This is a genomic window from Halobaculum gomorrense (assembly GCF_900129775.1).
Taxonomy (GTDB): Archaea; Halobacteriota; Halobacteria; order Halobacteriales; family Haloferacaceae; genus Halobaculum; species Halobaculum gomorrense.
Genome location: NZ_FQWV01000007.1, coordinates 1 through 56775 on the forward strand (window position 1 = coordinate 1; position 56775 = coordinate 56775).

Annotated in this window: 52 protein-coding genes, 1 tRNA gene and 1 rRNA gene (1 of these 54 only partly in view); 24 read left to right on the forward strand and 30 right to left on the reverse strand. The window is 69.6% G+C overall.

All coding sequences use genetic code 11. The annotated features are described in order from the left end of the window. Both BUE16_RS12140 and BUE16_RS12145 read right to left on the reverse strand, forming a co-directional pair. A 16S ribosomal RNA gene (locus BUE16_RS12140) occupies positions 1–352 on the reverse strand; the annotation flags it as partial. Positions 353–898: 546 nt separating this feature from the next. Continuing rightward, positions 899–1207 carry a non-histone chromosomal MC1 family protein gene (locus BUE16_RS12145; RefSeq protein ID WP_073310084.1) on the reverse strand — a complete coding sequence of 103 codons (309 nt, stop codon included), beginning with the start codon at positions 1205–1207 and terminating at the stop codon, positions 899–901. 276 nt (positions 1208–1483) lie between these two features. On the opposite strand from BUE16_RS12145, the gene BUE16_RS12150 reads away from it, so the two are divergent. Next, on the forward strand, positions 1484–1681 hold the full coding sequence (locus BUE16_RS12150; RefSeq protein WP_073310087.1) for a hypothetical protein: 198 nt from the start codon (positions 1484–1486) through the stop codon (positions 1679–1681). Between the two features lie 59 nt (positions 1682–1740). Next, positions 1741–2796 carry a quinone-dependent dihydroorotate dehydrogenase gene (locus BUE16_RS12155; protein WP_073310089.1) on the forward strand — a complete coding sequence of 352 codons (1056 nt, stop codon included), beginning with the start codon at positions 1741–1743 and terminating at the stop codon, positions 2794–2796. An 11-nt stretch (positions 2797–2807) separates the two neighbouring features. Here BUE16_RS12155 and BUE16_RS12160 read toward each other — a convergent pair whose 3' ends face one another. The 3 genes from BUE16_RS12160 to BUE16_RS12170 all read right to left on the reverse strand — a co-directional run bounded on the left by BUE16_RS12160 (position 2808) and on the right by BUE16_RS12170 (position 6091). Further along, on the reverse strand, positions 2808–3080 hold the full coding sequence (locus BUE16_RS12160; protein WP_143165433.1) for a hypothetical protein: 273 nt from the start codon (positions 3078–3080) through the stop codon (positions 2808–2810). Continuing rightward, the gene (locus tag BUE16_RS12165; RefSeq protein ID WP_073310094.1) at positions 3077–3346 is read right to left on the reverse strand and encodes a hypothetical protein; all 270 of its coding nucleotides are present in this window, start codon (positions 3344–3346) and stop codon (positions 3077–3079) included. The genes BUE16_RS12160 and BUE16_RS12165 overlap by 4 nt, the downstream gene beginning before the upstream one ends. Before the next feature lie 66 nt (positions 3347–3412). Next, on the reverse strand, positions 3413–6091 hold the full coding sequence (locus BUE16_RS12170) for a valine--tRNA ligase (RefSeq protein WP_073310095.1): 2679 nt from the start codon (positions 6089–6091) through the stop codon (positions 3413–3415). Positions 6092–6276: 185 nt separating this feature from the next. Between BUE16_RS12170 and BUE16_RS12175 the strand changes: the two genes are divergently transcribed. Both BUE16_RS12175 and BUE16_RS12180 read left to right on the forward strand, forming a co-directional pair. Then, positions 6277–6981 carry an SDR family NAD(P)-dependent oxidoreductase gene (locus BUE16_RS12175; protein ID WP_073310409.1) on the forward strand — a complete coding sequence of 235 codons (705 nt, stop codon included), beginning with the start codon at positions 6277–6279 and terminating at the stop codon, positions 6979–6981. 623 nt (positions 6982–7604) lie between these two features. Then, positions 7605–9947 carry a DEAD/DEAH box helicase gene (locus BUE16_RS12180; protein ID WP_073310097.1) on the forward strand — a complete coding sequence of 781 codons (2343 nt, stop codon included), beginning with the start codon at positions 7605–7607 and terminating at the stop codon, positions 9945–9947. Here BUE16_RS12180 and BUE16_RS12185 read toward each other — a convergent pair. Next, entirely contained in the window at positions 9890–10747 is an 858-nt protein-coding gene (locus BUE16_RS12185; RefSeq protein ID WP_268762498.1) for an HAD family hydrolase, read from the reverse strand. The two genes, BUE16_RS12180 and BUE16_RS12185, sit on opposite strands and share 58 nt — an antisense overlap. Positions 10748–10863: 116 nt before the next feature. Here BUE16_RS12185 and BUE16_RS12190 point away from each other — a divergent pair, with 116 nt between their 5' ends. From BUE16_RS12190 to BUE16_RS16730, 4 genes are all read left to right on the forward strand, one after another. Next, positions 10864–11634, forward strand: coding sequence for a topoisomerase DNA-binding C4 zinc finger domain-containing protein (locus tag BUE16_RS12190; RefSeq protein WP_073310099.1), 771 nt, complete (start codon positions 10864–10866; stop codon positions 11632–11634). Positions 11635–11723: 89 nt separating this feature from the next. Further along, positions 11724–12806 carry a tRNA-intron lyase gene (gene endA / locus BUE16_RS12195; protein ID WP_073310101.1) on the forward strand — a complete coding sequence of 361 codons (1083 nt, stop codon included), beginning with the start codon at positions 11724–11726 and terminating at the stop codon, positions 12804–12806. Beyond that, positions 12803–14410: a tryptophan--tRNA ligase gene (locus BUE16_RS12200; RefSeq protein WP_073310103.1), complete on the forward strand. Its 1608-nt coding sequence runs from the start codon at positions 12803–12805 to the stop codon at positions 14408–14410. Before endA ends, BUE16_RS12200 begins: the two co-directional genes overlap by 4 nt. Before the next feature lie 132 nt (positions 14411–14542). After that, entirely contained in the window at positions 14543–14695 is a 153-nt protein-coding gene (locus BUE16_RS16730) for a hypothetical protein (RefSeq protein ID WP_159435763.1), read from the forward strand. Positions 14696–14737: 42 nt separating this feature from the next. Here the strand turns inward: BUE16_RS16730 and BUE16_RS12205 are convergent, their stop codons facing one another. Beyond that, positions 14738–15721, reverse strand: a complete 984-nt coding sequence (locus BUE16_RS12205; protein ID WP_073310413.1) for an ornithine cyclodeaminase family protein — start codon at positions 15719–15721, stop codon at positions 14738–14740. A gap of 123 nt (positions 15722–15844) precedes the next feature. On the opposite strand from BUE16_RS12205, the gene BUE16_RS12210 reads away from it, so the two are divergent. After that, positions 15845–17008, forward strand: a complete 1164-nt coding sequence (locus BUE16_RS12210; RefSeq protein WP_073310105.1) for an NAD(P)/FAD-dependent oxidoreductase — start codon at positions 15845–15847, stop codon at positions 17006–17008. A gap of 39 nt (positions 17009–17047) precedes the next feature. Here the strand turns inward: BUE16_RS12210 and BUE16_RS12215 are convergent, their stop codons facing one another. Beyond that, complete coding sequence (locus BUE16_RS12215; protein ID WP_073310107.1) at positions 17048–17518, reverse strand: DUF5518 domain-containing protein; 471 nt, start codon at positions 17516–17518, stop codon at positions 17048–17050. Positions 17519–17887: 369 nt separating this feature from the next. On the opposite strand from BUE16_RS12215, the gene pheS reads away from it, so the two are divergent. From pheS to BUE16_RS12230, 3 genes are all read left to right on the forward strand, one after another. Beyond that, a complete protein-coding gene (gene pheS, locus BUE16_RS12220; RefSeq protein ID WP_073310109.1) occupies positions 17888–19390 on the forward strand; it encodes a phenylalanine--tRNA ligase subunit alpha in 1503 nt (500 codons plus the stop codon). Further along, entirely contained in the window at positions 19390–21198 is a 1809-nt protein-coding gene (pheT, locus tag BUE16_RS12225) for a phenylalanine--tRNA ligase subunit beta (RefSeq protein ID WP_073310111.1), read from the forward strand. Before pheS ends, pheT begins: the two co-directional genes overlap by 1 nt. A 132-nt stretch (positions 21199–21330) precedes the next feature. Next, on the forward strand, positions 21331–21777 hold the full coding sequence (locus BUE16_RS12230) for a universal stress protein (protein ID WP_073310113.1): 447 nt from the start codon (positions 21331–21333) through the stop codon (positions 21775–21777). Between the two features lie 52 nt (positions 21778–21829). Here BUE16_RS12230 and BUE16_RS12235 read toward each other — a convergent pair whose 3' ends face one another. Both BUE16_RS12235 and BUE16_RS12240 read right to left on the reverse strand, forming a co-directional pair. Further along, positions 21830–22390, reverse strand: a complete 561-nt coding sequence (locus BUE16_RS12235) for a GNAT family N-acetyltransferase (protein WP_073310115.1) — start codon at positions 22388–22390, stop codon at positions 21830–21832. Beyond that, on the reverse strand, positions 22387–22755 hold the full coding sequence (locus BUE16_RS12240; RefSeq protein ID WP_073310117.1) for a universal stress protein: 369 nt from the start codon (positions 22753–22755) through the stop codon (positions 22387–22389). The genes BUE16_RS12235 and BUE16_RS12240 overlap by 4 nt, the downstream gene beginning before the upstream one ends. A 138-nt stretch (positions 22756–22893) precedes the next feature. On the opposite strand from BUE16_RS12240, the gene BUE16_RS12245 reads away from it, so the two are divergent. The 3 genes from BUE16_RS12245 (at position 22894) to cgi121 (ending at position 26808) form a co-directional block, all read left to right on the forward strand. Beyond that, the gene (locus BUE16_RS12245) at positions 22894–23733 is read left to right on the forward strand and encodes a DUF5806 family protein (RefSeq protein WP_073310119.1); all 840 of its coding nucleotides are present in this window, start codon (positions 22894–22896) and stop codon (positions 23731–23733) included. Positions 23734–23806: 73 nt separating this feature from the next. Next, positions 23807–26290, forward strand: a complete 2484-nt coding sequence (locus BUE16_RS12250; protein WP_073310121.1) for an ATP-dependent DNA helicase — start codon at positions 23807–23809, stop codon at positions 26288–26290. Beyond that, positions 26287–26808 carry a KEOPS complex subunit Cgi121 gene (gene cgi121 / locus BUE16_RS12255; RefSeq protein WP_073310124.1) on the forward strand — a complete coding sequence of 174 codons (522 nt, stop codon included), beginning with the start codon at positions 26287–26289 and terminating at the stop codon, positions 26806–26808. Before BUE16_RS12250 ends, cgi121 begins: the two co-directional genes overlap by 4 nt. A gap of 34 nt (positions 26809–26842) precedes the next feature. On the opposite strand, the gene BUE16_RS12260 is transcribed toward cgi121, so the two are convergent. The 7 genes from BUE16_RS12260 to BUE16_RS12290 all read right to left on the reverse strand — a co-directional run bounded on the left by BUE16_RS12260 (position 26843) and on the right by BUE16_RS12290 (position 33128). Then, entirely contained in the window at positions 26843–28144 is a 1302-nt protein-coding gene (locus BUE16_RS12260) for a hemolysin family protein (RefSeq protein ID WP_073310126.1), read from the reverse strand. A gap of 208 nt (positions 28145–28352) precedes the next feature. Beyond that, positions 28353–28426, reverse strand: a tRNA-Gln gene (locus BUE16_RS12265). Positions 28427–28703: 277 nt separating this feature from the next. Continuing rightward, positions 28704–29111: a DoxX family protein gene (locus BUE16_RS12270; protein WP_073310128.1), complete on the reverse strand. Its 408-nt coding sequence runs from the start codon at positions 29109–29111 to the stop codon at positions 28704–28706. 44 nt (positions 29112–29155) lie between these two features. Next, on the reverse strand, positions 29156–29878 hold the full coding sequence (locus tag BUE16_RS12275; protein ID WP_079991634.1) for a TetR/AcrR family transcriptional regulator: 723 nt from the start codon (positions 29876–29878) through the stop codon (positions 29156–29158). A 90-nt stretch (positions 29879–29968) separates the two neighbouring features. Next, complete coding sequence (locus BUE16_RS12280) at positions 29969–31150, reverse strand: ABC transporter permease (protein WP_073310130.1); 1182 nt, start codon at positions 31148–31150, stop codon at positions 29969–29971. Further along, positions 31147–31938, reverse strand: a complete 792-nt coding sequence (locus tag BUE16_RS12285) for an ABC transporter ATP-binding protein (RefSeq protein WP_079991635.1) — start codon at positions 31936–31938, stop codon at positions 31147–31149. Before BUE16_RS12285 ends, BUE16_RS12280 begins: the two co-directional genes overlap by 4 nt. Beyond that, on the reverse strand, positions 31938–33128 hold the full coding sequence (locus BUE16_RS12290; protein ID WP_073310132.1) for a COG1361 family protein: 1191 nt from the start codon (positions 33126–33128) through the stop codon (positions 31938–31940). The genes BUE16_RS12285 and BUE16_RS12290 overlap by 1 nt, the downstream gene beginning before the upstream one ends. Before the next feature lie 139 nt (positions 33129–33267). Between BUE16_RS12290 and BUE16_RS12295 the strand changes: the two genes are divergently transcribed. From BUE16_RS12295 to BUE16_RS12305, 3 genes are all read left to right on the forward strand, one after another. Continuing rightward, entirely contained in the window at positions 33268–33852 is a 585-nt protein-coding gene (locus tag BUE16_RS12295; RefSeq protein ID WP_073310134.1) for an IMP cyclohydrolase, read from the forward strand. 216 nt (positions 33853–34068) lie between these two features. Next, positions 34069–34761 (forward strand): metallophosphoesterase family protein, encoded by a 693-nt coding sequence (locus BUE16_RS12300; protein ID WP_073310136.1) that lies wholly within the window; start codon positions 34069–34071, stop codon positions 34759–34761. A gap of 133 nt (positions 34762–34894) precedes the next feature. Continuing rightward, on the forward strand, positions 34895–36484 hold the full coding sequence (locus tag BUE16_RS12305) for a zinc ribbon domain-containing protein (RefSeq protein ID WP_073310138.1): 1590 nt from the start codon (positions 34895–34897) through the stop codon (positions 36482–36484). 51 nt (positions 36485–36535) lie between these two features. Here BUE16_RS12305 and BUE16_RS12310 read toward each other — a convergent pair whose 3' ends face one another. Together BUE16_RS12310 and BUE16_RS12315 are read right to left on the reverse strand one after the other, a co-directional pair. Then, positions 36536–37774 carry an MFS transporter gene (locus BUE16_RS12310; protein WP_073310140.1) on the reverse strand — a complete coding sequence of 413 codons (1239 nt, stop codon included), beginning with the start codon at positions 37772–37774 and terminating at the stop codon, positions 36536–36538. A 113-nt stretch (positions 37775–37887) separates the two neighbouring features. Beyond that, on the reverse strand, positions 37888–38328 hold the full coding sequence (locus tag BUE16_RS12315) for a DUF2391 family protein (protein WP_073310142.1): 441 nt from the start codon (positions 38326–38328) through the stop codon (positions 37888–37890). Between the two features lie 192 nt (positions 38329–38520). On the opposite strand from BUE16_RS12315, the gene BUE16_RS12320 reads away from it, so the two are divergent. Both BUE16_RS12320 and BUE16_RS12325 read left to right on the forward strand, forming a co-directional pair. Continuing rightward, on the forward strand, positions 38521–39702 hold the full coding sequence (locus BUE16_RS12320) for an aspartate kinase (RefSeq protein WP_073310145.1): 1182 nt from the start codon (positions 38521–38523) through the stop codon (positions 39700–39702). A gap of 141 nt (positions 39703–39843) precedes the next feature. Beyond that, positions 39844–40443, forward strand: coding sequence for a DUF7090 family protein (locus BUE16_RS12325; RefSeq protein WP_073310147.1), 600 nt, complete (start codon positions 39844–39846; stop codon positions 40441–40443). An 84-nt stretch (positions 40444–40527) separates the two neighbouring features. On the opposite strand, the gene BUE16_RS12330 is transcribed toward BUE16_RS12325, so the two are convergent. The 6 genes from BUE16_RS12330 to BUE16_RS12350 form a co-directional block, all read right to left on the reverse strand. Beyond that, complete coding sequence (locus tag BUE16_RS12330; protein ID WP_073310150.1) at positions 40528–41388, reverse strand: DUF7089 family protein; 861 nt, start codon at positions 41386–41388, stop codon at positions 40528–40530. Beyond that, a complete protein-coding gene (locus BUE16_RS17575) occupies positions 41389–41478 on the reverse strand; it encodes a hypothetical protein (RefSeq protein ID WP_425600880.1) in 90 nt (29 codons plus the stop codon). It lies immediately after the preceding gene. Between the two features lie 105 nt (positions 41479–41583). After that, positions 41584–43095, reverse strand: a complete 1512-nt coding sequence (locus BUE16_RS12335; RefSeq protein ID WP_073310152.1) for an MATE family efflux transporter — start codon at positions 43093–43095, stop codon at positions 41584–41586. Positions 43096–43370: 275 nt separating this feature from the next. After that, entirely contained in the window at positions 43371–43997 is a 627-nt protein-coding gene (locus BUE16_RS12340; RefSeq protein WP_073310154.1) for an OapC/ArvC family zinc-ribbon domain-containing protein, read from the reverse strand. Between the two features lie 3 nt (positions 43998–44000). Next, positions 44001–44405: a DUF2073 domain-containing protein gene (locus BUE16_RS12345; protein WP_073310156.1), complete on the reverse strand. Its 405-nt coding sequence runs from the start codon at positions 44403–44405 to the stop codon at positions 44001–44003. Beyond that, complete coding sequence (locus tag BUE16_RS12350) at positions 44405–45046, reverse strand: Era-like GTP-binding protein (protein WP_073310158.1); 642 nt, start codon at positions 45044–45046, stop codon at positions 44405–44407. The genes BUE16_RS12345 and BUE16_RS12350 overlap by 1 nt, the downstream gene beginning before the upstream one ends. A 1023-nt stretch (positions 45047–46069) precedes the next feature. Between BUE16_RS12350 and BUE16_RS12355 the strand changes: the two genes are divergently transcribed. Continuing rightward, positions 46070–47779 (forward strand): Cdc6/Cdc18 family protein, encoded by a 1710-nt coding sequence (locus tag BUE16_RS12355; RefSeq protein WP_143165435.1) that lies wholly within the window; start codon positions 46070–46072, stop codon positions 47777–47779. A 321-nt stretch (positions 47780–48100) separates the two neighbouring features. Here BUE16_RS12355 and BUE16_RS12360 read toward each other — a convergent pair whose 3' ends face one another. Next, positions 48101–48928: a S26 family signal peptidase gene (locus tag BUE16_RS12360; RefSeq protein WP_073310159.1), complete on the reverse strand. Its 828-nt coding sequence runs from the start codon at positions 48926–48928 to the stop codon at positions 48101–48103. 188 nt (positions 48929–49116) lie between these two features. Between BUE16_RS12360 and BUE16_RS12365 the strand changes: the two genes are divergently transcribed. Further along, positions 49117–50706: a DNA-directed DNA polymerase II small subunit gene (locus tag BUE16_RS12365; protein WP_073310161.1), complete on the forward strand. Its 1590-nt coding sequence runs from the start codon at positions 49117–49119 to the stop codon at positions 50704–50706. A gap of 311 nt (positions 50707–51017) precedes the next feature. Beyond that, positions 51018–52130, forward strand: a complete 1113-nt coding sequence (locus tag BUE16_RS12370; RefSeq protein ID WP_073310163.1) for an oxidoreductase — start codon at positions 51018–51020, stop codon at positions 52128–52130. Between the two features lie 133 nt (positions 52131–52263). On the opposite strand, the gene BUE16_RS12375 is transcribed toward BUE16_RS12370, so the two are convergent. Continuing rightward, positions 52264–52692 carry a hypothetical protein gene (locus tag BUE16_RS12375; RefSeq protein WP_073310165.1) on the reverse strand — a complete coding sequence of 143 codons (429 nt, stop codon included), beginning with the start codon at positions 52690–52692 and terminating at the stop codon, positions 52264–52266. Between the two features lie 140 nt (positions 52693–52832). Between BUE16_RS12375 and BUE16_RS12380 the strand changes: the two genes are divergently transcribed. Beyond that, entirely contained in the window at positions 52833–53525 is a 693-nt protein-coding gene (locus BUE16_RS12380) for a class I SAM-dependent methyltransferase (protein WP_073310167.1), read from the forward strand. An 18-nt stretch (positions 53526–53543) separates the two neighbouring features. On the opposite strand, the gene BUE16_RS12385 is transcribed toward BUE16_RS12380, so the two are convergent. The 3 genes from BUE16_RS12385 to BUE16_RS12395 form a co-directional block, all read right to left on the reverse strand. Then, positions 53544–53831, reverse strand: a complete 288-nt coding sequence (locus tag BUE16_RS12385) for a hypothetical protein (RefSeq protein ID WP_073310169.1) — start codon at positions 53829–53831, stop codon at positions 53544–53546. Positions 53832–53915: 84 nt separating this feature from the next. Next, positions 53916–55055: an ABC transporter ATP-binding protein gene (locus BUE16_RS12390; protein WP_234972392.1), complete on the reverse strand. Its 1140-nt coding sequence runs from the start codon at positions 55053–55055 to the stop codon at positions 53916–53918. A gap of 16 nt (positions 55056–55071) precedes the next feature. Further along, a protein-coding gene (locus BUE16_RS12395; protein ID WP_079991636.1) for an ABC transporter permease crosses the window boundary here: on the reverse strand, positions 55072–56775 show its 3' portion. Its footprint extends 42 nt past the window's final position; 1704 of the gene's 1746 nt are visible here — the last part of the coding sequence; its start codon lies off the right edge, out of view — the gene reads right to left on this strand; its stop codon occupies positions 55072–55074.

Consider the following 56775-nt stretch of genomic DNA (forward strand, 5'->3'; position numbering starts at 1 on the left):
TGTAAAGGTTTCGCGCCTGCTGCGCCCCGTAGGGCCCGGAATCTTGTCTCAGATTCCGTCTCCGGGTTCTTGCTCTCACAACCCGTACCGATTATCGGCACGGTGGGCCGTTACCCCACCGTCTACCTAATCGGCCGCAGCCTCATCCTACGGCGTCGGAACGTTTCCAGCTCCCGGCGTTCCAGCGTAGGAGCAGTATCCGGGATTAGCCTCAGTTTCCCGAGGTTATACCGGTCCGTAGGGTAGATTGGCCACGTGTTACGGAGCTATTCGCCACGGGTCTAAACCCGTGTGACTAGCATGGCTAAATCGGACTCCGATAGCAATGGCCTCCGGCAGGATCAACCGGAATGTTCCTCCCCGTGAAGGGAGGGGGTGGCGGGAAGTCACGCGCGAAGCGTGACCTCACCATTGCGTGGTCCATGTTCGGCGACACCAATCGGGTGACACCGAACTATCGAGGCTCACATCAGATACCGTCTTGCGGCGGACCGCAGGGGCGGAATCCTCATCTCTTGCGGATATCGACGTACTTCGCCAGGGGACTTAACCCCTTCGAAGCCCGTTGACGAGGCGAACCGCGACGGGGTTGAACCGCCTCGACTCGCATCGTGTCTTCGCATTGTATCCAATGCCGGTTCCGTTCATAAGGGCATCGGAACGAACTCCGACATACCCCGGAAGGGCATGCCGTGTCTCCCGGGGCGTCCCGGGGCGACCTTCGCATTTCTTCGAATGGCAGGGTAACATAAAAGACCGTCGTCTCGGGACCGCCACGTCATGCGGTTTCACGCCTCGGTACGAGGTACGATCGTGAACGATCTCCCGAAGACGGATGTAGAGGGTAGCGTTGCGACTGCCACGGAGGTCGACAAAGAACGGTCGGCGCGTGTGGAGATCAGCTCTCGAGGTGTTCGATGCCTTTCTTCGCAACGTTCGCTTCGGTGATTTCGTCGGGCATCCAATCGGGCTTGTTGTCCGGTGCGGACTCCCGCCAGGACCACCCCTCGTAGATGTGAACCTTGTCGGTACCCTTCTCTCGAAGCCGGAGTTCGATCCGATCGGCTGCGTCCTCCGAGCTTGCCGGCTCAAGGCGCCGGGCGGCTTTCAGCGCGGCCTGCCGCGGCGTGTTGCCGGAGAAGACGCTCTCCTCGGTTCCGTCACCCTCGCGTAGCGCGAAGTTCCGCTTACCGTCCTCACGTACCATGGTTTTTCGCCTCCGTGTGAAGCGAACACACACTGTATGATAAACGTATCGGGGGAATGACCCCTGCAATCGGGGAAAGAATAATGTATGGGGCTGTGCTCGGCCCGACACTTCGCGGGCGATCAGTCGAGAACGGCCAACCAGACCGACACCGCAACCAATCACAGCAGGAACGATAGACGACTCGACTCCGACACGGCCGGCCCTAATCCGGAGCAAGCAGCCGTAAACAACACTTATGTATCTCGTCGGGGGAGTGACGGGGTACCGAAGGCGATGGTCCGGAAGAAGACGCTCAGCCCGAGTGGCGCCAAGGACGAGAACGGCGAGTACCACAACGTCCACGTGAATCTGCACGAGGATGAACTCGCCGTCGCCGGCATGGATATCGGCGACGAGGTGTTCGTTCGCGTCCGTGACGGCAAGATTATCATTCAAAAAGCGGACCCCGACGAGGTAGAACACGACTTCTAACACCGAGTGATCCCCGCAGTTCAAGGGCGTGCCGGGTCTGAAACTCGGCACGCACCGCAATGAGGGCCTACGATATCGCGAAGCCGGCGCTGTACGCACTTCCCGCCGAGACTGCACACGAGACCACCCAACGGCTTCTACGAGCGGTGCAGGGAACGCCGATCGAGTCGCTCCTCCGCGACCGCTACGCCGTCAGCGACGAGCGACTGCACACGGAGGCGTTCGGCCTCGACTTCCCGACACCCGTCGGCGTCGCAGCGGGCTTCGACAAGAACGCTCGCGTCCCGCGCGCGCTCGCCGCGCTCGGCTTCGGACACGTCGAGGTCGGCGGCGTCACCGCCGAACGGCAGCCCGGCAACTCCCGCCCGCGGATGTTCCGACTCGTCGAGGACGAGGCCATCGTCAACCGAATGGGCTTCAACAACGACGGCGCCGACCGCGTCGGCGACAGGCTCGACCGCGAGCCCGCACCCGAGGTTCCCCTCGGCGTCAACGTCGGGAAGTCGAAATCCACGCCGCTTTCGGAGGCGGCCGACGACTACCTCTACACCTACGAGCGCGTGGGCGCGCACGCGGACTACGTCGCGGTCAACGTCTCCTCGCCGAACACGCCCGGGCTCCGCTCACTCCAGAACCGCGAGTCGCTGGAGCGGATCCTCGGCACCCTCTCGGACGCCGGCGCCGACCCGCTGCTCGTGAAGTTCTCCCCCGATCTCCCGGAGCCCGCCGTCGAGGAGGCGCTGGCCGTCGTCGACGACCTCGACCTGGACGGCGTCGTCGCGACCAACACCACGACCGATCGCCCGGAATCGCTCCGGAGCCCCCAGCGGGCCGAGCGCGGCGGGCTCTCGGGTAAGCCCATCGAGGAGCGCGCCACGGGCATGGTCCGCTTCATCGCCGAGCGCACCGACGTGCCGGTCGTCGGTGTCGGCGGCGTCTCGGACGCCGCGGGCGCGTACGCGAAGATCCGTGCCGGCGCGAGCCTCGTACAGCTCTACACGGGGCTCGTCTACGAGGGGCCGAGCCTCGCGCGCGACATCAACGAGGGGCTGCTCGACCGACTGGAACGCGACGGCTTCGACTCCGTCGCCGACGCGGTCGGCGCCGACCTGTAGCCGTCACCGGCTCAAGCGCCGAGCGTGTACAGCAGAACCGCAACCGAGACGACCCCGAGACCGACGCCGACGGCCGCGAACGCCGGCCGGGCGGCGACCCCGTTCAGATCGTCCCCGCGAACTAGGGGGCGGCCGAATACCCACAGTACGCCGAGGCCGACGATGACCGACAGCCCGGCCTCGGCGACCGCGCCGTTCGCGAACTCGAGTGCGCCGAGCGCGACCTGGCACGCGCCCGAGAGCGCGAAGCCGCACAGCGAGAGGACGCGCACGTCCACGCTCACGCGACCAGCACCCCGACGGTGAGTACGGCCGATATCACGCCCGATGCGACGCCGACGGCGACGAACAGCGGCCGAGTCGCGAGTCCGTTCAGGTCGTCGCCGCGAACGAGCGCGCGGCCGAACACGCCCGCGACCAGCAGCCCCCCGAGCACGGAGAACAGCGGATTCGCGGGGGCGTCGCCGCTCGCGTACATCGCCGCGCCGAGGACGACCTGCGAGACGCCGGCGACGGCGAACCCGCCCAGCGAGAGGGCACATCTGTTCACGAGTTGAGGTTCGGTCGCGCCGAGAAGACGGTTGGGATCGACACGTGGGACGCCCGGCAGGGACGCCTACTCGTCGTCGTGGACGATGACGACGGCGTCCTCCGGCTGGAGCAGTTCTCCCTCGCCGGAGTAGCGTCGCTCGCGCTCGACCTCGAACAGGTCCGCGCCGAGCGTCTCCCCGGCGACGTGGAGTTCGCCGTCGACGATCTCGTACTCCTCCTGTGCGATCGCCGCCTCGATGTCGCCGACCTGCTCGCCGTACTGCGGGCCGACCTGGGCGTAGTCGAGGTCGATGCCGGTGATCACTGACTCCACTTCCGGCTCCTCGTCGAGGACGGTCATGTCGCCGACGTTCATGACGCCGCGAACGTCGTCGCCGAAGGCGGCCAGGTCGCCCTCGCCGAACACCTCGACGCGGTCGAGTTCGGCGTTGAGCGGGAGCCCCCGCTCGCTCTTGTACCGGCGGAGCGCGCCGACGACGGACATCGCGGCGGTGCCGGCGGCGTGATCGGCCTCGACGCCGAGCGGCTCGGGCCACTCGCACAGGTGGACGGAGTCGAACGCCTCGCCGTCGTCGTCCACGTCGCCCGCGGCGTCCCCGGCGTACATGTCCTGCCACAGTTCCTCGGTGACGTGCGCGAGCATCGGCGCGAACAGCTTCAGGAAGCGCTCGTGAGCGACCGACAGCGTGTACCGCGCGGCCGGATCGTCGTCGTTGGCCTCTCGAACGCGGGTCTTTGCGACCTCCAGGTAGTCGTCACAGAAGGTGTGCCAGAAGAAGCCGCGGAGGCCGTCGCGGGCCTTCGAGAACTCCCGGTTCTCCAGGTGCTCGGTGAGCGTCTCGGTGAGGTCGTCCAGTTCCGCGAGGAGCCAGCGGTCGAGCTCCCGCAGGTCGTCGTGGTCGAGGGCTGGGCGGGCATTCCGGCCGCCCTCACCGACGAGCGACTCGACGAGCTTCGAGGCGTTCCACAGCTTCTGGAGCAGCTTCTCGCCGGCGCGCAGCCCCTTCTCGTTGTACGGGAGGTCGTCGCCGATAGCGGAGCCGGCCGCCCAGAAGCGCGCGGCGTCGACGGGGTACTCGGCGAGCACCTCCCGCGGGAGCACGACGTTCCCCTTCGATTTGGACATCGCCTCGCGGTTCTCGTCGAGCACCATCCCGTTGATGAGCGTCTGCTCGAACGGCACCTCCCCGGTGTGCTCGTAGCACTTGACGACGGTGTGGAACAGCCAGAAGCTGATGATGTCGTGGCCCTGCGGGCGCATGTCGAAGCGGTACAGCTCCGGGTGCTCCATCGTGAACTCCCCGGCCTCCTCGTCCCAGTCCCAGCCGGCGTTGATCAGCGGCGTCAGGCTGGAGGTAGCCCACGTGTCGAGCACGTCCTCCTCGGGCTCGAACTCGCCGTGCCCGCACGCCGGGCAGGCGTCGACCGGCGGGTCGTCCGACAGCGGATCGACCGGGAGGTCGGCCTTCGCGGCGATGACCTCCTCGCCGCAGTCCTCGCAGTACCAGACGGGGAACGGGATGCCCGAGGAGCGCTGGCGAGAGATGAGCCAGTCCCACTGCAGCCCCTCGACCCAGTGTTTGTACCGGGTGAACATCTTCTCGGGGAACCACTCCATCTCCCGACCCGCCTCCAGGTACTCGTCGGCCTTGTCGAGCAGTTCGATGTACCACTGCTCGGTGACGAGGAACTCGACGCTCGTCCCGCACCGCTCGTGGACGTTGACGGTGTGGGTGATGGGTCGGCGGTCGAGCAGCGCGCCCGCGTCGTCGAGATCCTCGACGATGGCCTCGCCGGCCTCCGTCGAGTGCATCCCCTCGTACTCCTCGGCGACCTCGGTCATGTGGCCGGACTCGTCGATGGCGACGCGCAGGTCCAGATCGTGGATCTGGTACCACTCGATGTCGTTTTGATCGCCGAACGTACAGCACATGACGATCCCCGAGCCGGTCTCCATGTCGACGGTCTCGTCGGCGAGGATCGGCACCTCGTGACCGAACAGCGGGATCTCGGCGGACTCGCCGACGAGGTGTTGGTTCTCGTCGTCGTCGGGGTGGACGAAGACCGCGACACACGCCGGGAGAAGTTCGGGGCGGGTGGTGGAGATGGTGAACGCCTCGTCGCTTCCGGACACGCCGAAGGCGATGTCGTGGAAGTGGCTGTCCTGCTCGTCGTCCTCGGTCTCTACCTGTGAGATGGCGGTCTCGCACTCGGGACACCAGATCGCGGGCGCCTTCTCTCGGTACTCTCGCCCCTGCTCGTACAGGTCGATGAACGAGAGCTGCGAGATACGCTGGACGCGCGGCTCGATCGTCTGGTAGGTGTGGTTCCAGTCGACGGAGACGCCCAGACCCTGGATGTTCTCGGTGAACTGCTCCTCGTAGTTGGCACACACCTCGCGGCACTTGCGCTGGAACTCCCGGCGCTCGAAGTCCTGATGGCGGATGTCGAGTTCGTCCTCGGTGAGCCGCTCGGAGGCGATGCCGTTGTCGTCGTAGCCGAACGGGAAGAACGTCGTCTCCCCGTTCATGCGCTCGAAGCGGGCGACGAAGTCCTGCAGGGTGAACCCGTACAGGTGACCCATGTGGAGGTCCCCGGATACCGTCGGCGGCGGGGAGTCGATGGAGAAGACGGTGTTCGGATCGGTCGCGGCCTCCTCGTCGTACGCGTACGTCTCCTGGTCGACCCAGCGCCGCTGCCACTCGGGCTCTGTGGTCTCCGGGTCGTAGTCCCCACTGGGCATTACATCCGTACTTCCCCGGAACGCCTGTTAAGCGCCTCGGTTGTCAGGGAGCGCGTGCCACGGCCTCCGGGCGGTCGCGTCGCCGCGCCGGCGACAGTCGCGACCGCGGCGGCGACCCCGCTTTTCGGTCCCCGCCGGGGCGCGACCGGCCAACGGTTATGCTCCGCCCGCCCGACGCGTCTCTCATGACCACGGCAGTCATCGCGGGCGTCGGTCCGGGACTTGGGGAATCGGTTGCGCGGCGCTTCGCCGCAGAGGGGTGCGAGATCGGCCTGCTCGCGCGCAGCGGCGACTACCTCGACGAGTTGGCTGCCGACCTCCCAACCGAAGCGGTCGCCGCCCCCGCGAACCTGGCGGAGCCGGCCGACATCGCGGCCGCCTTCGACCGCATCCGCGACGGGCTCGGCCCGGTCGACGTGCTCGTGAACCACGCCAGTGCGGCCTCGTGGACCGGGCTGCAGGACACCTCGCTCGACGCGTTCGACCGGGCATACGAGGTCGGGCCGCGCGCGGATTTCCTGTGCTCGCAGGCGGCCGTCCGCGACATGCTCGACGAGGCCCGACCGGCCGACGAACGGGGCGGGACGATCATCTTCACGGGCGCGACCACGTCCGTGCGCGGGCGCGAGGGCGCGGTGGGGTTCTCGATGGCGAAGTTCGGCTCCCGCGGCCTCGCGGAGTCGATGGCGCGGGAACTCGGCCCGGAGGGCGTCCACGTCGCGCACGCGGTGATCGACGGCGGCATCCTCACCCCGGGAGTGGAGACGGACACCCCCGAAGAGTACCTCGACCCGGACGCCATCGCCGACAGCTACTGGCATCTCGTGCAGCAGGACCGCAGCGCGTGGACGCTCGAACTGGACCTGCGGCCGCACGTCGAGGACTTCTAACCGACCACTTTTCACGGGAGCCTCGCGCCCCTGCGGGGCGCTCGAGCCCCGCGAAAACCCGTCGATGATCAAAAGGCCGCTCGCTCGGCCTACGGCCTCGCTCACGGTTCGAGACGTAGTGACCCGCTGTGGCGCGCGACCGGCCGCGCCCTGTGCGCGGCCGCCGCGCGCGAGGGATGAGCCGGGCGGTAGCGAGGCGAATCGGCTGGGGAGGACGTGGGCGTAACGGTGCTGTAGGGTGGGACTGAAAAGGGTCGCGGCTGTGCGCGAAGGCGCAGAACCGGCAAGCACCGCAGCGAGGCCGAAGGCCGAGCGAGGAGCGTGGTTCGAACGGCCGGCAAGCCGGCCGTTCATCATCACGAGAGAGCTTCGCTCTCTCGAACGACAGCGCTCGCACCGAGCGCACAGCCGCGAAGGCTTTCGCGGTCCATCGTTACGATTCGGACACAATGACCGATCGACCGCGGAGGGAAAGGTTCATCCGCCGAAGCGCCCCGACCTACTCGTAGTTGCCGGTGCGGTCCGCCGACCCGACCCGACGCGACTCGATCCGACCCTGCCGGCCCCGATCAACGCGGACCGCGCCACCCCGAGATCCAACCGCCCATGACGACACCCAACGAATGAAAGTCGCAGACGCCGTCCCGGAGTTCGCCGACGCGTTCGGCTTCGAGGAGTTCAACCGCATGCAGCGGGAGGCCCTCCCCGCGATCCTCGAGCGCGACGACAACGTCGTCGCCGCGGCCCCGACCGCCTCCGGCAAGACCGCACTGGCCGAACTCGCGATCTGCGAGACGCTTCGCGACAGCGGCACCGCCTTGTTCATCGCCCCGCTTCGCGCCCTGACGAACGAGAAGGAGGCCGAGTGGGACCGCTTCGAGGACCTGGGCTACTCCGTGTACGTCGTCACCGGTGAGCGCGACCTCAACCCCCGCCGCGCCGAGCGCGCCGACATCCTCGTGATGACGCCGGAGAAGACCGATTCGGCGACGCGGAAACACGAGTCCGCCCGCTACGACTTCATCAACGACGTGGACTGCTGCGTCATCGACGAGGTCCACCTGCTCGACTCCGACAAGCGCGGCGCGGTGCTCGAGGTCACGGTCTCGCGCCTGCGCCGGATCTGCGACCCGCGCGTCGTCGCCCTCTCGGCGACGATGCCCAACGTCGGCGACGTGGCCGAGTGGCTCGACGCGCCGCCCGAGACCACCTTCCAGTTCGGCGACGAGTACCGCCCCGTCGACCTGGAGACTGGGGTGAAGACGTACACCCACGGCGACAACTCCTTCGCCGACAAGTACCGCCGGCTCTATCGAGCCTTAGACCTCGCGGAACCGCACATCCGCGAGGAGGGGCAGGCGCTCGTGTTCGTCTCCTCCCGGCAGGACACCGTGATGGCCGCCAAGAAGGCCCGCGACGAGGTCGCCGAGCGCGACCTCGAGATGGGCGCGCGCGGCGACTACGACTTCCACAACGCGGCGAAAGAGGTGGACAACGACACCCTCCGTCACTCCGTCGTCGACGGCGTCGCCTTCCACCACGCCGGCCTCTCGAAGAACGACAAGGACCGCGTCGAACGGTGGTTCAAGGAGGGGAAGATCCAGCTCCTCTTTTCGACCTCGACGCTCGCGTGGGGCGTCAACCTCCCCGCCCGCTGCGTCGTCATCCGGGACACGAAACACCACGACCCCCTCGAGGGCGAGGTCGACATCAGCCCCCTCGACGTGCTCCAGATGCTCGGACGCGCCGGGCGCCCCGGCTACGACGACGTGGGCTACGGCTGGGTCGTCTGCGACCGGTCGGACGCCGACAAGTACCGGAGCCTGCTGCAGGAGGGCAAAGAGATCGAATCCCGACTCGCCGAGGACATCGACTCCCACCTGAACGCCGAGATCGCGCTCGGGACGATCTCGGGACTCGACGACGTGATGTCGTGGCTGGAGACGACTTTCTACTACGTCCGCGCGGGGACAGAGCCGGAGGCGTACGAATTCGAGGGGATCCGCGACCGCGTGCGCGACACGCTCGACTCGCTGGTCGAGCGCGGCTTTGTCGAGACCGACGACCGGCTCGGCATCGAGGCGACCACGATCGGCCGCCTCGCGTCGAAGTACTACCTCCGCATGGAGACGGCCGAGCGGTTCGCGACTCTCGCCGAGCGGGAGTCGATCGACGAGCACGGCGTCCTCCGGACGGTCGCGGCCGCCGCCGAGTTTGACTCCGCCTCCTCGCGCTCGTCGGAGGCCGACGCCGTCGACCGCGTGCTCTCGGACGTGAACACCGACCTGGAGGGCGGAAATCGGAAGGTGCTCGCGATCCTCCACGCGGCGGTCCGCGGATCAATGCCCTCCGATCTCCGGTCTGACGCGTGGATCATCCAACAGAACGCGCTGCGCCTGCTCGCGGCGCTGCGAGAGTTCGCCGACGCGGTCGCGGGTCCCCGAGCCGCCAACCTCGTGCGCCGCGTTGAGGCGCGCGTCGAACACGGCGTCAAGCGCGAGGCGGTCGGCCTCACCGCCATCGAGGGCGTCGGCGAGGGACGCGCGGAGTCGCTGTCGGCGGGCGGGCTCACCACCCCCGCAGACGTGATCGCCGCCGGGACGGAACGACTCACCCGCGCGGGGCTCTCGGAGGGGGTCGCCGAGCGGGTGCTCCGGCAGGCGGAGGACCTCCCGAACGCCGTCGTCGAGTGGGGGGAGATCCCCGACTCGATCGGCGTCGGCGAGAACGAGGTGCTGGAGGTGACCGTCCGCAACGTCGGGGGCGCCGCCCGCGCCGGGATCCGCGTGACCGCCAACGGCGTCGAGATGACCGAGAAGACGCTGTACCTCTCCGAGGAGACGACCGTCCCGGTGGCCGTGTTCGGCGCGCCCGACGAGGCGGAGCTGCGCTACGAGGTGGAAGTCGTCTACCCCGAGTTGCCGCTGCTGCCGGAGACGGACTCGCGGATCGTCCGCGTGGAGTGACGCACCGCCCGGAACAGCGCCTCGGGGTCCGCCCGGTCGAGCACGACGACCTCGTCGGCCGCCGAGAGGTCGCTGTCGACGTTGTGGTCGTCGCGGACGGCGATCGTGTACGCGCCCGATCGGGCGGCCGCGCGCACCCCGTTCTCGGAGTCCTCGACGGCGACGGCGCTGGTGACCGTCCCGCCGAGGTCGCGGATCGCCTCCTCGTACAGGCCCGGTTCGGGCTTGCCCGGCCCGTCGAACTCCTCGGCCGGCGCGACGAGGTCGAAGGCGAGGTCGAACCGGTCGAGCACCACCTCGATCCAGTCGCGCGGCGACGACGAGACGAGCGCGACCGGCACCCCCGCGTCGCGCAGTTCGTCGACGAACTCGGCCGCGCCGTCGAGCAGGTTAACCCGCTCGCCGTAGATCGACTCCGCCGTCTCCTCGTACAGCGCCATGAACTCGTCTTTGTCCACGGCCACCTCATAGTGCTCGGCGAGGTAGTCGTAGATCTCGCCGTAGTACATCCCTGTCACCTCGTCGAGGTCGGGGGTCGGGGAGCCGTCGGTGAGCACACGCGGCAGGATCTCCTCGCGCTCGGCGGCGTGCCAGTAGTCCTCGGAGTCGACGAGGACGCCGTCCATGTCGAAGCAGACGACGACCGACGCGTCGGCGCTCGCTTGCGTCTGGACGGTCCCCGGCGCGGAGTCGGGGCGGTCGGCCGTCGAGGAGTCGGTCGTGTCCGCCGAGTCGGTGGCCTGCGGGGAGTCGGTCCCGTCCGTCGCCTCCGGAGCGTCGCTGTCGGATGACTCGGACATGTCCTACGATACTCGGGCGTGGGGATGGGCGTTCCGGCCCCGCGGCGGAGCCGCCTGCGATCGCCGCCGGCGCATCCGGGCGAGGGTCCAAGTAGGGAGACGGCACCACCGACCCCATGCCGGAGACCGCAACCGTCCTCGCGGGCGACTGTACCACCCGATTCGAGACGGCGACGGGCGACGAGCGCACCCAGCGCGGGCGCGTCGTCGTCCTCGCCAAGCCCGACCGCACCGTCCTCATCCACGACCGCTCGGGGTACCAGCCGGTCACGTGGCTGACCCGCGCGGACTCGCTGACCGTCGAGGCCGACGACGACGGGTTCGCGGTGACGGCCCGCGACGCCGGCCGCACGCTCTCGGTCCGGTCGCACGACGCCGGCGAGGTGACGGAACTGCCGGTCAGCGACGCGGGCGTCCCGGTCGGCGAGTGTCCCGACTGCGGCGCGGCGATGGTTCGCGCCGGCGGCGACGTGGTCTGTCTCGGCTGCGGCGACCGCTACGGGCTCCCTTCGGGGGCGACCGTCCGCGACGACGACACCTGCGACGACTGCGGGCTTCCGACGATGACCGTCGAGCGCGGTGAGTCGCTGGAGCTGTGCATCGACTACGCGTGCGACTCGCTGACCGCGGCTGTCCGCGACGTGCTCGACCGCCGGTTCGACTGCCCCGACTGCGGGCGCGACCTCCGGGTCCGCGAGCACCGCGGGCGGGCGTTCCTCGGCTGCGACGGCTACTCGGACTGCGAGGCGGCGTTCTCGGTGCCAGCGGGGGTGTTCGCGGGCGAGTGCGCCTGCGGGCTCCCGCGGTTCGAGACCGCCACCGACGTGCGCTGCCTCGACGGTACCTGCGAGTTGGACCGGCCGGCCGACCCGGAGCGACAGCCCTGATCGGGCCCCGGCGACGGCTTCGACACGACGTGCCACGGCGAGGCACACGATCACAGCCCCTATACCCGAACCACCCGCCGATGCACATAATGAGAGCGACACTCGACGGCGACGTTGTCCGCGCGGCGGGCGATGCCCGCCAGCGCTTCCACGACGCCAGGGGGTACGGGCGCGCGTCCGGCCCCGACGTGACCCTCGCGCGGGTGGAGGCGGCCCACCTGCTGTACCGCGGCGACCTCGACGCCGTCTCGGGGATGGACTTCCGGTCGTTCTTCTGCGACAGCGTCGCGAGCGAGGCCGGCTTCGCCGCCCGATTTCTCGTGTACGCCGACCTGCGCGAGCGGGGATTCTACCTCGCGCCGGCCCGCGAGGGGTGGCCGGGGAGCGACGAGCGCGGAGCGCGTGCGGACGGGGCCGACGAGGGCAACGGCAGCCGCGACGCCGGCGTCGACGCGGACATCCTCGTGTTCGAGCGCGGCGAGAAGCCCGGCGGCCCGGTCGCCCACCGCGTCCGAGTCGTCGGCGAGCGCGAGGAACTCGCGACCGGCGACCTCGCGGACTGCACGCTCGCGGTCGTCGACGAGGAGAGCGAGGTGTCGTACTTCGCGTGCGCGGCGGGCGGCGGGTTCGACGGTCGGACCGAGTACGACCTCCCCGACGGCCTCGACGCGGACCTGCTCGACGACCGCGTCGTCTGCTGGTCGCCGCCGCCGGCCCTGTACGAGCGCGCGTTCTACGGGCAGCCGGTCTCCGGCCGCGACGACGCCGACGTGGACGCCCTCCAGCTGTCGCTCGTCGAGGCGGCTGATCTGGCCGCACGCGGGGCCGTCGACCTCGACGCCGACGCGGTAGTCGAGCGCGGACGGACGGTCGAGGGCGAGCGGTTCGACCGCCGACTGTCGGTATACCGCGAGCTTCGCGACCGCGGCGTCGTCCCCAAGACGGGCTACAAGTTCGGCGCCGACTTCCGGACATACGACGCCGTGGAGTCGGTGGCGGAGCTGCCCCACTCCGAGCGGCTCGTCCGGGTGGTCGAGCCGGACCACCGATTTCACCCGCGCGAGCTCGCGTTGGACGTGCGACTGGCCGGCGGCGTGCGGAAGCGAATGGTTTTTGCGCTCGCCGGCGACGACACGAACGACTACCTGACGGTCGAGCGACTCACCCCATGAGCGACGACGACACCAGCCCCGCACGGGGCACCGACGGAGCCGACGGCGAGAAGCAGCGAGCGCGAACCGACGGCGGCGGGGGCGTCGCGCTCGACCCCTGGGGCTCGGCGACCGTCGCCGACTACCGCGAGCTGTTCGAAGAGTTCGGCATCGAGGAGTTCGAGGCGATCATCGACGAGGTGCCCGAGCCGCACTACCTCATGCGTCGCGGCGTCATCTTCGGCCACCGCGACTACGACCGCGTCGCCCGCGCGCTCGCGAACGACGAACCCGCCGCCGCCCTCTCGGGGTTCATGCCCACCGGCGACCCGCACATCGGGCACAAGCTCGTCTTCGATGAGCTGATCTACCACCAGCAGCAGGGCGCCGACACCTACGGCCTCATTGCGGATCTGGAGGCCCACTCGGCGCGCGGGCTGACGTGGGCGGAGATCGACGAGCACGCCCGCGACTACCTTCTCTCGCTGTTGGCGCTCGGGTTCGACCCCGAGGAGGGAGAGTTGTACCGCCAGTCGACGAACCGACGGCTGCAGGATCTCGCGTTCGAGCTGGGGTCGAATGCGCGCTTCGCGGAGTTCGAGTCCATCTACGGCTTCGACGGCGGCACCTCCGTCTCGCACATGCAGTCGGTCGTCACCCAGATGGCCGACATCCTCTACCCGCAGTTGGACGAGCCGAAGCCAACAGTCATTCCGGTCGGCCCCGATCAGGACCCGCACGTCCGCTTCTCCCGAGACATCGCGCGCAAGACGCGCTACTTCAAGGTGACCGAGGCGTTCGCCAGCCCCGAGTTCGACGCCGCAGAGCGCGTGCTCGTCCGGCGGGCCCACGACAAGCGCGAGGCGTGGGCCGAGGACCCCGAGACGCCGCGGTGTGAGGACGCCGCCGCGTGGCTCGCCGACGCGGAGGTCGACTCCGAGTTCGAGGCGGCCCGCGCCGGCGCCGTCGAGAAGTTGGAGAACGCCGGGATGGAGCCGCTTCGTCCCCGGACGCGCTTCCTCGACCGCAACGCCGACGAGGAGGCATTCGAGTCGCTCATCGAGGCGGTCCCCGGCGAGAAGCGCGTCTTCGACGCGCACATCGACTCCTTCGAGTTGGACCGCGAGGAGGCGGAAGAGCTGGCCCGCGAGGTCGAAGTCGACAACGGCGGCTTCGGCTTCCACACGCCGTCGTCCATCTACCACCGCTTCATGACCGGCCTCACGGGCGGGAAGATGTCCTCGTCGATCGAGGCGAGCCACATCTCGCTGCTCGACGAGCCCGAGGAGGGGTACGACAAGGTGAAGTCGGCGACGACCGGCGGCCGGGAGACCGCCGAGAAGCAGCGGGAACTCGGCGGGGAGGCCGACGAGTGTCCGGTGTACGAGCTGTACGCGTACCTGCTCGCGGGCGACGACGACGACTTCGCCGAGGAGGTGTACGAGGAGTGCGTCGGCGGCGAGCGCCTCTGCGGCGGCTGCAAAGAGCAGGCGGCGACGCTGCTGAAGGAGTTCCTCGCGGACCACCAGGAGAAGCGCGCGGAGGCGGAGGAACTGCTCGCAGATCTGGACATCGACCTAGACATCGACGCCTCCCGGCGGGGGATCCCCGGCGACGAGGAGTAGCGAGGCGCGAGGGACCGACGCGACCGAGCGCCTCGGAGCGACGCGAGGGCTGCCGCTGACTTCGACCGGCGAAATCAGATCTGGTTCGTCGACCGAAAGACATATTGACACGTCGTGAGATCTGTGTATAAGATGGAGTATACGTTCGAGTGCGAGTGCGGCGAAGAGGTGTCGGACTTCACGCGCGGGGGCGACGTGGAGATCAGCACCGTCGCGGTCTGCGAGGAGTGCGGCACGACCTACGGGCTCACCATCACGACGATCCAGAGCGGCGACGGCGAGTAGCCGACAGGCTCTCGATCGGTCTCTCTCGGCCGTCCACCCCGCTCAGAACGCGATATCCGCCCTGTCTTCCCCGCTCGCTTCTCCCCAGAGGTAGTTCGCCGTCGCCGTGTCCAGCACCGCCGAGCCGACGCTCTCGACGACGATCACTTCCTCGGCCGACGCCCGCCCCGCCTCGCCTTCGAACACCGCAGACAGCGGCGTCAGCCGCGCCGGGTCGACATCGTTGTCCACCACGTCGCCGATCGCCGCGACCTCCTCGGGGACGTCCGCGAACACTCGGTCGGCCCGCGCGAACGTCGCGTGGTCGAGTTCCCGCATCGACGCCTCGTAGGCGCCCACGGCGATCACGAGCGCGCCGTCGGCGAGGGCCTCGCCCGGGAACACCGGCACCTCGCTCGTCGTCGTCGTGACGACCGCGTCGGCGCCGCGGACGGCCGTCTCCGCCGAATCGACGGCCTCGGCGGCGATCCCCTCCCCGCGGAGGTCGGCCGCGCACTCCGCTCGGGATTCGGGCGTCGGCGAGTAGATCCGAGCGCGGTCGACGCCGCGGGCCGCGTCGATCGCGCGGGTCTGCCAGCGCGCCTGCTGGCCGGCGCCGATCACCGCGAGGTCGACGGGTCCCGCCCCCGCGGTCAACTCGCGCGCCGCGAGCCCACCGATGCAGCCCGTCCGGGCGTTCGTGATTCGCTCGCCGGCGAACAGCGCGAGCGGTGCGCCGTTCGCGGCGTCGGTGAGCAGCACCTGCGCCTGCACCGTCGGACGGTCGACGCCGGGGTCGACGTTTCCGGGGAACACGGACGCGAGTTTCGTCGCGTACGCCGGGTCGCCGTGGACGTACGCCGGCATCGCGAGCCCGGTGCCCGCCGGCTCCGCGCGCCCGTCGAGCCCCTCGCCGACCGAGAAGTGCGGCCGATCCGGACGTTCGACCTCGCCGCGGCCCTGCTTCAGGAACGCCCGTTCGACGACTCCGAGGAGCTCGTCGAACGCGAGGAGGGCTGCGACCGCGTCGTCATCGAAGACGTGCATGACCGAGTGGTCGACGGCGACGGACTTCGGTGTTTCCTCGGTCCGGGTTCCCGACGGCACCGTCGGACGGCCCGCCGGTACGGTGGCAGCAACGCTTTGTGATACCGTGTCATGCGTTTGGGCATGCACGTCGCGGTCGTCGGAGGCGGGATCGTCGGGACGGCGAGCGCGTACGAGCTCGCCGCCCGCGGCGCCGACGTGACGCTGTTCGAGCGCGGGAGCCTCGGCGCCGGTAGCACCGACCGCGCGCTCGGCGGCATCCGCGCGCAGTTCTCGACCCGCGTCAACGTCGCGCTCTCGATCGCCTCTATCGCGGTGTGGGACGACTTCGAGGAGCGCTTCGGGGTCGACATCGACCGCCGTCGGACCGGCTACCTGTTTCTCACGCGCGACGACGACACCGCCGACGCGTTCGCCGACCAGGTCGCGATGCAACACGAGCACGGCGTCCCGAGCCGGCTCGTCGACCTCGAGGAGGCTGCCGAGGTGTGTTCCGGCCTCCGCCCCGAGGAGTTCGTCGCCGGCACGTACTGCCCGGCCGACAGCTTCGCCGACCCGCACCTCGCGCTCCAGGGGTACGCTCGCGCGGCGCGCGACGAGGGGGTCGATATCCGGACGAACACGCCCGTCGCTGGGCTCGATCCGCGCGAGTCCGGCGTTCGCGTCCGACTGGCCGGCCGTGGCGACGCCGCCACGCCCCTCACGGTCGACGCCGCGGTCAACGCCGCCGGCGCGTGGGCGCCGCGGCTCGCGGAGGCCGCGGGCTACGACCTCCCCATCGTCCCCCATCGACGACAGACGGCCGTCGTCGAGCCCGAGCGGCCGGTCCCGGAGTCGGACCCGCTGGTCATCGACGCCGACACGACCGCGCACTTCCGGCCCGAGCGCGACGGCCGCGCGCTCGTCGGCGGCCACTTCGCGGAGACCGACCCGGTCGTGAGCGACCCGGACCGCTTCTCCGAGACGCCCGACACCGACTGGGCGGTCGAGGCGGTCGAGCGCGTCGGCGACCTCGCGGACTACTTCGGTCCCGAGAGCCGCCTCGCGGGCGGGTGGGCCGGGCTGTACGCCGTGACGCCCGACCACCACGCGATCGTCGAGGAATCGGTTCCGGGCGTCGTCACCGCCGCGGGGTTCTCGGGGCACGGGTTCCAGCACGCGCCGGCGACTGCGAAGGTGGTGTCCGAACTGGTGCTCGATGGCGAGGCGTCGACCGTGGACGTGTCCGGGCTCGACAGCGGCCGCTTCGACCGCGGGGACGAGCGGGTCGAGCGGAACGTGGCGTGAGCAAGCGCCGGAAGCGGTCGAAGGGTGGGAGGCGGTCGATCAGACGCTCGCTGACTCGTCGAATCCGTCGACCGGCTCTTCGAACTCCGTCACCCCGGAGTCGGGCGTCGACCCGGCGGTCGCGTCGCGGTCGCCACGCAGCCGCACGGGGTCGGTCTCGGTCGGGCCGGCGAACTCCTCGTTGAGCAGCGCGCCGACGAAGCCGGCGGCGGCGCCGAGGGCGACGCCGTACAGCGCCGTGAACAGCAGCGCGACGAGCAGCGACGAGCGCTGGCCGGGGCCGACAATGACGAAGATCGACGCGAACAGGGTCACGAGCACCGCGCCTGGGATCGCCGCGAGCAGGCCAGAGAGCCCGCCGACCTTCGCGCCCGCCGCCCGGTCGGGACCGTGGAGGTAGCCGGCGACGCCGCCGCCGATCATCGGCGAGAACGGCAAGAAAAACGTCGCGAGCGAGACCGCAGCGCCGATCGTCGCGTGTTTCAGGGTGGTCGAAGCGGAGGATGACATAGCCGCTAGTTCGACCGCCGAGATCATAAACAGCGATGCGCGCAGGGATACCACTGCGCAGGGAAGCGCCGAATCTGGGGCCGACGCGCGGCGGCCGAACGTTTTAGTCGGCGTGGAGCCCTCCCCGAGGTATGGCGTCCGGGCCCGCCACGGCGACGCAGGCACCGCACCCGACCACCGACGGGGACGGGTCGGGCCTTTTTTTCCCGCGCCACTGACCCCGGCGGAGCGCGGCGGCGACCGCTCGGTCGCCGCCGCGCGAAACCGACGCGGGCTGTCGCACGCGGGCATTGACCGGTTCCCGACCGAACGGCGCGGTTCCGGAACGACACGACTAACCACCGACCACACCGACACGAACACAACCGAATGCGACTTCCACAAGCGCAGGTCGCGCTGCTGGAGGCAGCCAGCGCGACCGACGCGAAGACCATCGAACAGCTCGCAGACGAGACCGACCTGAAGCCCGAGACGGTCACCCGCGCCGCCTTCGACCTCCGCGACGAGGGGCTCGTCGCCGTCGGCGAGCGCGTCGATGAGTCGGCGACGCTCACCGACGAGGGCGAGACGTACCGCGAGGCCGGACTGCCCGAAGTCCGTCTCCACCGCGCCGCCCGCGAGGCGGGCGAGGGCGACCCCGTCCCAATGGGCGAGGCCGTCGGCGCCGCCGGGCTGGAGGGCCCCGAGGTCGACATCGCGCTCGCCAACTACGCCCGAAAGGGGTACGGCGTCGTCGATGCCGGCGAGGTCAGCGCGAACGGAGACGCCGACCCTGACACCGACCCGGAAGCCGCCGCGCTCGACGCGCTCGCCGAGGGCGAGTCCGTCGACGACGCCGACCTGCTCGACCGACTGGAGAGCCGCGGCCTCGTCGACCTCGACGAGCGCACCGTCCGCTCGGTGACGCTCACCGACGACGGCGTTACCGCGCTGATGGAGGGCGTCGAGGCCGCCGAGACGGTCGACCGCCTCACGCCCGACCTCCTGACCAGCGGCGACTGGGCGGACGTGGAGTTCGCCGAGTACAACGTCGAGGCGGACGCGCCGGCCGTCGAGGGCGGCCACGAGCACGTCCTCCGCGGCATGTCCGAGCGCGTGAAGGACGTGCTCGTCGGCATGGGCTTCCAGGAGATGGACGGTCCCCACGCCGACGCGGACTTCTGGATCAACGACTGCCTGTTCATGCCGCAGGACCACCCGGCGCGCACCCACTGGGACCGCTTCGCGCTGGACGTGCCGCCGGTGGCGGACCTCCCCGACGGTCTGGTCGGCCGCGTCGAGGCCGCCCACCGCGACGGCGTCGGCGAGGACGGCGACGGCTACCACTCGCCGTGGTCGGAGGACTTCGCGCGGGCGATCGCCCTGCGCGGACACACCACGTCGCTGTCGATGCGCTACCTCTCGGGGTACGCCGACGCCGACTTGGAACCGCCACAGCGCTACTTCTCCGTGCAGAAGGCGTACCGCAACGACACGCTCGACGCGACCCACCTGCTGGAGTTCTACCAGATCGAGGGGTGGGTGATGGCCGAGGACCTCTCGGTGCGCGACCTGATGGGCACCTTCGAGGAGTTCTACCGGCAGTTCGGCATCGAAGAGATCCGGTTCAAGCCGCACTACAACCCCTACACGGAGCCGAGCTTCGAACTGTTCGGCGAGCACCCCGAGACGGGCGAGGAGATCGAGATCGGGAACTCGGGCATGTTCCGCGACGAGGTGCTCGAGCCGCTGGGCATCGAGTGTGACGTGATGGCGTGGGGGCTGGCCCTGGAGCGACTCGCCATGCTCACGACGGGCGCGGAGGACATCCGCGACCTGCACGGCACGCTCGCTGATCTTGAGTTCCTGCGGAACGCGGAGGTGACCTACTGATGCCAGTCGTCGACATCGACACGGACGAACTGCGCGGGCTGACCGGCGAACCGGACAAGAGCGACGAGGAGTTCAAGCAGGACCTGTTCGCGCTCGGCCTGGAGTACGAGGGCGACACAGACGACGGCCTCCTCCAGTTCGAGTTCGGACCGGACCGCCTCGACCGCCTCTCCGTGGAGGGGGTGGCGCGCTCGCTACGCTACCAGTACGGCGCCGACCGCGGCGTCTACGTGCCGAACACGAACGACGCCCGCTGGACCATCGAGGTCGACTCATCCGTTCCGGAGGAGCGGCCGTACGTCACGGGCGCAGTCGTGCGCGGCGTCGAGTTGGGCGAATCCGGGCTCGACTCGCTGATCCAGCTGCAGGAGAAGCTGCACGCGACGATGGGCCGCGGCCGAGCGAAGGGCGCCATCGGCGTTCACGACCTCACGATGCTGAAGGGCCAAGCCCTGACGGAGGAGTCCGAGCCGTCCGGCACCATCGACGCAGCCACCGCAGACCTCGGCGCGACCGAGAAGACGATCACCTACCGCGGCGTCGACGCCGAGGGCGACCGATTCGTCCCGCTCGATTCGAACGCCGAGGTGACGCCCGCGGACGTGCTGACGGAGCACGCGACCGGCGAGCAGTACGCTGACCTCGTCGAGGACCTGGACCGCTACCCTGCGATCTACGACGAACTCGGCCTGTTCTCGTTCCCGCCGGTGATCAACGGCGCGCGCACCGAGGTCGACGCCGCCTCCCGGGATCTGTTCATCGAACTCACCGGGACCGACCAGTGGACCATCGACAAGATGTGCGTTATCCTCTGTTACGCCCTCTCGGCGCGCGGCGGCACTGTCGAGGAGGTGCAGGTCGACTACCGAGACGGCGCGACATACCCCGACGAGTACGGGCCCGAGCTGCTTCGCCCGGACTTCGACACCGACGAGAAGTCCGTCACGCACGACCGCATCGAGACGATGCTCGGCGTCGAACTGGAGCGCGAGGCGGTCGTCGACCTGTTCGAGCGCTCGGGGCTGGACGCCGCCTACAGCCTGGGCGAGGATGAGACCGTCTACGACGTGACGATCCCGCCGTATCGCGTCGACGTGCTTCACCCGCTGGACCTGGTCGACGACGTGGGGCGTGCGTACGGCTTCAACGAGCTGGAGCCGACCTACCCCGACATCGGAACCATCGGCGGGCGCCACGAGCGCTCGCGCCTGGAGCGGGCGGTGCGCACGAGCCTCATCGGTCTCGGCTTCGAGGACATGCTCAACTTCCATATGACCTCGGCCGCGGAGAACTACGACCGGCTGCGCCTCGACGAGCGCGACCCCGGCGCCGATCTGTCCGACGCCCCGCTGGGGGCGGAGCCCCGCGCGGAGATCACCAGCCCGTACAGCGAGGACTACACGCAGCTTCGGACGTGGGCGCTCCCCTCGCTTGTGCAGGTACTGGAGAACAACACTCACCGGAGCTACCCGCAGGACCTCGCGGAGGTCGGCTTCGTCGCCCACCGCGACGACGACGTGAACACCCGCGTCGCCGAGGACCACCGCGTTGCCGGCGTCTTCGCGCGCACCGACGCGACCTACGAGGACGCGAAGGCGCGCCTCCAAGCCGTCTGCGACGACTTCGACGCGGAGCTGGAGACCCCCGCGACGGAGCACCCGAGCTTCCTCGACGGGCGGGTCGCCGAGGTCGCGATCGACGGCGACGCGGTCGGCGTCGTCGGCGAACTCCACCCCGAGGTGCTGGTCGACCGGGACATGGAGGTGCCCGTCGCCGCCTTCGAGTTCTCGCTGTCGGCGCTGGAGTAGTCACCCGGCGCCGACCCGTCCGGCGATGCGGCGGTCGCGACGCCGGGTGGGGCCGCCCGAACCAGCGGACGGCGGTCGAGCGCGACGCGCGCGAGGGGAACACCTTTCACGTCATCCGCCGCAGGCTCCCGTATGAGCCTGACCGTCGAACGCGTACTGGTCCCCGTGGACGGGAGCGACGAGTCACTGACGGCGGTCGAGTACGCCGTCGCCGTCGCCGAGCGGTACGACGCGCAGGTCCACGCCGTGTACGTGCTCGGCGAGGAGGTCGTCCGCGCCATCGAAGAGGCGGTCGTCGATCGGTCGGAGATCGCCGAGGACACCGAGGCGTTCACCGACACGGTTCGGGATCTCGCCCACGCGGAGGGCGTCGAGGTGTCGAGTTCGACCGCGTACGGCTTCTCGACGAAACGCAAGACCACCCACCCCGGGTCGGTCATCCTCGACACCGCCAAGGACATCGACGCCGACTTCATCGTCATCCCGCGCGAGCCGCTGACCGGCGAGCCCGGCGAGGTGCTGGAGAAGGCCGCCGAGTACGTGCTGCTGTACGCGAGCCAACCCGTGCTGTCGGTGTGACCTGATCGACGTTCGAGAAAGGGCGCTACACCCGGACGCGACGCGCGGACCGCTACGCCGGATCCGCCAACTGCGCCGTCATCTCCAGCTCGAACGACTCGGCGTCGCTCGTCTCGAAGCCGACCTTCTTGTAGAGGCCGACCGCCGCGCGGTTCCACCGCTCGACGGTGAGCCACACCCTGTCGACCCCGTTGACGGCGCCGTGGCCCAGCAGCGCCTCCATGAGGTGCGTGCCGATGCCGGCGCCCTGGTACGCCTGAAGCACGAAGATGGCCAGTTCGTAGGCGTCGCCGTCGGGGACGAGCGTGGCGTGGCCGGCGACCGTCTCGCCGTCCCACGCGACGACGTTGTAGCCGCCGTCGCCGAGGATCGTCTCCAGCCACGAGCGCACGTCCGACTCGCGGCTCGGCGGAATGCCCTGCGCGCGGTCTTCGGGATCGAACGCCGTGTACATTTCGATGAGCGCCTCGAACTCGTCCTCGCCGGACTCCCCGTCGGCGTCCGCGGGGTACGGCCGGATCTCGATGCCGCGGCCCTCGCGGTCCTCGAACGACAGCGGCGGCGCCTCGAACGGCCCCGCGGGCTCGTCAGGGTAGACGCGGTCGCCGCTCATCGGACCAGTTTCACCGAGACGTGGGAGTTCAGCAGGACGAACTGCGCGATGCTGCCGAGGTTGATCTTCCCCATCGGGCTGGTCTCGCCGCCCCCGAGCGCGATCATGTCGAACCCTTCGTCCTCCGCGATGGCGACGAGCCGGCTGCCGGCGTCGCCCTCGACGCGCCGCACGTCGGCGTCGAGGCCCGCGTCCGCGAGCACCGCCCGGACGCGGTCTTCCACCTCCTCGGGCGTGCGGTCCGAGCGGGGGTTCTCGACGACCGCGACCGTAAGGTCATCGCCGGCGGCCCTCGCCCGCTCGACGGTGTCTTCGAGCGCCCGGAGGGAGTCGTCGCTCCCGCCGATGCCCAACAGGACGTTCATGCGCCGACGGTCGGCAGGCCCGGACAAAAGCGTGCCGCCGGTCGCGCCGCGGGCGGCCGGCGGGCACCCGCCGAGCGTCCGACGGCCGGCGGACGCGCGGGGGACGGCTTTTTGAGGGTCGCTCGGCTACGGAGCGCCATGACCGACGACGCGGGGAACGAGGCCGGCGGCGACGACGCGGCCGCCGCCGAGGGAGTCGACGAACGAGCCACCGACGGCGGCGAGGGCGCCGCCGAGGAGGTCGGCGGCGCGTCCCCGGCGGGCGAGGGAACGGCGGACGAACGCGGTGCTGGGGACGCCGAATCCGCCGGCGCCGGATCGGCGGCGAGCAATGACGAGCCCACGGCCACCGACGACGAACGCGCGGCCACCGACGGCGACGCGTCGGAGTCGGTCCCCGGCCCGGCCGTCGGCGCCGACGCCGCCGAGGAAGCCGACGACGATGCCGCCGAGGACGTGCCCGACGATGTCGCGAAGTACGACCGCTTCCAGAAGATGGAGCGCGCGGAGTACGACCGCGTCAACGAGTTCCTGCGCGACCGCACCTACGTGACCGCCCGCGAGTGGGCGATCGCCCGGCTGTGCGCCGACTTCCGGACGGAGACGGGCGTCGAGATGACGAAGATCGGCGAGAACCTCCCGCGGCTCGTCCCGTTCATGACGGACACCTACACGCCGCAGGCGGTGAACCAGGCGCGCGCCTCATTCGAGGAGAAGGTGCGCAAGGCCGGTGCGACGTTCCTCTACGGCGCGATGTCGGGGTTCTTCACCGCCGAGGACCTCGACGACGTGATGTACGAATCGACGGAGATCGCGAAGTTCCTGCTGGAGGTCGAGGGGGCGGACCTGACCGTCGAGGAGGAGCTGGCCGCCGAAGACAAGATCTCCTCGGTGATGCGCGACGTGCGCGAGGCGAGCGCGGAGGTGCGCGGCGAGGAGGTCAAGTGCCCCGAGTGCGGGCACGTCCACGAACCGTAGGGCCGCCAGACCGACCTCGCGCCCCGACCGCTTCTCCGACAGTTTAAATCCGAGAACCCCGCTACCACGGGCAATGAGACCCTCCGATCTCTCGACCCTGCCCGACGGCGTCCCCGAGGCGCTGGAGGCGGAGGGGATCGAGGAGTTCTATCCGCCGCAGACGGCCGCCGTGGAGGCGGGCGTCGCCGACGGCGAGAGCGTCGTCGCCTCGGTGCCGACCGCCTCCGGCAAGACGCTCATCGCGGAGTTGGCGATGCTCTCGTCGGTCGCGCGCGGCGGGAAGGCGCTGTACATCGTCCCGCTGCGCGCGCTCGCCAGCGAGAAGAAGACGGAGTTCGAACGCTGGGAGAGGTTCGGGATCGACGTGGGCGTCTCCACCGGCAACTACCAGTCCGACGGGGAGTGGCTCGCCAGCCGCGACATCATCGTCGCCACGAGCGAGAAGGTCGACTCGCTCATCCGCAACGGCGCGCCGTGGGTGAACGACCTCACCTGCGTCGTCGCCGACGAGGTCCACCTCGTCGACGACGGCGGCCGCGGCCCGACCCTGGAGGTGACGCTCGCGAAGCTCCGCAAGATCAACCGCGACCTGCAGGTCGTCGCGCTCTCGGCGACGGTCGGCAACGCCGACGAGGTGGCCGACTGGCTCGACGCCGCGCTCGTCGAGTCCGACTGGCGACCCATCGAGTTGAAGATGGGTGTCCACTACGGCAACGCCGTCAACTTCGACGACGGGAGCCAGCGCGAGGTGCCCGTCGGCAACGGGCAGAAACAGACGGCCGCGCTCGTCGCCGACGCCCTGGACGAGGAGGTCGACGGCCAGCGCGGCTCCTCGCTGGTGTTCGTCAGCTCCCGTCGGAACGCCGAAAGCGCGGCCAGGCGCCTCGCCGGCGTCACCGAGAGCCGGCTCGATCCCGACGAGCAGGCGGCGTTGGAGGAACTGGCAGCAGACATCCGCGACGACTCCGACACCGACACCTCCGAGGACCTCGCCGACTGCGTTCGCGACGGGGCGGCCTTCCACCATGCCGGCCTCTCGGCGACGCAGCGCTCGCTCGTCGAGGACGCCTTCCGCGACCGTCTCGTGAAGTGCATCTGCGCGACGCCGACGCTCGCGGCGGGGGTGAACACGCCCGCTCGCCGCGTCGTCGTCCGCGACTGGAAGCGCTACGACGGCGAGTTCGGCGGGATGCAGCCGCTGGACACGCTCGAAGTCCACCAGATGATGGGCCGCGCGGGCCGCCCCGGCCTCGACCCCTACGGCGAGGCCCTCCTGCTGGCGACGGACCGCGACACAATGGATGAGCTGTTCGAGCGCTACGTCTGGGCCGAGCCGGAGGACGTCCGCTCGAAGCTCGCCGCCGAGCCCGCGCTCCGCACGCACGTCCTCGCGACCGTCGCCTCCGGGTTCGCCACGACGCGCGACGGCCTCCTGGAGTTCCTCGACCGCACCCTGTACGCGAGCCAGACGGGCGACGACTCGCGCCTCGCGGCGGTCACCGACCGCGTGCTCGAGTACCTGGAGGCCAACGAGTTCCTCGAACGGGACGACGGCAGCCTTACCGCGACCGGCATCGGCCACACCGTCTCGCGCCTGTACCTCGACCCGATGTCGGCCGCGGAGATCATCGACGGGCTCCGCGAGGGCGTCGAGTCCGACGACGACGACGCGGCCGCCGCCGCGACGGCGAACCGCCGGAGCCGGGCCGCGGGTGACGCCGAGGTTCCCGAGGACATCGCCGACGCCGACTTCGTCACCGGGAACGACCTCCTCGACGACGGCGGAGGCGAGCGCACCGACGACGCTGGCGGCGACGCCGAGGAGGCGGTCGAGTCCGCGGCGGCCGCGGACGGCGACGACGGCCCCACGCTGTCTCCGCTCGGGCTGTACCACCTCGTCGCGCGGACGCCCGACATGTACCAACTGTACCTGAAGTCGGGCGACCGCGCGACGTACGAGGAGCAGTTCTACGAGCGCGAGGCGGAGTTCCTCGGGCACGCCCCCTCGGAGTTCGAGGACGTGGCGTTCGAGGACTGGCTGGCGGCGCTGAAGACCGCGCGCCTGCTGGAGGACTGGGCCAGCGAGTTGGACGAGGACACCATCGCCGAGCGCTACGGCGTCGGCCCCGGCGACATCCGCGGCAAGGTCGACACCGCCGAGTGGCTGCTCGGGGCGACCGAGCAGCTCGCGAACGAACTCGACCTCGACGTGGTGCTCGACGTGCGCGAGGCGAGAAAGCGCGTCGAGGACGGCGTCCACGAGGAGCTGCTCGACCTCGTGGGCGTGCGCGGCGTCGGTCGAAAGCGCGCCCGACGGCTGTTCGAGGCCGGCATCGAGACCCGCGCGGAGTTGCGCGAGGCCGACAAGTCCGTGGTGCTTGGCGCGCTGCGCGGGCGTGAACAGACCGCCGAGAACGTCCTGAAGGCGGTCGGCCGGCAGGACCCCTCGATGGAGGGCGTCGAGACGGATGCGAGCGCGTCGGCGGCCGCGACCGCCGGGAGTGAATCGGGAGACGACGACGGAAGCGGGCAGGCAACGTTCGGTGATTTCTCGTGAGGCTCGTCGAGGGGGTCGCGACCGTCGACGACCTCGACGCGTTCCTCGCGGCGTTGACCCGGATCGGGGAGGAGACCGGCTGCACGGTCCAGGCGTTCGACGCCCGCTACGTCGTCGACCGCGCGCACCTCGAACGGGCGCTCGAACTGGCCGACCGGGCCATCGACCGCGGCGAGAACGTCGCGCGCGACCGCGGCGTCGAGGTCATGCTGTACGCCGCCGGCCGCCGGCAGATCGACCGCGCGCTGACGATGGGAGTGACCGAGGGCGAGGGGCCCGTCGTGGTACTCGTCGCCGCCGACGGGGGAGCCGACCGCGGCGGCTCAGGCGACGGCGACGAGGCCACGGCCGCCGCGGCCGTCGACGACCTACTGACGCCCGCGGACGCGCTCGGCGACTACGACGAGGACCTCGTGCGGGAGTACTTCATCATCGACGATCCCGAGTTGGCGGCGACCGCGGGGACGCTCGCGGACGTGGTCCGCGAGCGCGTCGCGCTGCTGGACGTGCGGAAGTAGGTGCGAAAGCAGGGCCGAAGACGCCCGCGGCGACTCAGCGGGCTGGATCGTCGGCGCTCGCGGCGTCGGACGGGTGCCCCGGCTCGACGAACATCCGACGGATACGCTCGCCGTCGATCTGCTCGGCAGTCACCGCTATCCCGTCGAGTTCGATCCGTTCGCCCGAGCGGGGGACACGCCCGAGCCGGTGGTACACGTAGCCGGCGAGAGTCCCCGCGTCGACGGGCGCGGCGGCCGAGAGCGTCGTCCCGAAGACGGCATCGAGGCCGTCGAGGAACACATCGCCGCGGATCATCACGCCGTCGGCGACCGCGCGAATACTCGCCTCGGTACCCACGTCGAACAGGTCGCCGACGACCTCTTCCAACACGTCTTGTACCGTCACGAGCCCCACGACCGCGCCGGCGTCGTCGGCGACCAACGCCATCCGGACACGTTCGTCCTGCATCCGGGTCAACAGGGTGTCGATCGGCTCGGAGGCCGGTACCGACAGCGTCGGCGTCGCGAGCCGCTCGATCGGCACCGACTCGTCCAGCGCGAGCGTCCGCTCCAGATCGCGGAGGTCGACGATCCCGCGAGGGTCGTCGAGGGAGCCGACGAACACCGGGAGCCGGGTCACCCGTTCGTCGGCAGCCAGCGTCGCCGCGTCGCGGATCGACGTGCTCGCGTCGACGGCGACGACGTTCTCGCGTGGGACCATCACGTCGCCGGCGGTGATCTCGTGGAGCCCCAGCACGGACTCCACCATCTCGCGCTCGTCGGCATCGATCTCGCCGCCTCGCTCGGCCGAACGGACCAGCGTCGCCAGTTCGTCACGGGTGACGTACGGCGCCTCGATCGCCGGTTCGCCGCCGAAGACGACGCTCAGCCGACGGGTCACGAGGTCGAAGCCCGTCACGACCGGGGCGGCGAGGCGCTGGAAGCGCCGGATGGTCGGCGCCGTCCGCAGCGCCCACCGCTCCGCGTTCGCCACGCCGTAGGACTTGGGGACGATCTCCCCGAACACGAGCACGACGACCGTGAGGAGAACCGTCGACAGCGTCACGGCGACACCGGCGGGGAGCGCCGCCACGAGGATCGCCGTCGCCACCGACGACATGGCGATGTTGACGACGTTGTTCCCGACGAGGATCGTCACGAGCAGCCGATGAGGGTCCGAGCGCAGCGCCTCCAGCACGGCGCCGTTCCCGCCTCCCTCGGCGAGCACGCCGACGCGGTAGCGCTCCACGCTGAACATCGCAATCTCGCTGCTGGAAAAGAACGCCGAACACGCGAGTAACACGAGAATGACACCCGCCCCGACGACCGGGAGCGAGAGGGGATCGAGGGCGACCATGCGCGGAGGTGACGCCGGGGACGTAAATCGGTCTGGGGACGCCGCGGCGACGGGAGCGAAGGCGAGCCGACGGTAACCCGTGTGGCGAGGACGCTCGCACGCACGGAGCGCACGCGCCGAATCGAGAACGGGTCAGACCCCCATGTTTCGTGTGGAAACGGCAAGACTGCGTCCGGAACCGGTTCTACATGAAGCGCGCGAAGAGAAGTAGTCCATCCTGGATTCGAACCAGGGTCGTTGCCCCCAGAAGGCAACAGGATTGGCCAGCTACCCCAATGGACTGACATGTTCGCCGACCGCCTGCGCGCCGTCGACACTACGGCGTAGGCAACTGGGAGTTATGAGTGTTGCGAAGCCGAATCGGCTCTGCACCCTCTGACCCCTCTGCTCGAACGGTGCGGTGTTCTCGTCGGACACGGTTTACACACCGGGTCATGCACTCGTCGACCTCCGCGAACACGTCCGTGGTCGGAGCGCTTCGGCCGATCGTTGCGCCACCGACCTCACGTACGTGGCGGCCGGGTACGTTGCCGGCGGCGGCGAGACCGGCCAGCGGCCGTTACGACCGGTACGCCTCACGCAGGAACGCCAGCGCCGCGCCGAGCATCGCGAGGTTGCCGAAGAACGCGAGACGTTCCCCGCTGGCGTCTCCCTCTTCATTCCAGAAGTCGTGCATGGTCGGCGTCACCACCGCGAGGAACGTGACGACCGCGCCGGTCGCGATCCGGGGGAGCCGCCAGAGCGCGACGCCGAGGCCGCCGACGAGCATCATCCCCGAGGCGAACGGCGCGGCGAGGTCAGGCATCGGCACGCCCGCCGACTCGGCGTACTCGATCGAGTCGTCCATGTCCCTGAAGTCCTCGGAGGCCTGCAGCGCGAGCCCGAGCCCGAACAGGAGGCGGCCGAGGCGGGAGAGGCGACGCGTAGTCGTGGCCGATGGCGAATCCGCAGTCGAGTCGTCTACCATGTTTGGTGACACTTCCGCCGTCGTGAAAAAGCTGTGCTCGGCGGTCACTCGCGAGAAGCGTCGTCCAGACCGCCGGGGTCACGGGGGTCGACCGTGTCGCCATCAGTATCGGTGGCGGCCGACGCACGGGCGAACTCGTCGACGTACCCGTGAAGCATTCTCCGGACGGGCGTGACGACATCGTAGTCGGCGGTGTGGCGCTGGAGCATCGCACCGGTGAGCGTCGACAGCAGCCACGTCGCCGCCTCCTCCGGATCGATCGTCTCGTCTATCGCCCCGGACGCAACGCCGTCTGCTATCGCGGTCTCGAGCCGTTCGCGGAGGTGGTCGTCGATGCGCGTGAACTCCTCGCGGAAGCGGGGTTCCGAGACAGCCTGCGCGCGGAGGTCGATCATCGCGCGCTGGGCTTCTGCCATCCGGTCGTCCACCTCCGCGCCGAGGTAGATGTCGACGAACGCGTGGATCCGCCCGACAGCGGAATCCGCCTCGCGCTCGGCCTCGTCAAGCATCGCGAGGAAGTGATCGCCGGCGAACCGGAGGAACCCCGCGATGAGGTCGTCCTTGGAGTCGTAGTGGTAGTACAGCAGCGACTTGCTCTTCTCGAACTCGGCGGCGATGTGGGAGACGCTCAACTCGGCGTAGCCGTGCTCGCAGAGTGCGCAGTACGTCGCCTCCATGATGAGCGTGTTCACGTCGGCGCCCCCGTCCACGTTCGACTCGTCGCCCTCGTCGCTCGCGTCGGGTCCGCCGTTCGTGCCGTCGCTCATCTCTCACCTCCGCTCGCGGACGCGCGGTAATGAACCCCCCGAAGCCGGCGGAGCCGACGCGCCGGGAACGACACCCGGACCGCGCCGCGGTCAGCCACGCAGCGCCTCCACGGGCCGCTCGCGGGCGGCCGCCCAGGCGGGGTAGATCCCCGCGATCAGGCTCGCGATCACGCCGAAGCCCATGCCGGCGGCGACGTACCGCAGCGATCCGGTCGGGAACGCAAACGGGTCGCCCAGCAGCGCGTCGTTGATCGCCGCGACGACCGCGAGCGTGACCGCGCCGCCCAGCAGCGAACCCAGAGCGCCGAGCAGGGTCGCCTCCGCGAGCATGATCCGGACGATGTCGAGCTTCTGGTAGCCGACCGCGCGCAGTACGCCGATCTCCTCGCGGCGCTCGATCGCCGACATGAGCATCACATTGGCGATCGAGACGCCCGCGACGACCAGCGAGATGGCGCCGATCCCGACGAGGAAGAGGTTGATGAGCCGGAACGCCTCGTCGATCTGCTCGGCGATGTCGCCGCGCTCGAACACCGAGACGATCTGGCGGCGGCCGTTGAACGTCCGCTTGATTTCCATCGCCGTCTCGTTGGCCGCCGTCGCGTCCTCGGCGCGGACGATCACCTGGGCGTACGCGCCGTCGTCGAACTCGCTCGGCGGGAGGACGAACGCCTGATTGGGGTTGGCGATGTCGGCCTGGCCGGCCTGCGCGAGCACCGCCTTGACGCGGTACTCCTCGGTCCGCCGGACGGTGCGACCGTCCTCGACGGTCGTGCGGCCGAGCGTCACCTTCGACCCGGGCCGGAGGTCGTAGCGGTCGGCGAGCGTCGACCCGACGAGCACGCCGCTGCGCCAGTTCGCCGGGATCGACCCCTCGCGCACCTCGTACAGCGACGCCGGGTCGTCGACGCCGTACAGCGTCGCGGTCCCGACGGTCGACCCGCCCTCGATCGCGTCGGCGTTCTCCCGGTTCAGCGGGACGATCTCCGCTTGCCCGCTAACGCGGTCGATCCGCCCCACGTCGGCGGCCGAGAGGTAGCCGTGCTCGTTGTCCTCGCCGGGGAACACCTGGAGGTCGGCGCCGATGGAGCCGAGCGTCTCGAACTGCGACTCCTGAAAGGCGACGCCGCCGGCGCCGATGGCGCCGATGGCGACGACGCCGATGAGGATGACCGCGACCGCCAGCGCCGAGCGCGTCTTCGCCCGGGCGACGTTTCGACGTGCCATGAGGACCGCCGGGAACGACCCCCAGAGGCGATCGAGAAGCCTCATCCGGTGACCGCCTCCTCGTCGTCGCGCACGGTGCCGTCGATGAGGTTGACGACGCGGTCGGCGAACTGCGCGACGTAGTCGTCGTGGGTGACGGTGACGACGGCGACGCCCTCGTCGGTGATCGCGTCGAACTCCGCGAGGATCTGGTCGCCCGTCTCGCGGTCGAGGTTCCCGGTCGGCTCGTCCGCCAGCAGGAGCCCCGGGTCGTTCACGAGCGCGCGGGCGATGGCGACGCGCTGTTTTTGCCCGCCGGACAGCTCGTCGGGGTAGTGACCGAGCCGGTCGCCCAGCCCCACGCGTTCGAGGAGGTCGGTGGCGGCCTCCCGGGTCCTGGCAGGGGTCCGGTCGAGCAGCCGCGGCACCTCGACGTTCTCGACGGCCGTCAGCGTCGGGATGAGGTGGAAGCTCTGGAAGACGAAGCCGATCGTCTCCTTGCGCCTGCGGGTGCGCTCGGCGTCGCTGAACGTCTCCACGTCGACGCCCTCCAACTCGACGACGCCGCCGGTTGGCACGTCGAGGAGGCCCAGCATGTTCAACAGGGTCGACTTGCCCGACCCCGAGGGGCCGACGATGGCGACGAACTCGCCGGGGTCGACGCGGAAATCGATGCCGCGCAGCGCGCGCACGGTCTCGCCGCCGGTGACGTACGCTTTGACGACGCTGCGGCCGGAGATGATCGGCTGCGCGTCGGCTGCCGGTTCGCCCGCGGAGCCGGGCGTCGATCCCGTGTCCGGGTCGGCTGCGTCGTCGGCGCCGTCGACGGTCGCCGAGTCGTCGGGTCCCGTCATCACCGGCGGAGCACGAGCACCCCGGCGAGCACGATCACGAGCACCGCGAGCGCCGTCGGAAGCAGCGGGAGCCCGCCGAGCGGGCCGGTCTGCGGTGCGGGCGTGGGCGTCGCGAGCGCCGACTGGCTCACGCGCACGTCGGTCGTGTACGAGCGGCGGACGCCGTCGACGACGTACTCGACGCGGACCGGGACCGTCGTCCGGTCGCCGGAGAGTTCGGCGTTAAGGTCGAACGAGGCGAAGTCGCTGCCCTCCACGCCGCCGACGAAGTAGTCCGGTTGCGGGTCGGCGGGTCTGACGCCGGCGCCGTCGACGACGCTGACGAGGACGCTCTGCACGTCGGTGCCGCCGACGTTGGCCGCAGTGCCGGCAATCTGGAGCACGCCGCCGGGGCCGCGCGTCACGCTGACGCCGGTGAGGCGGATCTCGCCGGGGTTCTGCGGCTCGGAGAAGTCGGCGCCGAACGTCTGAGTCACGGTCCGACGGTCGCCGTTGAGCGAGTAGGTGAGCGCGACCTCGACGGGGAACTGTCCCGCCTCCGTCGTGCGGACGGGGAACGAGAAGACGGCCGTGTCGCCGCCGGCGAGCGTCGCGCGCACGCGACCGCTCGTTCGGAACGCGAGCGCGTCCGCCGGCGTGGAGACGCGCACGCCGATCTGGCTGACCGCGGCGTCGAGGCCGTTCGCGACGGTGACGTTCACCGTCCGCTCGGCGCCGACGACCGCCTCGCTCACGTCGAGTTCGAGCTGCGGGTTCGGCCGGTCGACGTCGACGGTCACCGGCTGGACGATGTGTGTTCGCTCGCCGCGGGAGCTGAGCAGCGTCGCGTGGACGTACACGGTCTGCTCGCCCGCGTCTTCCAGGGCGACCGAGAAGTCGTACGTCTGCTCGGTGCCCGGTCCGAGCGGGTCGGACACGTCGAGGGCGGCGAGTTCCTCGTCGTCCTCGTCGTAGTTGCGGTCCGGCACCGCCGCGACCGAGAGGTCGGTGATACGGTACGTGTCGTCGCTGTCGCCGTCGTTCGCCAGCGTGGTCGTGACGGTGAACGCCTCGTCGGGGACCGGATCCTCGGTGGAGACGTCGGTGGTCATCGTGACGAACGCGTCGGCGGCGGCGGGCACGGCGACGCCCGCGACCCCGACGACGACGAGGAGGACGCAGATGGCGACAGATGCTGAGGGAGTGCGCACGGGTCTCGATCCCTCCACGTCGCCCCGTCGGATAAGTATTCTGAACGTTCGTTCAGCGGCTGCGCGGCCGGTCCGCGATGACTCCCTCGGTCGTGCATAGACCACCACCTACTTGTCGCCTCGTGATGCACGGTCGTGTATGTACATCGGACGATTCGTCGTGGTCGGCCCGGACGTCGGCGCGTACCGCGTCTCCTCGCGCTCGTTCCCGAACCGGAAAGTGGTCCGTCGCGGCGACGACATGCTCACCGTGGCTCCGACGGCCGACGCCGAGGAGACGGACAACCCGTACGTGTCGTACAACTGCGCGCGGGCGGCCGGCGACGGCGCCGTAATCGGCAACGGCTCGCACGTCGATCCGATCGCCGAGAAGTACGACCGCGGCTACCCCGCCCGCGACGCGCTTGTCGAGGCGCTGCACGCGATGGACTACGAGAAAGACGACTACGACACCCCCCGCGTCGCCGGCATCGTCGAGGACGACGCCGGCTACGTCGGCATCGTGCGCCGGGACGCGCTGCTGGTTCGCGAGGTCGACGAGCCGCACCTCGTGGCGACGTACGAGGAGGACGAGCCGCGGCCGTTCGAGTTCGAGCCGCGGACCGCGGTGGCGGCCGCGCGGACGGCGTACGGACTCGACTACGAGCACGCCGTCTGCGCCGCGGGCGTCCACGTCGGCGACGGGGGGAGCTCCTTGGCCGTGCAGAACGGGAGCGAGGAGTGAGCCGAACGAGGTGGGCAGTTCGTCGCGGACGAGGGCGGAGATCCGGGGACCGAGCGAACGATCCGGGCGCTGGAGGCGCTCGATGACCCCGAGTTCGGCGGGCGGGTCGGTCGGGACGACGTTCGCCGCGCCGAGGCAGTTCGGGATCTGGCCCGACGCCTCGGGCGATTGACCCGCGGCACCGGACCTACCTATCCCGACGCCGTAGTGGACCGTATGCGACTGGGTCTCCTCTCCGACATTCACGGCAACCGGATCGCGCTGGAGGCGGTGCTCGACGACATGCCGCCCGTCGACGGACTCGTCTGCGCGGGCGACGTGGTCGGGTACAACCCCTGGCCCGCCGAGTGCGTCGCGACCGTCCGCGAGCGGGCGATTCCGACGGTGCGGGGCAACCACGACCGGGCGGTCGCCGCGGGGTCGGCGGCCGGCTTCAACGCGATGGCGCGGGCGGGCGTCGACCACGCCCGAAGCGCGCTCGACGACGACGCGATCGCGTGGCTCGACGGGCTTCCCGAGCGCCGGGCGGTCGCCGACGGCCGCGTCGCCGTCGTCCACGGACACCCCGACGACCCAGATCACTACACCCGCCGACGGGAGTTCGCCGGCGGGCTGATCGACAGCGCCGCCGACCGCCTCGGCGTCGCCGAGGCGGACCTCGACGCACTCGTGCTCGGCCACACCCACGTCCAGCACCACGGCGTGTTCCCCGAGGGCGTGGTCGTGAATCCCGGTAGCGTGGGGCAGCCGCGCGACGGCGATCCCCGCGCTGCCTACGCGGTCGTGGATCTCGACGATCGGACGGTCGAAGAACGCCGCGTCGAGTACGACACCGACGCGGTCGCGGCGGCGGTCGCGGACGCCGGACTCCCGGAGCGGATCGGAAGCCGGCTCGCCGAGGGGCGGTGAGCGGTCGCCCGCGACGGCGACCGGCTCGACCGCCGCGACGGCCCGCGCCGATCCGTCGCCACCGGCCCGCGCCGATCCGTCGCCCGGTTCGTGTCGGGGAATTAAGACGGTCCGACCGGATCAGCAATTACGAATGGATTGGATGGACGAGAATCTCCCCGACGACCTCGCGATCGCCGTCGTCAACGAGACGGGGTCGCGGACGACGGCGAACGTCGGCTGTCGAACCGACGGCGAGGTCCTGTTCGTCGATCGGGTGGTCCTCGATCCGGGGGAGCGCCGCGAGTGGACCGAGTCGGTCGCCGGTGCCGTCGAGGTCGGCGTGCAGGTGAGAGGCGGTGCGGAGGCGACCGAGCGGTTCGATCCCGGTGACGGGTCCGGTCGCGTGTCCGCGACGATCGCCGCGGGGTCGATCTCGTTCTCGACCGCAGGGAGGCGGGGCGGCACCGACGGCGCCGACGGTGGCGCAAGCGGCGATTCGTTCGCGGCCGCGGAGACGAGCGACTCCAGCGACTTCGGCGGCGACGATGGCTGGGGGTTCGACGGGAATTCGGCTGCCAGCGGCGACGCGTGGGGGTTCGACGACGGAGCGGCCGGAACAGGGGCCGACGGACCGATCGACGCCGGCGGCGGCGACTCGTCGGATTCGGCCTCTACGGGGGGGTCATCCGCCGACAGTGGCTGGGGGTTCGGCGGCGACGACCCCGACGGCAGTGGCGGTGGCGACGGCAGCGACGACAGTGTCGGCAGCGACAGCAGTGGCGGTGGCGACGGCAGCGCAGGTCGTCCGTCTTCGGACCGGAGCCGAACCGAGAACGCCTCCCGAACCGAGAACGCCTCCCGAACCGAGAACGCCGACTCGGCGGATCGACCGAGCGCGTCGACGGGCGCCGATCGGTCGTCGTCGCGGAGGCGGGGCGGCTCCGGCGACGGCCGAGGTGCCGGCGCGGACGCGAGCGGAACCGATTCGGCGGGGTCCGACGAACGCGACGGGGATGCCGGGGTCGCGGACGACCGCGGCGGATCCGCGACCGAGCGCGACGACGATCCGGCCGCTGGTGGCGCCGACGCCGACCACTCCGCGAGTGGTGCAGACGAGGCCGACGAGTCCGAGGACGAGGCGTCCGGCGAGGAAGAAACGCGACAGGCCGGCGCCGGCGAGAAGTACTGCCGTAGCTGCGGCGCGGTGATCAAACAGGAGGCTGCGATCTGTCCCGAGTGCGGCGTCTCCAACGAGGGGAGCGTGAGCGGCGGCGGGGGTGCCGGAAGCGCCGGACCCGCTTCGGAGCCGTCCGACTGGAGCACGGGCGTGCTGGTCGGCGGCGGGCTGTGGGGGATCAACCTCGTCATCCTCCTTCTGCTGGTTGTGACGTTCCGCAGCAGCACCACCGGCGGGAACTTCGACGCCGGCGGGCTGTTGCAGTCGCTCGGCCTGGCGGCCGTGTTGCCCGTCACGCAGTTCCTCGCGTGGGTGGTGTTCGGGATCGCGATCTACTACGACATGAAGTACGTCCGCTATCACGTGCCCGACTGGCCGCTCAGCGGGACGCTGTACATCGCCGCGGCGATCATCCTCCCGATCTTCACCCAGGTGTTCGGGGCGGCCGCGCTGTTCGTCGGCGGGTCGGTCGGCCTCGCGGTCGGTGGGATCGTCCCGGCGATCCTACTGGGGCTTGCGGTGCGCCACATCCGGACGCGAAACCAGCTCCTCTCGTCTGCGTGAGGAGGCTCGGCCCACGGAGTCCAGTCGGGGCCGTGTCACATTCACCGATGACTACGACGGCGCGGGGTCACCCGCGGCGCTCCTGACTGGTCGCACAGCGATCCAGAGGATCCCCGCCGCCAGCGAGACGGCAACGCCGGTCGCTGAGAGGAACCGGAGCGGACCGACCGCTTCGGCGACCCGCCCGCCGAGGACGTTCGCGGTGCCTGAGGCGAGCGTAAGCGCCATCGACACGCCCGACAGCACCGTCGCCCGTCCCACGTCCTCGACCCGGTCGTTCACGTACTCCGTCCGGACCGGTCGGGTGATCCGCTGGAGTCCTCGCCTGAGGAACAGCGCGGGGACCAGCAGCGCCGGAACGACGGCGAATGCGCCGTAGGCGACGCCGACGGCGGGAACGAGGAGGAACAGCACTCCGCGGGTGCCGAGGCGGTCGTGGACCGCTCCGGTCAGGCTCGACACGATCGCCGAGACCAGTTTGAACCCGGCATAGAGGAGGCCTAGCCCCGCGACGGGGACGCCGACCGACCGCATCGCCGGCTGCTCGAACACCCGCGTCACCGAGAAGGCGAGGTTGAACAGCGCCGCGTACGCGACGACCCAGCGGATCGACGGTCGCGAGAGCTCCCGACGGAGGACGCGAGCGACCTCGCGAACGCCGATCGGCGACGGGTCCGCGTCGTCGACGGCAGCGTCCTCGACGGCGGCGTCCTTGACGGCAGCGTCGTCCCCGGAACCGGCGCCGTTCGTCCGCGGGAGCGTGAACAACACCGGCAGCCCGATCCCAGCCAACGCGGCGTTGGCGAGAAACGGAAGCGACGAGTCAACCGTGTACAGCAGACCGACCGACAGCGCCGCCCCGCCCGAAAGCAGCCGCAGCACCGAGTCGGCGCGGCCGCTGATCCGGGAGAACTCCTCCTCCTCGCCTCGGGTCGCGAGCAGTTCGTACAGCCACGCGTCGGCGGCTCCGGTCTTGAAAGTCCAGGCGACCGCCCACAGTCCGTAGACGGTGGCGAACCCGAGCGTCGACTCCGCGAGCGCGAACCCCGCCATCACGGCGACGGTGACGGCGCTCCCGAGCGCGAGCGCCGCCCGGCGGCCCAGCCGATCCCCGAGATACCCCGTCGGCAGCTCCCAGACGACCATCGAGAACAGGAACGTCCCCTGGACGAGCCCGATCTCCGGGAGCCCGAGACCCCTCGATTCCATGTAGATGACGGAGACGGGGATGTAGAACCCCGACGAGAGCGACGCCCGGTAAAAGTAGTAGCGACGGACCAGCGAGACCATATCGGATCTACTCGAAGTACCCAAAAAGGCGTTCTCGGAAGCCGAATTCAGTAGTTCGCGTTACTGAAGCGCGGTTCAGTTGACCGGTCGGGGGACGGCCGACCGCCGGAGACTCAGAACACGGAGTCGGCGGTCGCCGCGCCGATGACCGAAAAGACGGACCCGACGCTCATCGCCTTCAGCGTGATGTACACCTGATCGCGCATCGACACGGGTGGGTCGATGTGGTTGGGGATGAGCGTCGCGGGCGCGTCGAACGCCAGTGCGAGGATCGCGACCGAGAGGTACGAGACGAGGATCAGCGAGACGAACCGCAGCGGCACCCCGCCGACCTCCGCCTCGCGGTCGGGGTCGCGGTCGTCGTCGGCCTTGTACAGCGCGCCGTAGCCGACCGCGAGAACGATCCCGATGGTCACGACCGTCTGATACCACGCCATCCCGACGGCGAGCCCCCACACCTCGTCGGTGACGACGAACGGCCCCGCGAGCAGGAAGCCGCCGACGATCTGCTGGGCGGAGTCCGCGAGCGCAAATCGCCGGCTGCGTCCGACCATGTCGCTCCCTCGCGGTGCGGGCTGAAAAATGCCCCGCGAGCGCGACGGCCGGTGACCGGACACAGCGGGCCCACCGCGACCGGCGACCCTTGCGACAGAGGACAGCGTTAAACGCGAACCGGTGTTATCCGGCGGCATGAATCGCGGAGAATCTGACGTACGTTCACCGATCACGCGCGGGGTGCGGCCGTAATGCGGGTCGTCGCCAAGTTCGGCGGCACATCTCTCGGCTCGGGCGACCGCGTCGAGCGGGCCGCAGACTCGATCGCCGCGGCCGTGGAGGCCGGCCACGAGATCGCCGTCGTCGCGAGCGCGATGGGGTCGACAACCGACGACCTCCTCGACGAGATCACTTTCGAGGTCGGCGACAAGGACCGCGCGGAGATCGTCTCGATGGGCGAGCGCACCTCCGTCCGCATGCTGAAGGCGGCGCTGGCCGCCCGCGGCGTGAACGCGATGTTCCTCGAACCGGGGCGCGACGAGTGGCCCGTCATCACCAACGAGGTCGGCGAGGTCGACGTTGAGGCGACGAGCGAGCGCGCGGCCGCGCTGGCCGCACAGATGGACATGGTCGTCCCGGTCATCACGGGCTTTCTCGCGCAGACGCTCGACGGCGGCGTCACCACGCTCGGTCGCGGCGGCTCGGACACGACCGCCGTGATGCTCGGGAAGTACATGGACGCCGACGAGGTCGTCATCGTTACCGACGTGGAGGGCGTCATGACTGGCGACCCGCACGTCGTCGAGGGCGCGCGAAACGTCGCGAGCATCACCGTCGACGAGCTCCGAAATCTCTCGTTCCGCGGCGCCGAGGTGATCGCCCCGTCTGCACTCGTCTACAAAGACGAAGATCTCGACGTGCGCGTCGTCCACTATCAGCACGGCGACCTCCTCGGGGGCGGCACGCGCATCGAGGGGAGCTTCGAGAACCTCATCGACATGCGCGAGGAGCCGCTCGCGTGCATCACCGTCGCCGGACGCGCCATCCGCAACCGACCGGGCATCCTCGCGGACCTGTCGGAGGCGCTGCGAGCGGAGGAGATCAACATCGACGCCGTCGCCTCGGGGATGGACTCGGTGACGTTCTACATCGACACCGACGCGTCCGACCGCGCGGAGGCGGCCCTCCACGACGAGGTCGTCGTCGGCGACGGCTCGCTGTCGTCGGTCAGCACCGAGGGCGACTACGCCGTCATCCGCGTCATGGGCGGGGAGCTGCCGAACCGGCCCGGCGTCGTCTCCAGCATCGTCGGCCCCATCGCCGACGCCGGGATCAACGTCCACGACATCATCACCTCCGCGACCTCTGTCGCGATCTTCGTCTCGTGGGAGGACCGCGAGGAGGTGCTCGAGATCGTGCAGGCGGAGTTCTGACCCCGCTCGGGCGACGGCGCTCAAGCGACAGCGCTCGGGCGACGGCGCTCAAGCGACAGCGCTCGGGCGACAGGCGACCCGGCCGCGTGGCGCCGTGCGGCGCCCAACGAGATTTAAGTTCGCGCGGCCGGAGACTCGGGCATGGACTACACGCTCGCCGTCGGCGACGTAGACACGACGATACCCGGCGGGTTCGGAGTGCTTCTGCTACACCCGAGCATCGGCGAGACCGACCGCATCGACACCGACTTTCTGAAGACCGACACGGATAATTTCCTCGTCGTCTCCACCCGAACCACCGCCCGCGAGGTCGAACAGAAACTGGAGCACTACGACGTCGACGAGTCGCGCGCGGAGATCCTCGACACCATCTCCGTGGAGCGGGGGTACTCGCGCCGCAGCGCGGACCACTACCACTACGTCTCGGCGCCCGACGACCTCGACGGCGTCGTCGAGCAGGTCGAGCGGTTTCTCGACTCCCACGCCGGAAAGCGCCGGGTCAGCGTCGATTCGCTCACCGAGTTGGCCTACTACGCCGACATCGACAGCGTCCACGACGCCGCGAGCCGGATGCTCGACCTGCTTGTCGAATACGACGCCGTCGGCTTGTTCCACCTCTCGCGAGAGGTCCACGACGCCGACGAGATCGCACGCTTCCGCGACCTCTTCGACGTGGTGATCGACCTCACCGACGACGGGTCGGTGACGGTTGATCTTCCCGGGGGCCAGTCCGAGGACTAGCTGATCGGACCGCCACGAACGGACCGCTGGGAACCGATCGCCACGAACGGACCGCACCGGTGGACCGGACGGGCGGTCGCGCGGCTACTCGTCGAGCGTCTCGAACGTCTTGCTCGCCCAGCGGACCGCGTAGTCGGCGCCGTGGTCGCGGTATGCGGCGGTGTCGAGCGCCGAGAACGGCGCCGGAAGGTCCAGGTCGTGTTTCACCGCCGCACAGGCGTACTCCGTCGCCCCGGTGAACGAGAGGCCGCCACGGGCGACCTCCGACGGGAGGTTCTCCAGTCGTCTGACAAGGCGGTCCCCGGCGTCGAGCCACGCGGCGTGGATCTCGGGGTGGATGGTTGCGTCGCTGTCGGAGTGATCGATGTCGCTGCCGGTGTCGCCTTCAGCGTTCGCGCTGCCGTCGCCGTCCGCCGCCCACGATCGGAACACCTCGCGGGTCCGGAGGCCGACCCAGGCGTCGAACAGCGCCGCCGCGAGTTGGTACGTCTCGTTCGACCCCAGCGGCGTCGCCGCCGCGAGGTCGCGGTACGACTCGCCGAAGAAGGGGAGGAAGTGCTCGGGAACGTCGAGCGACAGTTCGACGAACGCTTCCGCCAGCAGGAACGCGAGGAACTCCTCGGGCGTTCCCTCCGCCCGCTTCTTTGCGATAACCGTCGGCGGCGTCGTCTGGCGCGTCCACACGACGGTGCCGTCTCCGGGCATCCCGATTGTGAAATCCGATCCGGCGTACCGACGCAGTTGCGGCGGCGCATCCTCGGGGAGCCACTCCGCCGGGTACGCCGCGGGGTCGAGCGCGTCGACCAGCAGTCCGAGTTCCTCGGCGGCCTCCGGCGGGAGCGTCTCGAAGTCCGCTCCGGCGTCGAGGACGACGCTGTCGGGGGCGTACGCCTCGCGGACGGCCGCGACCGGCTGTGGGAGCGTTCGGCGCTCGAAGCCGGCCATCTACCCGAACGCGAGAACGAGGATGATGCCGACCGCGAGGACGGCCGACACGCCGACGGTACCGAGCACGATCTTCGTCGCCTTGCTCATGCCTCGACGTGGCGAGGCGTGGTGTATAAAGGCTTCATTCCGTCGCCGTCAGCCGGTGGGGAACGCGCGGGTCGAGGCGAAGCGCTGCCTCGGTACTCGGGCCGCTCAGTCCGCGTCCGCCGACGCGCCGACGCCGGACTCGCGGGCCACGGCCTTCCAGGCGTCGCTGTGGTAACGGACGAGGTTGACGGCCGCACGGGCGTACATGTCGCCGAGGATGGCCGCGAACACCGCGGCGAGCCCGAGCCCCATTCCCGGGAGCGGGACGGCGAGCGGCGCGAGCCCGACGGTCGCCGCGAGCGGGCCGGAGAACAGCGTCACGGCGTAGCCGGCGGGGAGCGCGAGCGCGGCGATCGGCAGGCGGACGAGGTAGGTGCTGATCAGACCGCCGTAGAACGGCCAGCGCGTGTCGCCGGCGCCGCGCAGCCCGCCCCGCATCGTCCGCGAGACGGCGAATCCGGCGACACCGAGACCGAACACCCGGACGAACGTGACGGTGAGCGCGAGGTTCTCCGAGCCGAACGCGGCGGCGATCGGGCGGGCGGCCAGCGCGATGACCGCCCCGATGAGCAGTTGGGTGGCGAGCGCGAGGCGGAGGGTCTGCCAGCCGTACCCGTCGGCCTCCTCGTCGTCGCCGGCGCCGATCGCCTGTCCGACGAGCGTCGAGGCGGCCGTTGAGTAGCCCCACGCGGGCATCAGCGCCAACAGCATCACCCGGCGGCCGATCGCGTAGGCGGCGACGACATCCGTTCCGAGGACGCCCAGCAGGAACAGGAAGGGGAACCGCCCGAACGTGCGCGAGAGCCGGGTGCCCGCGAGCGGAAGGCTCACGCGGACGAGTTCGCGCGCGACGCCGGTGTCCCACTGCTTGCCGCCGACTGGGAGGCGAACCGAGTAGCGACCCGACAGCAGCGCACACCCGAACACGACGCCCGCGAGCGTCGTCGCGGCGACGGTGCCCCACGCGGCCCCGACGACGCCCAACTCTGGGAACGGACCGATCCCGAAGATGAGCGCGGCGTTGAGACCGACGTTCGTCGGGAGCGTGAGCAGGCGGACGTACATCGGCGTGCGGGTGTCGCCCGACCCCGCGAGCGCGCGGGCGGCGATCATCGACCAGAAGCGGAACCCGACCGAGTACATCACCACGCGCAGGTACGCCCCGCCGAGGGCGATGGTCTCGGCGTCGTTGGTGAGGACGCCGATCAGTTCCTCGCTGTAGAAGTGAGTGAAGACCGTGATCGGTACCGCGAGCGCGAGCGCGAGCCACAGCGACTGCTTGATCGCGAGGTTCGCCTCCGCCGGGTCGTCCGCGCCCTGAAGGCGAGAGACGACGCTGATCGTTCCCGAGGTGAGCGCGAGCGCCAGCCCGAACGGGACGAAGTAGTACTGAAACCCGAACTCCAGCGCCGCGATCGCCGCGCCGCCCGCGTACATCCCGACCATCAGGAAATCCGCGACCCGCAGGAGCGTCCGCAGACCGCCGGTCACCATCACCGGGACCGCGAGGTCGAACGCCTCCTCGCCTTTCTTCGGATCGATCAGCCCGAACGCGGCCAACACGGAGGGGAAAGCGAACAGCGCCGATCGGAGGCGCTCGCGGAGCGCGGAGAGCATCCACTTCCGATCGGAAAGCCCGACAGCAAGGGAGTATCGAAACCAGAAACCGACTCAGGTGGGACCGTATAGGTCGGGGGGAACGATGTCGTTCGAGTGGGAGGTATGGTTCGGAAGGAAGGGATAGTTCGAGTGGCGGGGTGCGCTTCCGAATAGAGGGCTGTTTCGAGTGGAAAATGGATTCGACTAAATCGATGTGAGGCGGGCCGAATCAACCGAGTTGTCCGGTCGTGAACGGGACCGATTCGGGTGGAACAGGGCGTTCGTGTCCACGTTCAGCGGTCGTCCCAGCCCTCTGGCATCTCGATGACGTACCGTCCGTCCTCGCGCAGCGAGATGATGTACTCCTCGCGGTCGTACAGCTCCATGAGGTTCAGCTCGTACTTCCCCGGGCTGACGATGCGAATGGACTCGAACTGGTCGTTGAGCTTCTGGCGGAGCGCGTCGAGATTGGGATCGGCCGACTCCTCATCAGACTGTGCCGTCCCGTCGTCCGGTGGGTCCTCGCTCGGCTCCGAGGCGGGTCCGGTCGGCTCGGCGGCGGCGGCGAGTTCGTCCGGGGAGACGACATCGGTGCGCGCGCTCGCCTGCGCGCCGTCTTCGGTGTCCGACGACGGCTGGGACGAGCCGGTCGATCCGACCGACCCTCCCGATCGAGCGTGGTCGCTGGAGTCGGTATCGGGCTGCGGTGGTTCCGTCCGCCTCGCGGCGGACTCCCCGGGATCGGGGCGAGTCGACTCGGCGTCCCCGTCGGTATCGCCCCCCGCTTCGGGTGGAGGTGAGTCCGATGCCCCCGCGGGGCGGAACTGGAACTTGTTGCCGCCGCAGTCGGGACACCCCGAGAGCATCTCCTTGGAGCCGTCCGCGAATGTCTGCCCGCAGTTGGTACACTGGTGGGGCATTGGTTACTTCCGGGAGACGAGCGCGCTGATGAGGTCTTCGTCCTTGTGCAGCGTCTCGATCTGGTTGGCCGGCCCGATCACGGTCAGCTTGTTGGCGGCTTCCTCCTTGCCGAGGAGCCGACCGACGAGGCCCTGATTGGGCTGCTGGCTCGACGGGTACGTCTCGATCTCGATCCCGGAGAAGTCGTCGGGGCTGATCTCGGTCATTGTCACCTCGATGAGCTTCGACTCCTCCTCGGGGGAGAGCCCGGCCTCGAGAACGACGATGTCGCCGTCGCGGACGGAATCGAGGATGAGCCGGATCTTTTCCATCGAGGTGAGGCCCTCCATGCGCGCGCCGCTGATCAGGTCGATACGGACGCCGTCGCCGTCACCGTCGCCGCCGTTGGGGGTGGTCGCTTCGGGCATTATCCGAAGTACTCCGCGATCTTCTCGTACACTTCGTCCATGTTGTCTCCCTCCAGCGCCGACAGCGGTACTGTCTCGTGCTGGGGGAACGCGTCGGAGATGCGCTTCACGTCGGCGTCGTCAAGGTCAACCTTGTTGGCGAAGATGAGCACCGGTAGGTCCTGGCTCTCGATGATCCCGATGAGCATCGTGTTGACCTGCGTGAACGGGTCCGTTGAGGAGTCTAGCACGTAGATGACGCCGTCGACGTCCTCGCGGAGCCAGTGCATCGCCTCGGCGACGCCCTCGGTCGCCTCCCGCGACCGCTTGACGGCATCGTCCTTCTCCATGTCGTGGTCGAGGAACTCCTTGTAGTCGACCTTCGTGGTTACGCCCGGCGTGTCCACGATGTCAATAGTGACGGTCTTCCCGTTCCGTTCGATCTGGACGTTCTCCTTTCTACGCGCGCGACGCGTCTCGTGCGGGATGTGACTCTCCGGTCCCACCGCGTCGCCGGTCCAGTCGCGGGCGATCCGGTTCGCCAGCGTGGTCTTCCCGGCGTTCGGCGGGCCGTAGATCCCGATCCGTTTGGGCTCGTCGTCGGCGAACAGCCGATCGGTGACCCGTGTGATACTGTCCCTGAGATTGGTGAGCAGACCCATCCTGGCCTCCGTTTCCCCTCCGTCCCGTGTGGAGGGCGTTATCGCCCCAAACCCTCCGTGCCACTTAAGCACTACGTCAGACGGGGTACGTGAGGCTTTCCAGGGGACAGGGCGGAATTTCTCTTCGACCCGTGAAATTCGCGATCCGAGCAGAACCGACTGATCTCAACCGTCCCCGCCCGTATCGGACGCCCTACTGAGACGAGAGTGGTGAGAGATACGGGCGACGGGCGCCCCCGACGGAGACTAGGCTCAGATACTAGCGTCGGCCACTGAGTCGCGAGTAGCGCCCGACTGTATGAGTCGGCTTCCGGATAGACGGGATCGCGGAGATCGAGGCGTCGCTTCCTGGAGTCACAGGCTAGTGAGAACGAGATATTCCACACCCCCACCCCTCCGTTTCGAGTGGAACTGCCGAAAGACCGGGGCGGTGTTCACGCGCCACGTATTTTTCAGTGCTCAACGCACACCTAATAAAATAATTTGCTAGTCGTTCGGTTATTGTTAGCTAGCATGTGTAATAAATATACCGCAGTCTAGACGGACTCCACCCCCCACCCGGTCGTGGCCGGTTCCACTGGAAACGAAGGGGTGGGGGGGTCACAGCTCGACTACAGTACGGGGTCATCAATCCGATCATACCCCGAGACATCCCCCCAGCTTCTAGTCGAAATCGGTTACTCGATCCATGCGAAGGTCAGTTCCTTCCGACCGCAAATCTCGATCGGAGCCCCACGAACCGACACTGAACAAACCGTCCGCGAACGTCCGCCGGTAGGACGCCGCGATCGCCCCGCCATGCCCTCGATTTCTCATCGAACTGTGCACCAGCGGCGATCTAGTCGGACTGCACCGCGGAACAGTAACGTTTTTTTACAGGCTGTCCATCCATTTCGGTTGCATCACCTGGACGCCGACCGTCACCGAAGCGGACACAAACCCTACCGCACACGGGGCGAACCGCCGCGATCTGGCGGGTGCCGGGTACGGATTCCAGTCGAAACGAAGGGGTGAACCACACGGATGACACAGGACGACGAACCGAATCGAAGCTCGAACTCCGGCGGCACCGACGCGAACCGAACCCCGGCAGACGATCGCAACGCCGACAACGACTCCACTCGAAACGTGGGGCTGTCGTCGCCCGACGATCGCGACACCGGCGGCGATAGCCTCTCCGCGGACGGTGACGGCGAGGACGGCGAGGACTCCGAGGAGAGCGCCGCAGGAGACGCGGACCGGACCGACCACGACGCGACCGGCGCCTCGTTCGAGTTCGGGTCAGGGTCGCGGTCGCGCGCGGATGTCGACCTCGACGTCGACGAGGTGCTCGCTGATGACGACGAGGCTAGCACGGGTCTGTTCGACGATCTCCTCTCGGGAGAGCCGATCTTCGAGAACAAGGAGGTCCTCCGTCCCTCGTACACGCCGCACGAACTTCCCCACCGGAAGGACCAGATCAACAAGATGGCGACCATTCTCGTGTCCGCGCTGCGCGGAGAGACGCCGTCGAACATCCTCATTTACGGGAAGACGGGGACGGGAAAGACCGCCTCCGCGAAGTTCGTCTCTCAGGAGCTCGAGTCCACGTCCCAGAAGTACGACGTGCCCTGCGAGGTCGAGTACATCAACTGCGAGGTGACCGACACGCAGTACCGCGTGCTCGCGCAGCTCGCAAACAAGTTCATCGAGAAGAACGAGGCCGTCATCGACGACCGGCTCGACGACCTTCGCGATCTCCGATCGGCATCGACAGACAGCTCCGACGCGCTCGATGACACCGAGTTCGACGCCGTCGCCGACGTGGACGACCGGATCGCCGACCTAGAGGCCGACCGCGAGGAGATGGAGGAGGTGCCGATGACGGGGTGGCCGACCGATCGGGTGTATTCCACGTTCTTCGACGCCGTCGATTATCACGAGCGCGTGGTCGTTATCATGCTCGACGAGATCGACAAGCTCGTCGAGAAATCGGGTGACGATACGCTGTACAACCTCTCGCGGATGAACTCCGAACTGGAGAATTCCCGGATCTCCATCATGGGGATCTCGAACGACCTGAAGTTCACCGACTTCCTCGACCCCCGGGTCAAGTCGAGCCTCGGCGAGGAGGAGATCGTCTTCCCGCCGTACGATGCGAACCAGCTTCGGGACATCCTCCAGCACCGCTCGGACATCGCGTTTAAAAACGACGCGCTCACCGAGGACGTGATTCCGCTGTGTGCTGCCTTCGCCGCCCAGGAGCACGGTGACGCCCGCCGCGCACTCGATCTGCTGCGCACCGCCGGCGAACTCGCCGAGCGTTCGCAGGCGGATCTCGTCGAGGAGGCGCACGTCCGCCAGGCCCAGGACAAGATCGAACTGGACCGCGTCGTCGAGGTCGTGCGGACCCTCCCGACCCAAAGCAAGATCGTCCTCTTTTCGATCATCCTCCTCGAACAGAACGGGGTTCACAACGTCAACACCGGCGAGGTGTTCAACATCTACAAGCGCCTCTGTGAGGAGATCGATGCGGACGTGCTCACCCAGCGACGGGTGACCGACCTCATCTCCGAGCTCGACATGCTCGGGATCGTGAACGCCGTCGTGGTCTCGAAGGGTCGCTACGGTCGCACGAAGGAGATCAGCCTCTCGGTCCCCGTCGAGGAGACCGAAGCCGTCCTCCTGTCGGACTCCCGCCTGGGTGACATCGAAGACGTCCAACCGTTCGTGCAGGCTCGCTTCGACAACTGATCGATCCCAGATCTCCGATCGGTCACCAGTCACCCGTCGCTGCTCGTCTGATCCAGATTGGCTCCGGCCCCCTCACGTCAGCCCGAATCGTTGTGCTCGTGAATCAGTATACCCCCTTGCTTCGACTCCACGACCGCTTCGCAGTACCTGATTTTCGAGGAATAATTCGCTCTACTTGAAATGGCGGATGCGTGTCCAACACATGGCTGTGTGTCCAACGCATGGCTGTGTGTCCGAGACACCGTCCTCGTCGGCACGCGGTACGTGGCGCGGGCTGTCGATTCGCGGCGACGGAGCGCCGCGTACGGTGCGGTGACGCCCTCACGCGGCAGCGGCGGTCGGCGCGCCGCCGGCCGCCGTGACGGACGGTGCTTCCGGCGCCATCGACAGTGATCCCGGTGCCGACAGCGATCCCGGCGCCGACAGCGACTCCGTCCCGTTGGCGGCGTCCACGCGTTCGACTCCGTCGGTCGATCCCGCCACCACGCCGTTTGAGAGCCCCTCCGCCTGGACGAGCACGGCCTCCGAGAAGACGAGGCGGACGTACCCGAGATAGGGGATGCGGACGCGCGCGATCCCGCGGACCCACTCGGATCGCACGACGGGCGCGATCCCGCTCACCTGGTCGTACTGCGCGTTCGCGTCGCCCTTCGTGATGAAGCCATCGTACGGCGCGGGACAGGCCGAGATCTGCTTGCAGGAGTTCGACGGGAGGTAGTCGGGGTTCGCCCGGTCGACCCAGTTTTCGCCCTCCTCGACGTGGAGGCGAGCGCGGTGGATGATCGGCGGCCCGCCCGAGTCCGGAGGTCGGTAGACGACCACCGACCCGGGCGCGCCGAACGTCGAGTATCCCCGTTCGAGACCGGTTTCGTGGGTGACGATTCCGGTGTCGCCGTACGCGAACTCCGGCGAGAATCGGTCAGGCTCGGTGATGAACACGAGGTCGCCGCGCTCCATGTGCGGCTCCATACTGCCGGATTCGACGGCGACCATCGGCGGCCACACGCCCGACACGGCGAACAGCAAGAGACCGATCGTCGCGACCGCCAGCACCGACGTGAGTATCTCTCGGATGAATAGCAGCGCCCCGGTTTCGGCATGAAGGAACCGCGACAGCGGGTCGTCGGGGCGGCTCCCGTCGTCGCTCATTACTCACTCGAACCCGGCGACCGGTGTTGAAGCTTCTGCTAGGTATCTCACGGATGACGGGCGATCGTGGAGAATACCGCTACACCGACCCCGCGCGCCCGGCAGATTCCGACATCGGGTATTGTTCCGATGGGGGTGTTGTTCCGACATCCGCTATCCTTTTGACCGCCCCCGGCCGACCATCAGTCGTGCCGCTGGAGACGTCCTCCCGAGTCGTACAGGCGCTCACCCGCCGCGGGTACAACGCCCAGCGGGAGGCCGTCACCCTGATCGCCGAGTCGGAGACGCCGGATCTCGCGCTGGAGGCGGCCATCGAGGCCGCGCCCGAGGACGCCCTTGTGGTGACTGCCGACCACGTCCGCGAGGCGCTCGCGAGCGACCCGGTGCCGGACCCGGAACAGGTCAGGGGAGAAAGCGACTCCTCTCACGCGCCGGCGCCGACCGCAACCGACTCCCCCTCTTCCCCCGCCGAAGACCCCCCCGTTTCGACTGGAACGACAGACGCGAAACCGCCTGATGGATCTTCGTCGGTTCCACCCGAAACGAAGGGGGTCGCGGGCGGGGATCGATCCCCGCCCGCGCCGACCGTCGCGAACGACATGACCGGCGAATCCACCGGAACCGGCGCGTACAAGGAGTTCGTCGGGGTGTTCCGCGACCGCTACGAGCGGCTCTCCGGGCAGCTTCGGGGGCGCGTCAACCATCGCCCCGCCGACTCGATTGAGGCGATGGGCGGCGGCGCCGACGTGGAGACGATCGGCCTCGTCAACGACATCCGCTCGACGGCGTCGGGGCACTGGCTCATCGAACTGGAGGACACCACGGGGACGTTTCCGTGCCTCGTGATGAAGGACCGCGACATCGCGGACCTGGTCGACGAGCTGCTCTTAGACGAGTGCATCGCGGTGTCGGGGACGCTCGCGGACGACGCGGGCATCATCTTCGTCGACGCGATCCACTTCCCCGACGTGCCGCGGACGTACCGTCCGAACACCGCCGACCGCCACGTCCAGGCGGCGCTCGTCTCCGACGTGCACGTCGGCTCCCAGGAGTTCCTCGCCGACGCGTGGGGTCGTTTCGCCGACTGGCTCCACACTGAGGAGGCGGAGACCGTCGAGTACCTCCTTATCGCCGGCGACATGGTCGAGGGGGTGGGAGTCTACCCGAACCAGGACGACGAACTGGACATCATCGACATCTACGAGCAGTACGAGACATTCTCCGAGCATCTCAAGCAAGTCCCCAGCGACATGGAGATCGTCATGATCCCTGGGAACCACGACGCCGTCCGGCTGGCCGAGCCCCAACCCGGTTTCGACGAGGAGCTTCGGGGGATCATGAGCGCCCACGACCCCCAGATCGTGAGCAATCCCGCGATGGTCGACGTGGAGGGCGTGACCATCCTCATGTACCACGGGGTCTCGCTCGACGAGGTGATCGCTGAGCTTCCCGAGGAGAAGGCAAGCTACGATGAGCCGCACAAGGCGATGTATCAGCTCCTCAAGAAGCGCCACGTCGCTCCGCAGTTCGGCGGGAAGACCCGCGTCGCCCCCGAGGAGCGCGACTATCTCGCCATCGACGAAGTGCCAGATGTGTTCCACACCGGCCACGTGCACAAGCTCGGCTGGGGGAAGTACCACAACGTCCTCGCGGTCAACTCCGGCTGCTGGCAGGCGCAGACCGACTTCCAGAAGTCCGTCAACATCGACCCCGACGCCGGCTTCGCGCCGATCCTCGATCTGGACACGCTGGAGATGACGGTGCGGAAGTTCGCCTGAGTGTCGGAGCGGGCGGTCGTCTGCGGAGTCGAGCACGCGACCCCCTGAACGGAGCCAGGTGTCGACCGGACGGGTCGGTTCCACCCGAAGCAACACCCTCCCAGCGAACTCGCTGAACGGCGCTCTCGGCGTCCGTATCTCCCGTATGGACCGGTAGTACCCCGTCGACACCATCGGTTCGAGTCCACCGATCGACGCCGTCGCAACCGCGGCCGGACGCATGACTACGGCGAGTGGTAGCACACGTGTTGTGTGCTGGAACGCGCACTCCCGCCGGCCCCTTATCCCCGAAACCGCAGTACGTGACTCCGATGACTGACGATCCGCTGTTCGACGAGTTCAAATTGAACGACCTGACGCTCGACAATCGCGTCGGCCTCGCGCCGATGACCCGCACGAGTGCGACCGACGAGGGCCACGCGACCGAGCGGATGGCTCGGTACTACGCCTCGTTCGCCCGCGGCGGCTTCTCGTTCCTCGTCACCGAGGGCACGCACCCCGACGCGACCCACAGCCAGGGGTACGACAATCAGCCGGGCCTCGCGACCGACGAACAGGCGGCGGCGTGGGAGCGGGTCGTCGACGCCGTCCACGGGGAGGGCAGCGCCATATTCGCACAGCTCATGCACGCCGGCGCGCAAGCCCAGGGGAACCGCTACGGCTACGGTCCCGTCGCGCCGTCGGACCACCGCCCGCCGGGGGAGCAGTCGGAACTGTACGGCGGCTCCGGACCGTTCCCGGAAGCCCAAGCCCTCGACGCCGCCGACCTCGACGAGGTCCGCGACGGCTTCGTCGCGGCCGCCAAGCGGGCGGTCGACGCCGGCTTCGACGGCATCGAGGTGCACGCGGCGAACGGCTACCTGCTTCACGAGTTCGTCGACCCGACGGTGAACGACCGCGACGACGAGTACGGCGGCTCGCCCGAGAACCGCGCGCGGTTCCCGGCGGAGGTCACCGACGCGATCGACGAGGCGACGCCCGAAGACTTCGTCGTGGGCGTGCGGGCCTCTCAGGGGGCCGTCGTCGACGAGGAGCGCGTCTGGCCCGACGGGGATGCGACCGCGGAGGCGCTGTTCACCGCGCTGGCCGCGGCGGGCGCCGACTACGTCCACGTGACCGGCGGCGACGCGACCGCGCCGGAGGTGCCCGACACGGACCGAACGCTCGCACAGCTCGCCGTCGAACACGCCGGTGCCGACGCCGCGGTGATCGCCAACGGCAGCCTCGGCGACCCCGCGACCGCGCGGGCGGCGCTGGCCGACGGCGCGGACCTGATCACGCTCGGTACCGGCGCGCTCGCCAACCACGACTGGCCGAACCGCGTTCGCGCGGGCGAGTCGCTCGACGACCTCGACCCGACCGTCGTCTTCCAGCCCGACGCGTCGCTCAGCGATCCCGAAGTGCCGTCCCCGAGCGACGACTGAAGCAGCCGAGTCGCTCGGCTACGCTTGCGGCGGCGGGGCGGCCCGCTACGTTTGCGGCGGCGAGAGGGCCCGCTACGTTTGCGGCGGCGAGAGGGCCCGCTACGTTTGCGGCGGAGCCCGGCAGGGCGGCCCGCTACGCTTCCTCCACCCGATAGCGGGTCGTCGCCTTCCCCTCGAACTGCGGCCCCGGTCCGGCCGCCTCGAACCCGGCGCGCTCGGCGGCCGCGCGGAGGCCGTCCTCGCCGTCGATCACGAGCAGCTCGACGGCCATCTCCTCGGTCGCGGCGAACCGCAGCGGCTCGGCGAGCAGCTGCTCTGCCGCCTCGCGAGTCCCGCCGAACTGCGTGACGTGAACCGTGTCGCCGCGGACGTCGAAGCTGACGAACCCGAGGAGGTCGTCGGGGTCGGCGTCGACGTCCTCGTTCGGGTCGGTCGCCGCCGCCTCCTCGACGGCGACGCGAACCGTCCGGTCGTGGACCAGCCCGCGCATCGCGTCCGACGGCGCGTCGGCGATCGCCGCCAGCGCCTCGGCGTCCGCCTCCACCGCGTCCCGGACGTGCATACCCTTGCTTGGCCCCCGTTCACCCTAAAGCCTCACCCCGCTCTGCGGTCTCGCGGGGCACTCCGCGACCCGCGATCGCGCCGGCGCCCACACCCGTCGACACCGGCGGGATATTAGGTGTCGCAGCTGAATCCGCCGGCATGAGCGTTCGCGACGAGTTCGACGCCTGGGCCGCGGACGGCCGGGACAAGGGGATGGAAGAGCGCCACTGGAACACCGCAAAGCACGTGCTCGCGCGGCTGCCCGTCGAGGAGGGCGACCGCGTGCTCGATCTCGGCACCGGCAGCGGCTACGCGCTGCGCGCGCTGGCCGACTCGACCGGGATGGACCGCGGCTATGGCCTCGACGGCGCCCCAGAGATGGCGCGCAACGCCCGCGAGTACGCCCGAGCCGCGGACCCGGACGCGGACCTGGGATTCGTCGTCGGCGACTTCGGCTCCCTCCCGTTCGCAGACGACTCCCTCGATCACGCGTTCACCATGGAGGCGTTCTACTACAGCGGCGACCCCCACGAGACGCTTCGAGAGGTCGCGCGCGTGCTGAAGTCGGGCGGGACGTTCTACTGCGCAGTCAACTACTACGAGGAGAACGTCCACAGCCACGACTGGCAGGAGCACATCTCCGTCGACATGACTCGCTGGGGCGCCGACGAGTACCGCGCGGCCTTCCGCGAGGCCGGCCTGCACGTCGCCGAGCAGGACAACGTCGCCGACACGGAGGTCGACATTCCGCCGGCGGCGGAGTTCCCGACGGACTCGTGGGACACCCGCGAGGCGATGGTCGAGCGGTACCGCGAACTGGGCACGCTGCTCACCGTCGGCGTCGCGCCGTAGGCGGCCGGCACCCCCGGCTCACCGGTCGGCCGCTCCGTCGCCGTCGTTGCTGCCTTGGCCGCCGCCGCTCCCGGTATCCCGACCGGCGTCGTCGGCTGACGGGGCCGACTCGTCGACAGTGAGGGGCCCGCGGCCCGGCAGGATCGCCACCCCACCGAGGAGGCTCCCGCCGACGATCAGCACCATCACCGGTTCGAGCACGCCGGCGAGCAGCAGGAAGCCCGCTGAGACGACCGTGACCAGCCAGACGAGCACCAGGTCCCGGCTCGATCTGTCCCAACCGTCGCTCGCGTCGGTCTCGCTCACGGGGGCCGTGACTTCGCGGGATCAGAAAAACGACCGGAGTCGAGGCCATCGCGAGGGTCGGACGAGTCGGTCGACGCCCGTCGGTCACTCCCGCTCGACCACGCGCACGTCCTCGGGGTCGACGCCCAGCGTCACGGCCTCGTCGACCGCGAACGACCGCCGGCCGTCGGTCCGGGCAGTCAGGTCGACCCCGCCCCAGTCGCAGTGCAACCGCGTCGCATCGCCGAGGAACTCGGTGCTCTCGACGGTCGCCGACAGCGCCGCGTTCCCGTCGTCGCCCCCGCGCCCGGCCCGCGGGGCGCCGCGTCGAACCCGAACCCGTCCGGGCCGTACACAGACGACGAGCCGTTCGCCCGCCGAATGCGACGCGCCGCCGTCGGTGTCGGCCCCCGCGTTCGCCGTGTCTCCCACCGGCGTCGCCGCCGCGGTTCCGAACGGAAGCGGGATCGTGTCGGTGCCGTCGTCGGTCCCCTCCACCCGAAGCGACGGGGGGTCGCTCCGTTCGATCTCGCCGATGAGGACGTTGTTGTTGCCGAGGAACTCCGCGACGAACCGCGTTCGCGGTGAGTCGTACAGCTCACGCGGCGGGCCGACCTGCTCGATCCGTCCGTCGTCGATCACGGCGACGCGGTCGGAGACCGCGAGCGCCTCCTCCTGGTCGTGAGTGACGTACACCGTCGTGATGTCGAGCTCTCGTTGGATCGCCCGCACCTGCACGCGGAGCCGCTCGCGCAGGCGCGCGTCCAGCGCCGACATCGGCTCGTCGAGCAGGAGCAGGCGCGGCTCTGGCGCCAGCGCGCGCGCGAGCGCCACCCGCTGCTGTTGGCCGCCCGAGAGCGTGTCCGGGTCGCGGTCGGCGAAGCCGGGCAGGTCCACGAGGTCGAGCAGCTCCGCGACCCGCTCGGACTCGGTGGTTCCCGCGGGCGGCTCGGTAAAGCGGAGGCCGTAGGCGACGTTCTCGCCGACGCTCATGTGCGGGAACAGCGCGTAGCTCTGAAACACGACGCCGACCCCCCTCGCTTCGGGTGGAACTCCGGCCATCGACTCGCCACCGACGCGGATCGACCCCGTCGTCGGCTCCTCGAATCCCGCGAGACACCGGAGGGTCGTGGTCTTGCCGCACCCGGAGGGACCGACGAGCGTGAAGAACTCGCCCTCGTCGACCGCCAGGTCGACGCCGTCGAGCGCGGCCGTCGACCCGTATTCGACGCGGAGATCCTCCACTCGAACTCTCGCGTCGTCACCCACGGAACTCACCCCCGACCTGCTCGATGACGACGAACGAGGCGGCCGTCACCGCGAGCAACACGGTCCCCATTGCCGTCGCGGGACCGAGCCGGCGGCCGATGAACCGCTCGACGGCGACGGGCATGGTGTAGGTGCCGCCGCCCTCGGCGAGGATGACCGTAGCGTCGAACTCACCGATGGAGATGGCGAACGCGAACGCGGCGCCGGCGACGACGCCCGGCCACACGAGCGGCAGTTCGATGTCGAGGACGGCCCGGGCCCGGGAGGCGCCCAGCGCCCGCGCCGATTCCACGAGCGCGCGGTCCAGCGAGTCCAGCGGCGGCGCCACGGTCCGGACCACGAACGGGTACGCGGCGACCGCGTGGGCGGCGACGATCGCGACGGCGCCGGTGACGGTGAAGCGATAGCCGAACGCCTCGAACCCGAACACCAGCCCGCGGAGCAGCCCGAGTCCGACGACGATCCCCGAGACGGCGAGCGGCGCCATCGACAGCGCGTCGACGAGCCAGCGTCCGTGGAATCGCCGGGTCGTGAGCACCCCCATCGCGACGCCCATGGGGAGCGCGACGGCGAGCGTCGCCGCTCCGAACAGCAGCGAGTTGACGATCGCGGGGAACGGTTTCACCTGGAACGCCGCCCCGGTCGTCTGTCGCTCGATGAGGAATCGGTAGGCGTCGAGCGTGAGTCGACCGTCGGCGCTGACGCTGGCGTAGAGCATGCTCGCGAGCGGTGCGAGGAACACGAGCGCGACGACGACGGCGTAGCCGGCGATCGCGGCGCGAGGGGCGATCCGCTCACGAGTCCACGACGCCGGCCACAGCGCGCGTCGCGCGAGCGTCCGGACGCCCCGGCGCTCGGTCGCCTGCGCGCGCTCGTACCGGAGGTACAGCGCCATCAGCGACAGCGAGACGCCCGTTTCGAGCGCCGCCAGCGACGCGGCGCGCCCGTACTCCAGCTGCCGGCGGGCGGCGTAGATGAACACCTCGATGGTGGCGTACCGCGAGCCACCGAGCGCCAGCGGGATGGCGAACGTCGCGAACGTGAACACGAACGTCAGCGTCGCGCCCGTCAGGATCGCCGGGAGCAGCTGCGGGAGCACTACGTCGCGGAACGCCCGTCGCCGCGAGGCGCCGAGCGAGCGGGCCGTCTCGACGGCGCCGGCGTCGACGGACTCCCACGCGGCGGCGACGACGCGCGTCACCAGCGGGGCGTTGTAGAAGGCGTGCGCGACGAGGATCGCCCCCAGCGACGGGAGCAGGTCGACCGGCGGGAGCCCCACCGCCGACAGCGCGGCGTTGAGCGTTCCGCTCGCGCCGAACGTGGCGTAAAACGCCGCCGCGACCAGCACCGAGGGAACGACGAACGGGACCATCGTCACCGAGCGGAGGGTGTCGCGGCCGCGGAACTCGAAGCGGGCGAGCACCCACGCGCCCGGCAGCCCGAGGAGCACGCTCAGCAGCGTCGACAGCAGCGCCTGGTAGGCCGTGAAGCCGAGCACGCGGCCGAGGTAGAACTCGTCGGTGAGCACCTCGACGAGCGGGCCGAACGTGAGGCGGCCGCCCTCGACGACGGCGTCGACGAACACGGTCGCGACCGGGTAGTAGAACAGCACCGCAAGCAGGAGGGCCGTGACGGCCGCCAGCAGGGGCAGCGCGTACCGCTCGACGACGGCGGTCGGACTCCTCGTCCGGAGCCC

Coding starts and splice junctions, on each gene's coding strand:
- BUE16_RS12275 (WP_079991634.1), bottom strand. CDS start 29,878: ATGAGCGACGGCACGAACGGCGGACCCGACGCGAGCGACGAGGGCGAC.
- BUE16_RS12245 (WP_073310119.1), top strand. CDS start 22,894: ATGACCGACGACGCGGGGAACGAGGCCGGCGGCGACGACGCGGCCGCC.
- BUE16_RS12190 (WP_073310099.1), top strand. CDS start 10,864: ATGCCGGAGACCGCAACCGTCCTCGCGGGCGACTGTACCACCCGATTC.
- BUE16_RS12335 (WP_073310152.1), bottom strand. CDS start 43,095: ATGCTCTCCGCGCTCCGCGAGCGCCTCCGATCGGCGCTGTTCGCTTTC.
- endA (WP_073310101.1), top strand. CDS start 11,724: ATGAGAGCGACACTCGACGGCGACGTTGTCCGCGCGGCGGGCGATGCC.
- BUE16_RS12345 (WP_073310156.1), bottom strand. CDS start 44,405: ATGCCCGAAGCGACCACCCCCAACGGCGGCGACGGTGACGGCGACGGC.
- BUE16_RS12285 (WP_079991635.1), bottom strand. CDS start 31,938: ATGACGGGACCCGACGACTCGGCGACCGTCGACGGCGCCGACGACGCA.
- BUE16_RS12210 (WP_073310105.1), top strand. CDS start 15,845: ATGCACGTCGCGGTCGTCGGAGGCGGGATCGTCGGGACGGCGAGCGCG.
- BUE16_RS12305 (WP_073310138.1), top strand. CDS start 34,895: ATGGATTGGATGGACGAGAATCTCCCCGACGACCTCGCGATCGCCGTC.
- BUE16_RS12330 (WP_073310150.1), bottom strand. CDS start 41,388: ATGGCCGGCTTCGAGCGCCGAACGCTCCCACAGCCGGTCGCGGCCGTC.
- BUE16_RS12240 (WP_073310117.1), bottom strand. CDS start 22,755: ATGAACGTCCTGTTGGGCATCGGCGGGAGCGACGACTCCCTCCGGGCG.
- BUE16_RS12370 (WP_073310163.1), top strand. CDS start 51,018: ATGACTGACGATCCGCTGTTCGACGAGTTCAAATTGAACGACCTGACG.
- BUE16_RS12170 (WP_073310095.1), bottom strand. CDS start 6,091: ATGCCCAGTGGGGACTACGACCCGGAGACCACAGAGCCCGAGTGGCAG.
- BUE16_RS12260 (WP_073310126.1), bottom strand. CDS start 28,144: ATGGTCGCCCTCGATCCCCTCTCGCTCCCGGTCGTCGGGGCGGGTGTC.
- BUE16_RS12205 (WP_073310413.1), bottom strand. CDS start 15,721: ATGCACGTCTTCGATGACGACGCGGTCGCAGCCCTCCTCGCGTTCGAC.
- BUE16_RS12360 (WP_073310159.1), bottom strand. CDS start 48,928: ATGAGCGACGACGGGAGCCGCCCCGACGACCCGCTGTCGCGGTTCCTT.
- BUE16_RS12340 (WP_073310154.1), bottom strand. CDS start 43,997: ATGCCCCACCAGTGTACCAACTGCGGGCAGACATTCGCGGACGGCTCC.
- BUE16_RS12270 (WP_073310128.1), bottom strand. CDS start 29,111: ATGGTAGACGACTCGACTGCGGATTCGCCATCGGCCACGACTACGCGT.
- BUE16_RS12315 (WP_073310142.1), bottom strand. CDS start 38,328: ATGGTCGGACGCAGCCGGCGATTTGCGCTCGCGGACTCCGCCCAGCAG.
- pheT (WP_073310111.1), top strand. CDS start 19,390: ATGCCAGTCGTCGACATCGACACGGACGAACTGCGCGGGCTGACCGGC.
- BUE16_RS12355 (WP_143165435.1), top strand. CDS start 46,070: ATGACACAGGACGACGAACCGAATCGAAGCTCGAACTCCGGCGGCACC.
- BUE16_RS12280 (WP_073310130.1), bottom strand. CDS start 31,150: ATGAGGCTTCTCGATCGCCTCTGGGGGTCGTTCCCGGCGGTCCTCATG.
- BUE16_RS12150 (WP_073310087.1), top strand. CDS start 1,484: ATGGTCCGGAAGAAGACGCTCAGCCCGAGTGGCGCCAAGGACGAGAAC.
- BUE16_RS12185 (WP_268762498.1), bottom strand. CDS start 10,747: ATGTCCGAGTCATCCGACAGCGACGCTCCGGAGGCGACGGACGGGACC.
- BUE16_RS12320 (WP_073310145.1), top strand. CDS start 38,521: ATGCGGGTCGTCGCCAAGTTCGGCGGCACATCTCTCGGCTCGGGCGAC.
- BUE16_RS12230 (WP_073310113.1), top strand. CDS start 21,331: ATGAGCCTGACCGTCGAACGCGTACTGGTCCCCGTGGACGGGAGCGAC.
- BUE16_RS12155 (WP_073310089.1), top strand. CDS start 1,741: ATGAGGGCCTACGATATCGCGAAGCCGGCGCTGTACGCACTTCCCGCC.
- BUE16_RS12295 (WP_073310134.1), top strand. CDS start 33,268: ATGTACATCGGACGATTCGTCGTGGTCGGCCCGGACGTCGGCGCGTAC.
- BUE16_RS12350 (WP_073310158.1), bottom strand. CDS start 45,046: ATGGGTCTGCTCACCAATCTCAGGGACAGTATCACACGGGTCACCGAT.
- BUE16_RS12325 (WP_073310147.1), top strand. CDS start 39,844: ATGGACTACACGCTCGCCGTCGGCGACGTAGACACGACGATACCCGGC.
- BUE16_RS12380 (WP_073310167.1), top strand. CDS start 52,833: ATGAGCGTTCGCGACGAGTTCGACGCCTGGGCCGCGGACGGCCGGGAC.
- BUE16_RS16730 (WP_159435763.1), top strand. CDS start 14,543: ATGGAGTATACGTTCGAGTGCGAGTGCGGCGAAGAGGTGTCGGACTTC.
- BUE16_RS12145 (WP_073310084.1), bottom strand. CDS start 1,207: ATGGTACGTGAGGACGGTAAGCGGAACTTCGCGCTACGCGAGGGTGAC.
- BUE16_RS12235 (WP_073310115.1), bottom strand. CDS start 22,390: ATGAGCGGCGACCGCGTCTACCCTGACGAGCCCGCGGGGCCGTTCGAG.
- BUE16_RS12200 (WP_073310103.1), top strand. CDS start 12,803: ATGAGCGACGACGACACCAGCCCCGCACGGGGCACCGACGGAGCCGAC.
- BUE16_RS12250 (WP_073310121.1), top strand. CDS start 23,807: ATGAGACCCTCCGATCTCTCGACCCTGCCCGACGGCGTCCCCGAGGCG.
- pheS (WP_073310109.1), top strand. CDS start 17,888: ATGCGACTTCCACAAGCGCAGGTCGCGCTGCTGGAGGCAGCCAGCGCG.
- BUE16_RS12300 (WP_073310136.1), top strand. CDS start 34,069: ATGCGACTGGGTCTCCTCTCCGACATTCACGGCAACCGGATCGCGCTG.
- BUE16_RS12175 (WP_073310409.1), top strand. CDS start 6,277: ATGACCACGGCAGTCATCGCGGGCGTCGGTCCGGGACTTGGGGAATCG.
- BUE16_RS12180 (WP_073310097.1), top strand. CDS start 7,605: ATGAAAGTCGCAGACGCCGTCCCGGAGTTCGCCGACGCGTTCGGCTTC.
- BUE16_RS12310 (WP_073310140.1), bottom strand. CDS start 37,774: ATGGTCTCGCTGGTCCGTCGCTACTACTTTTACCGGGCGTCGCTCTCG.
- BUE16_RS12215 (WP_073310107.1), bottom strand. CDS start 17,518: ATGTCATCCTCCGCTTCGACCACCCTGAAACACGCGACGATCGGCGCT.
- BUE16_RS12375 (WP_073310165.1), bottom strand. CDS start 52,692: ATGCACGTCCGGGACGCGGTGGAGGCGGACGCCGAGGCGCTGGCGGCG.
- BUE16_RS17575 (WP_425600880.1), bottom strand. CDS start 41,478: ATGAGCAAGGCGACGAAGATCGTGCTCGGTACCGTCGGCGTGTCGGCC.